Source organism: Stieleria magnilauensis (genome assembly GCA_007753675.1).
Lineage (GTDB): Bacteria > Planctomycetota > Planctomycetia > Pirellulales > Pirellulaceae > Stieleria > Stieleria magnilauensis.
The window spans coordinates 1491166-1548836 of record CP036432.1; the positions used below are offsets into that span (position 1 = coordinate 1491166).

General features: G+C 58.5%; 43 protein-coding genes (2 of these 43 only partly in view). 20 read left to right on the forward strand and 23 right to left on the reverse strand.

Going from position 1 to position 57671, the window contains the following annotated elements; all coding sequences use genetic code 11:
- The 3 genes from TBK1r_RS05515 to TBK1r_RS05525 form a co-directional block, all read left to right on the forward strand.
- Window positions 1-869 carry the 3' portion of an ABC transporter ATP-binding protein gene (locus TBK1r_RS05515; protein ID WP_419581001.1) on the forward strand. 235 nt of this gene lie to the left of the window's left edge, so 869 of the gene's 1104 nt are visible here — the last part of the coding sequence; the start codon falls outside the window, past its left edge; its stop codon occupies window positions 867-869.
- On the forward strand, window positions 866-1831 hold the full coding sequence (locus TBK1r_RS05520; RefSeq protein ID WP_145207950.1) for an ABC transporter permease subunit: 966 nt from the start codon (window positions 866-868) through the stop codon (window positions 1829-1831). Before TBK1r_RS05515 ends, TBK1r_RS05520 begins: the two co-directional genes overlap by 4 nt.
- 319 nt (window positions 1832-2150) lie before the next feature.
- A complete protein-coding gene (locus TBK1r_RS05525; protein WP_145207951.1) occupies window positions 2151-3503 on the forward strand; it encodes a DUF58 domain-containing protein in 1353 nt (450 codons plus the stop codon).
- Window positions 3504-3721: 218 nt separating this feature from the next.
- Here TBK1r_RS05525 and sdhB read toward each other — a convergent pair whose 3' ends face one another.
- From sdhB to TBK1r_RS05540, 3 genes are all read right to left on the reverse strand, one after another.
- Window positions 3722-4573 (reverse strand): succinate dehydrogenase iron-sulfur subunit, encoded by an 852-nt coding sequence (gene sdhB, locus TBK1r_RS05530; protein WP_145207953.1) that lies wholly within the window; start codon window positions 4571-4573, stop codon window positions 3722-3724.
- Window positions 4574-4678: 105 nt separating this feature from the next.
- A complete protein-coding gene (gene sdhA / locus TBK1r_RS05535) occupies window positions 4679-6661 on the reverse strand; it encodes a succinate dehydrogenase flavoprotein subunit (protein ID WP_145207955.1) in 1983 nt (660 codons plus the stop codon).
- A gap of 73 nt (window positions 6662-6734) precedes the next feature.
- Entirely contained in the window at window positions 6735-7628 is an 894-nt protein-coding gene (locus tag TBK1r_RS05540; protein WP_145207957.1) for a succinate dehydrogenase cytochrome b558 subunit, read from the reverse strand.
- 244 nt (window positions 7629-7872) lie between these two features.
- Here TBK1r_RS05540 and TBK1r_RS05545 point away from each other — a divergent pair, with 244 nt between their 5' ends.
- Both TBK1r_RS05545 and carA read left to right on the forward strand, forming a co-directional pair.
- Window positions 7873-9363, forward strand: a complete 1491-nt coding sequence (locus TBK1r_RS05545; protein WP_145207959.1) for a GntP family permease — start codon at window positions 7873-7875, stop codon at window positions 9361-9363.
- Window positions 9364-9662: 299 nt separating this feature from the next.
- On the forward strand, window positions 9663-10793 hold the full coding sequence (carA, locus tag TBK1r_RS05550) for a glutamine-hydrolyzing carbamoyl-phosphate synthase small subunit (RefSeq protein WP_145207961.1): 1131 nt from the start codon (window positions 9663-9665) through the stop codon (window positions 10791-10793).
- Window positions 10794-10868: 75 nt separating this feature from the next.
- Here carA and TBK1r_RS05555 read toward each other — a convergent pair whose 3' ends face one another.
- Entirely contained in the window at window positions 10869-11348 is a 480-nt protein-coding gene (locus TBK1r_RS05555; protein WP_145207963.1) for a hypothetical protein, read from the reverse strand.
- Between the two features lie 358 nt (window positions 11349-11706).
- Here TBK1r_RS05555 and TBK1r_RS05560 point away from each other — a divergent pair, with 358 nt between their 5' ends.
- From TBK1r_RS05560 to TBK1r_RS05585, 6 genes are all read left to right on the forward strand, one after another.
- Window positions 11707-12606, forward strand: coding sequence for an alpha-1,2-fucosyltransferase (locus tag TBK1r_RS05560; protein WP_145207965.1), 900 nt, complete (start codon window positions 11707-11709; stop codon window positions 12604-12606).
- 25 nt (window positions 12607-12631) lie between these two features.
- Window positions 12632-13807: a 3-hydroxyacyl-CoA dehydrogenase family protein gene (locus TBK1r_RS05565; protein WP_145207967.1), complete on the forward strand. Its 1176-nt coding sequence runs from the start codon at window positions 12632-12634 to the stop codon at window positions 13805-13807.
- Between the two features lie 170 nt (window positions 13808-13977).
- Window positions 13978-14406, forward strand: coding sequence for a gamma-glutamylcyclotransferase family protein (locus TBK1r_RS05570; RefSeq protein ID WP_145207969.1), 429 nt, complete (start codon window positions 13978-13980; stop codon window positions 14404-14406).
- 166 nt (window positions 14407-14572) lie between these two features.
- The gene (locus tag TBK1r_RS05575; protein WP_145207971.1) at window positions 14573-16075 is read left to right on the forward strand and encodes a Gfo/Idh/MocA family protein; all 1503 of its coding nucleotides are present in this window, start codon (window positions 14573-14575) and stop codon (window positions 16073-16075) included.
- Window positions 16076-16394: 319 nt separating this feature from the next.
- The gene (gene lysA / locus TBK1r_RS05580) at window positions 16395-17669 is read left to right on the forward strand and encodes a diaminopimelate decarboxylase (protein ID WP_145207973.1); all 1275 of its coding nucleotides are present in this window, start codon (window positions 16395-16397) and stop codon (window positions 17667-17669) included.
- Window positions 17670-17716: 47 nt separating this feature from the next.
- The gene (locus TBK1r_RS05585) at window positions 17717-17971 is read left to right on the forward strand and encodes a hypothetical protein (protein ID WP_145207975.1); all 255 of its coding nucleotides are present in this window, start codon (window positions 17717-17719) and stop codon (window positions 17969-17971) included.
- A 165-nt stretch (window positions 17972-18136) separates the two neighbouring features.
- On the opposite strand, the gene TBK1r_RS05590 is transcribed toward TBK1r_RS05585, so the two are convergent.
- The 6 genes from TBK1r_RS05590 to TBK1r_RS05615 all read right to left on the reverse strand — a co-directional run bounded on the left by TBK1r_RS05590 (window position 18137) and on the right by TBK1r_RS05615 (window position 24590).
- Window positions 18137-19696: an IS1182 family transposase gene (locus TBK1r_RS05590; protein WP_145207977.1), complete on the reverse strand. Its 1560-nt coding sequence runs from the start codon at window positions 19694-19696 to the stop codon at window positions 18137-18139.
- Between the two features lie 105 nt (window positions 19697-19801).
- Window positions 19802-20191, reverse strand: a complete 390-nt coding sequence (locus TBK1r_RS05595) for a hypothetical protein (RefSeq protein ID WP_145207978.1) — start codon at window positions 20189-20191, stop codon at window positions 19802-19804.
- Window positions 20192-20347: 156 nt separating this feature from the next.
- The gene (locus tag TBK1r_RS05600; protein WP_145207980.1) at window positions 20348-21646 is read right to left on the reverse strand and encodes a sensor histidine kinase; all 1299 of its coding nucleotides are present in this window, start codon (window positions 21644-21646) and stop codon (window positions 20348-20350) included.
- A gap of 359 nt (window positions 21647-22005) precedes the next feature.
- Window positions 22006-22791 (reverse strand): SMC-Scp complex subunit ScpB, encoded by a 786-nt coding sequence (locus TBK1r_RS05605; RefSeq protein WP_145207982.1) that lies wholly within the window; start codon window positions 22789-22791, stop codon window positions 22006-22008.
- A 12-nt stretch (window positions 22792-22803) separates the two neighbouring features.
- Window positions 22804-22998, reverse strand: coding sequence for a hypothetical protein (locus TBK1r_RS05610; RefSeq protein WP_145207984.1), 195 nt, complete (start codon window positions 22996-22998; stop codon window positions 22804-22806).
- A 197-nt stretch (window positions 22999-23195) separates the two neighbouring features.
- Window positions 23196-24590 (reverse strand): IS4 family transposase, encoded by a 1395-nt coding sequence (locus TBK1r_RS05615; RefSeq protein WP_145207138.1) that lies wholly within the window; start codon window positions 24588-24590, stop codon window positions 23196-23198.
- A 403-nt stretch (window positions 24591-24993) separates the two neighbouring features.
- Between TBK1r_RS05615 and TBK1r_RS05620 the strand changes: the two genes are divergently transcribed.
- The 3 genes from TBK1r_RS05620 (at window position 24994) to TBK1r_RS05630 (ending at window position 31142) form a co-directional block, all read left to right on the forward strand.
- A complete protein-coding gene (locus tag TBK1r_RS05620) occupies window positions 24994-26286 on the forward strand; it encodes an MFS transporter (protein ID WP_145207986.1) in 1293 nt (430 codons plus the stop codon).
- A 107-nt stretch (window positions 26287-26393) separates the two neighbouring features.
- A complete protein-coding gene (gene carB / locus TBK1r_RS05625) occupies window positions 26394-29639 on the forward strand; it encodes a carbamoyl-phosphate synthase large subunit (RefSeq protein WP_145207988.1) in 3246 nt (1081 codons plus the stop codon).
- 9 nt (window positions 29640-29648) lie between these two features.
- The gene (locus TBK1r_RS05630) at window positions 29649-31142 is read left to right on the forward strand and encodes a sigma-54-dependent transcriptional regulator (RefSeq protein ID WP_145207990.1); all 1494 of its coding nucleotides are present in this window, start codon (window positions 29649-29651) and stop codon (window positions 31140-31142) included.
- Window positions 31143-31198: 56 nt separating this feature from the next.
- Here TBK1r_RS05630 and TBK1r_RS05635 read toward each other — a convergent pair whose 3' ends face one another.
- From TBK1r_RS05635 to TBK1r_RS05660, 6 genes are all read right to left on the reverse strand, one after another.
- A complete protein-coding gene (locus TBK1r_RS05635) occupies window positions 31199-33124 on the reverse strand; it encodes a hypothetical protein (protein ID WP_145207993.1) in 1926 nt (641 codons plus the stop codon).
- 296 nt (window positions 33125-33420) lie between these two features.
- The gene (locus tag TBK1r_RS05640; protein WP_145207995.1) at window positions 33421-35301 is read right to left on the reverse strand and encodes a HEAT repeat domain-containing protein; all 1881 of its coding nucleotides are present in this window, start codon (window positions 35299-35301) and stop codon (window positions 33421-33423) included.
- A gap of 74 nt (window positions 35302-35375) precedes the next feature.
- A complete protein-coding gene (locus TBK1r_RS05645) occupies window positions 35376-36686 on the reverse strand; it encodes a Gfo/Idh/MocA family protein (protein ID WP_145207997.1) in 1311 nt (436 codons plus the stop codon).
- Between the two features lie 317 nt (window positions 36687-37003).
- A complete protein-coding gene (gene lnt / locus TBK1r_RS05650) occupies window positions 37004-38446 on the reverse strand; it encodes an apolipoprotein N-acyltransferase (RefSeq protein ID WP_145207999.1) in 1443 nt (480 codons plus the stop codon).
- A 78-nt stretch (window positions 38447-38524) separates the two neighbouring features.
- A complete protein-coding gene (locus TBK1r_RS05655) occupies window positions 38525-38890 on the reverse strand; it encodes a hypothetical protein (protein ID WP_145208001.1) in 366 nt (121 codons plus the stop codon).
- 92 nt (window positions 38891-38982) lie between these two features.
- Entirely contained in the window at window positions 38983-39822 is an 840-nt protein-coding gene (locus tag TBK1r_RS05660) for a DUF1559 family PulG-like putative transporter (protein ID WP_145208003.1), read from the reverse strand.
- A gap of 305 nt (window positions 39823-40127) precedes the next feature.
- Here TBK1r_RS05660 and TBK1r_RS05665 point away from each other — a divergent pair, with 305 nt between their 5' ends.
- Window positions 40128-40865 carry a helix-turn-helix domain-containing protein gene (locus tag TBK1r_RS05665; protein WP_145208005.1) on the forward strand — a complete coding sequence of 246 codons (738 nt, stop codon included), beginning with the start codon at window positions 40128-40130 and terminating at the stop codon, window positions 40863-40865.
- Here the strand turns inward: TBK1r_RS05665 and TBK1r_RS05670 are convergent.
- Window positions 40815-42254, reverse strand: coding sequence for a sulfatase family protein (locus TBK1r_RS05670; RefSeq protein WP_145208007.1), 1440 nt, complete (start codon window positions 42252-42254; stop codon window positions 40815-40817). The two genes, TBK1r_RS05665 and TBK1r_RS05670, sit on opposite strands and share 51 nt — an antisense overlap.
- 250 nt (window positions 42255-42504) lie before the next feature.
- Between TBK1r_RS05670 and TBK1r_RS05675 the strand changes: the two genes are divergently transcribed.
- Window positions 42505-43260: a hypothetical protein gene (locus tag TBK1r_RS05675; RefSeq protein ID WP_145208009.1), complete on the forward strand. Its 756-nt coding sequence runs from the start codon at window positions 42505-42507 to the stop codon at window positions 43258-43260.
- Between the two features lie 33 nt (window positions 43261-43293).
- On the opposite strand, the gene TBK1r_RS05680 is transcribed toward TBK1r_RS05675, so the two are convergent.
- From TBK1r_RS05680 to TBK1r_RS05690, 3 genes are all read right to left on the reverse strand, one after another.
- Window positions 43294-43650, reverse strand: a complete 357-nt coding sequence (locus TBK1r_RS05680) for a (2Fe-2S) ferredoxin domain-containing protein (protein WP_145208011.1) — start codon at window positions 43648-43650, stop codon at window positions 43294-43296.
- On the reverse strand, window positions 43647-45665 hold the full coding sequence (gene ftsH / locus TBK1r_RS05685) for an ATP-dependent zinc metalloprotease FtsH (protein ID WP_145208013.1): 2019 nt from the start codon (window positions 45663-45665) through the stop codon (window positions 43647-43649). The genes TBK1r_RS05680 and ftsH overlap by 4 nt, the downstream gene beginning before the upstream one ends.
- A gap of 313 nt (window positions 45666-45978) precedes the next feature.
- Entirely contained in the window at window positions 45979-48819 is a 2841-nt protein-coding gene (locus TBK1r_RS05690) for a RecQ family ATP-dependent DNA helicase (RefSeq protein ID WP_145208015.1), read from the reverse strand.
- 314 nt (window positions 48820-49133) lie between these two features.
- Here TBK1r_RS05690 and TBK1r_RS05695 point away from each other — a divergent pair, with 314 nt between their 5' ends.
- Complete coding sequence (locus TBK1r_RS05695; protein WP_145222086.1) at window positions 49134-49757, forward strand: hypothetical protein; 624 nt, start codon at window positions 49134-49136, stop codon at window positions 49755-49757.
- A gap of 78 nt (window positions 49758-49835) precedes the next feature.
- Entirely contained in the window at window positions 49836-50579 is a 744-nt protein-coding gene (locus TBK1r_RS05700) for a hypothetical protein (protein ID WP_095738049.1), read from the forward strand.
- Window positions 50580-50584: 5 nt separating this feature from the next.
- Here TBK1r_RS05700 and TBK1r_RS05705 read toward each other — a convergent pair whose 3' ends face one another.
- Window positions 50585-51967 (reverse strand): MBOAT family O-acyltransferase, encoded by a 1383-nt coding sequence (locus TBK1r_RS05705; RefSeq protein ID WP_145208017.1) that lies wholly within the window; start codon window positions 51965-51967, stop codon window positions 50585-50587.
- A gap of 6 nt (window positions 51968-51973) precedes the next feature.
- Entirely contained in the window at window positions 51974-53152 is a 1179-nt protein-coding gene (locus TBK1r_RS05710; RefSeq protein ID WP_145208019.1) for a hypothetical protein, read from the reverse strand.
- A gap of 263 nt (window positions 53153-53415) precedes the next feature.
- Between TBK1r_RS05710 and TBK1r_RS05715 the strand changes: the two genes are divergently transcribed.
- Window positions 53416-54768, forward strand: coding sequence for a rhomboid family intramembrane serine protease (locus tag TBK1r_RS05715; protein ID WP_145208021.1), 1353 nt, complete (start codon window positions 53416-53418; stop codon window positions 54766-54768).
- A 142-nt stretch (window positions 54769-54910) separates the two neighbouring features.
- Here TBK1r_RS05715 and TBK1r_RS05720 read toward each other — a convergent pair whose 3' ends face one another.
- The gene (locus TBK1r_RS05720; protein WP_145208023.1) at window positions 54911-56881 is read right to left on the reverse strand and encodes a tetratricopeptide repeat protein; all 1971 of its coding nucleotides are present in this window, start codon (window positions 56879-56881) and stop codon (window positions 54911-54913) included.
- 316 nt (window positions 56882-57197) lie between these two features.
- On the opposite strand from TBK1r_RS05720, the gene lepB reads away from it, so the two are divergent.
- A protein-coding gene (lepB, locus tag TBK1r_RS05725) for a signal peptidase I (protein WP_419581006.1) crosses the window boundary here: on the forward strand, window positions 57198-57671 show its beginning. Its footprint extends 1536 nt past the window's final position; the window shows 474 of its 2010 coding nt (coding positions 1-474); the start codon lies at window positions 57198-57200; its stop codon lies off the right edge, out of view.

Genomic DNA, 57671 nt, shown 5'->3' on the forward strand with positions numbered 1-57671 from the left:
CGACGCTGATTCGATCTTTATTGGGCTACTTGAACAGCAGCGGCGGACGGGCGACCGTTTGCGGGGCGGACCCCCAAACCGATCCGGTCGCGGTGCGGCAAAACGTTTCCTATTTGCCCGGCGACGCGCGGTTGCCCCGGCACCTGCGGGGCGATGGCGTGTTGCGGTTTTTCGCGGACATTCATCCCCGCGGCGATCTGTCGCGCAGCCGGGCGATCGCCGAAGCGCTGGAACTGGACACGCGGCGCCATGTTTCGATGATGTCGACCGGCATGCGGCAAAAGTTGGCGCTGGCGGTCGTGCTCGCGCCGGCGACGCCCCTGTTGATTCTCGACGAACCGACAGCCAACTTGGACCCGACGGTTCGCGGAACGGTCATGGAATTGGTTTCCCAGGCCCATCGTGACGGCCGCACGGTGATTTTTTCGTCGCACGTGCTCAGCGAGATCGAAGACACATGCAATCGCGTGGCGTTTTTGCGCGGCGGCCATTTGGTGCTGGAGTTGCAGATGGCGGATCTGTTCCAGCGGCATCGCATCTGGGCGGATTTGCCAACAGGAACCGCCTTGGATCGCTCGGCCACGCAGGCCAGTCTCCCCGAATCCTTTCGCGATCACATCAGCATCACCGAAGTCGAGTCGATCGCCAGTGACGGCGCGGTGTCCGTCCGTATCGACACCGCCGGCGACCTGGCCCCGATGCTGCCCTGGATCAGTTCGCTGGGACTGCATCGGATGCGAATCGAACCGCTGGGGCTGCGTTCGGTCTACGACTCGGTGCATCACGACACCTTGGAAGACCCACGCGACCATGAAGTGCCGCCCGACGGCGACGTCAACGAACACATCGGCGGTGGGGTGGCAGGATGATCAACCGAATTCTTTTGCGCAGTTACATCAAACAGGCAGCGTTGCTGTTTGTCTCGCTGGGCCTGGCCTTGTTCGCGTTCGCCTGGGTTCGCGTCTGGGTCGTCAGCTTGTTGGACATGGGGCAATTTCAAAACATCCTCGAACAGCTGCGCGGTTTTGAAAAGCTTTCGCCGATCAGTTTTGATTCGCTGTTCACCTACCAAGGTCGCGTCGGTCTGACGTACGATGAGCCGATCATCATTCTGTGCACGGTGATCTGGTGCCTTTCGCGCGGCAGCGATGTCGTCAGCGGGGAACTGGGCCGCGGGACGATGGAAATGCTGCTGGCGCAACCGATCAGCCGGGCCCAATTGATGTGGTCCCACGCGACCGTTGCGGTCGGCGGGCTGGCGTTGCTGTGTGGACTGGTGTGGTTCGGAATTTTTGTCGGGGTGTCGGTGACGACGGTGGACGAGACGGTTCCGCCGCCGAGCGTGGATGTGCCGCTGTTCGGATGGACCATCCCGCTGCAGATCAGCGAACCGCAAGTCGAGTCGTTTCCGCTTTCCGAGCGCGTCGACTCGCGAGCCTATGCGGCACCGACGTTCAGCCTGTTCGCGTTCGGCTTTTTCCTGCTGGGACTGTCCAGTTTCTTTAGCAGCATCGACCGTTACCGGTGGCGAACGATCGGAATGGTGATGGCGATCTATGTCGTGCAATTGGTGATGTTCGGCCTGGGCAAGGCGGCCGAGTCGCTGAACTGGTTGCAGGGCATGTCGTTTTTTAATTGCTACCGCCCCCAGAAACTGGCCGCGTTGGTCGCCGAAGACGGCCTGTCGGCGCCGTGGGATTGGTCCACGCCGATGCCCGACGGGATGCTGCCGCCGTTGATCTACCCAATGATCCTGATCGTGCTCGGTGGCATCTGCTATCTGCTCGCTGCAAGACAATTTGTTAAGCGAGATTTGCCGGCTCCGTTGTAGGGAGGTGTTAGCAGTTAGCTTTTAGCGGTTAGCATCGAGCTTGAAAAATTAGGTGGCTGCTGTCGCCGGTCGGCGGGCTGGGCGGGGGTGGCAGAATGATGGTGGCAGAATGATGGTGGCAGAATGATGGTGGCAGAATGATGGTGGCAGAACGATGGGGGCAGAAGAGATTTGGCATCGCGATCGGAGCGGATAGATGATTTTTCTGCCCCGTCTGTCTCTGGCACTTCTGATCATTTTCATTGCGACCTCGATGTTGCGTCGGTCGCTTTGCGTTTCGCTTGAACCCCGGACGGTTCATCCGAGTTAAACTGATGCGATGGGAGATCCACATGCATCGTCGGGCCCGGGGGCCGGTTTGTCACTGATCGCTGCGGTCGCCGCAGTGTTGCTGCTGGGGCTTGCGTTCGGCGGTTCGTTGTGGGTGCTTGCTGCGATCGTCGCAGCGGCGGTGATCTTCATCAATCGTTTTTTGGCGTTGACCTGGACCCAATGCTCGATCGCCACCCGCGAAGGCGGCGACGCAGAACTCAAGATCGGAGATTCGCTGAAGGTCAAGGTTTCGGTCACCAACACCAGCAAGGTCCCGGTGTTTTGGTTGCTGGTCGAAGATTTGATTCCTCGCTGGGCAACGATTCACACGCCACCGACGCTTGACGTTCAGGGCGACCGAATCAAGGTCCTGTTGATGTGGCCCGGACAGACACGGCATCTGGACTACACGATTCAGTGCAATCGTCGCGGCTATTTTCAGATCGGCCCCACGGTGCTGGAAACCGGTGACCTGATGGGTCTGTACCGCCGTTACCGGCTTGGAACCCATCCCCAATATTTGACGGTACTGCCCAAGACGGTGGAATTGGATGATTATGAAATCGCGTCACGTCGGCCGATGGGGGAAATCCGCATGCGTGACAACGTGATGGAAGATCCCACTCGATTGCGCGGCATTCGTCGTTGGGAACCCGGCGACCCGATGCGACGCGTCCATTGGTCGGCGACGGCACGCACCGGTGTCTTGCACAGCAAAGTGTACGAGCCGACGTCGATCGCGGGTGCGACGTTGGTGCTGGACATGCACACCGAGACCAACCCGACCCAGCATGAGCCGATTCGAACCGACCTGGCGATCACCGCCGCATTTTCGATCGCCAGTTCACTGCACGATCAATCGCAACCGTTCGGGTTCATCACCAACGGACGCGACGCCGCCGACCGAATCCGCACCGACGGTTGGATCGGCGACCACCGTGTCCGTGACCAAGCCAAGCAATCCGCAACGATGCTCGACAAAAATGATCGGTTGCGGCCCGTCGTTCTGGACGCGTCGCGGGGCGCGGTGCACCTGCAACAGTTGCGAACCACGCTGGCGCGATTGGAACGCAGCGATGGAATGACGCTTGCCGAACTGCTCAATGAGACGGAATCACGGATCAGCAACGAGACGACGCTGATTGCGATCTTGCAACAGGCGACTCCGGACGCGTTGTCGACCCTGATCGGATTTGCCCGCCGTGGGAAAGCGGTCGCGGCGATCATCAACACGCTGGACATCAACGACTACAGCGCGCTCGCCGGTCCCTTGATCGCCGCCAATATCCCCACGTTTCATTTGGCCGATGAGCAATCGATCCGCAGTCTGTGTCGAGAAGTGAATCTGCGGACGGCGTGAGGTGCTGGCGCATCGAGCGCTCTGTGTTGTGCGTTGCCCCGGTAGGGGATCGTGGGCTCAATGGCGCGATCCGCGGCGGACAAACGGCGTCTGTTTTGTTAGCGGCAGGGCGCGAGCCCTCCGGTCTTGAAGTTAACTTCAACCCGAAACCGGACGGCTCGCGCCGTTCCGCTAACATCGTCGGGATCTTAGGTGACTCAACCTCGTTCACCAGTACTCTACTTCTCGAACCACTTCTTGATGGTGTGGATCGTGGTGGCTCGTCCGGCGCGGGCGATGGAGGTGGTGAGCGGGATTTCTTTGGGGCAAACGGCGACGCAGTTTTGTGCATTGCCGCAGGCTTGGATTCCGCCGGGTGCGGTCAGTGCATCCAACCGCTCGCCCGCGATCGACTTGCCGGTCGGGTGATTGTTGAACAGCATCGCTTGAGAAATCGCGTGGGGACCGACGAACGCTTTGTCCCAGGCTTTCTCTTCGCGCTTCTTGAACTCTTCCTCCGTCTCGTCCTTTTTCCGCTCCAGTTCAATCTTGTTGTACTGTGGGCAGGCATCGACACAGCAACCGCAGCTCATGCATTGGCTGAGCGGGTAGTTCTGTTCTTGGGTGGCACGGAGCTGTCGCTCGCCGGGCCCCATGTTGTAATAGCTGTCGACGGGGACCCAAGCCTTGACCTTTTCGAGTGCCTTGAACAACCGCCGGCGGTCGACCATCAAGTCGCGCAGCACGGGGAACTTGCTCATCGGTTCCAAGACGATTTCGTCGGCGTTGTCTTTGAGCAGTTGATCGACCAGCGCACTACAGCTCTGCCGGACGCGTCCGTTGATTTGCATGGTGCAAGCGCCGCAGACCTCTTCCAGACAGCCACAATCCCAGACGACCGGTGTCACCTTCTTGCCGTCTGACGTCTTGCTGAGCGCTGCGATTCGCTGAAGAACCGAGATCACATTCAACTCCGGCTCGTAGTCGATCTTGAACAATTGCCAATACGGCTCTTGACCAGGACCATCTTGTCGCTTGACGCGGACGTTGATGAACTGGGGGCGATTCGCGGCGGGATCCAGGGCAATCATGCGTTGACCTATGAAATTGTCGAAAGTTGAATGTTCGTTGGATGGTCTGTTTTGATCTCGGTCGTCTGACCGAAAACTCGCTTGGGACAAACGAGCAGCGATGTCTTACGAGGAAGCCATTTGGGGCTGCTGATTTTTCGTCTCGGCCCGCTCTTTCCACACCTCTTCGATGATATCGGCACCGACAAGCCCATACAGTCGCGGGCGTGGCGGTTGCAGCGACGTGTCCACGTCTTCGTAGCTGAACTGTGGTTGCATCGAAGCGTTGTCGTAATCGGCGATCGTGCTTTTTAAGTATTTGTCGTTGTTCTTTTCGAACGCGTCGCACCACTCCTCGGCCTGCTTCCGCCGCGCGGCCGGGTCTTCCGCAGTCAGCGAAGGCTTTTGGAAGTCCGGTTTAAAGTGGGCACCGCGGCATTCGTCACGCCGCAGCGCGCCGCCGAGAATTGATTTGGCGATCGGGAACATGTCTTGGAGTGATTTGGCAAAGATTACATTCTGGTTGGACCAGCTGCCGGTGTCGGACAAGTTGACTTTCATCGCGCGGTCGTGCAATTCGTTCACTTTTTCGATTGCATCGGTCAATTGGTCGTTGCGTCGCACCACGGTCGCGGCCCGCGTCATGATGTCGCCCAGTTCCTGGTGAATCAGGTACGGGTTCTCATCACTGCCGGGGTTGCCGGTCAACAGCGAGTCGTGACGTTCTTGTTGTTTGCTGACGGCACCGGACAGCGTGGCGGCGTCGATGTCGGCATGCCCGCCGGATTGATTGTCGATGTAATTGACGATCGATGGTCCGGTAAACAAACCGGTAAAGATGCAAGATAATAACGAGTTGGCGCCCAATCGGTTTGCACCGTGGTAGTGGTAATCACATTCACCGATGGCGTAGAGCCCTTCGATATTGGTCATGTGATTGGCCGGTGCGCCGGCTTCCAGGCCTCCGTCGGCACTCTTGACGTAATCGGCCCACAATCCGCCCATGCTGTAGTGGACCGCGGGGAAGATTCGCATCGGTTCGATCCGCGGATCGACGCCCTGGAATTTCTCGTAGATTTCGAGGATCCCGCCGAGCTTTCGATCCAATTCCGCTTTGGGAATGTGGGTCAAATCCAAGTAAACGCACATCCGTTCGGTGTCGACGCTGAGTCCGTCGTTGACGCAGATGTCAAAAATCTCGCGAGTCGCGATGTCGCGAGGCACCAGGTTACCGTATTCGGGATACCGTTCTTCGAGGAAGTAGTAGCGGTCGCTGGCGGGGATGTCGCGCGGGGCCCGTGAGTCATGCGGCTTGCGGGGGACCCAGACGCGTCCGCCTTCGCCGCGGGCCGATTCGCTCATCAAACGCAGCTTGTCGCTACCGGGAATCGCCGTCGGGTGGACTTGGATGAACTCGCCGTTGGCGTATTTTGCGCCGGCTTGGAAACAGCGACTGGCGGCGCTGCCGGTGCAGAACACGCTCATCGTGCTGCGACCGTACACCAGGCCACAACCGCCGGTGGCGACGACGGCGGCATCGGCGGGAAAGGCTCGAATTTCCATCGACACCATGTCTTGCGCGACGACGCCGCGGCAACGTCCGGTCTCGTCTTGGATCGGCCCCAAGAAGTCCCAGAATTCAAACTTGCGGATCAGGCCTTCCGATTCGCGGCGACGGACTTGTTCGTCCAGTGCGTAGAGCAGCTGTTGCCCCGTCGTCGCTCCGGCAAAGGCGGTTCGTTTGTAGAGCGTGCCGCCGAAACGACGTCGGTCCAAGAAACCTTCGCCGGTGCGGTTGAACGGAACTCCCAAGCGGTCCATCAGTTCGATGACCTTGGGCGCCCAGTAAGCCATCTCTTTGACGGGTGGTTGGTGATTGAGAAAGTCACCGCCGTAGACCGTGTCGTCAAAGTGTTTCCATTCGTTGTCGCCCAGCTGACGAGTTTGGTCGTTGCAACTGTTGATACCGCCTTGGGCACAAACGCTGTGGGACCGCTTGACGGGGGTCAGACTGAGTAGGTCGACGGCGACGCCCAGTTCCGCCAATTTCATCGCCGAGGCGAGACCAGCAAGACCACCACCGACGACGACCACACGTTGATTTGACATAGTGACTGAGGATGAAAGAGTTGAGTGTGTTGATTCGAATGGAATTGCGTAAACGGGCCAGAGTCGATCAGCGTCAGGACGCCGGCTCCGTCGTTCCTGTGGATGCTTGTTCGCCGTCAGATGCGTCCACGGACTCCTCAGCCGCCGCTCGACCGCGCAAGTCACGCTTGTGTTCGTTCTCCAGAACGGTTCCGGACACGACGCCCGCCTCGTACATGCGGTCTTCGATCGCACGCATCTTTGCGACGTCGTCTTTGCTCGGGAAAACGGCTCCGGCCCAGGCTGCCAGCGAGATAACCGTCAAAACCACGCCCAGCGCCACACAGACCTTGGTCGCTCGCGCCTGAGCTTGGGGTGAAATCCAAAGCCCCCAGGTGATCCCGGCGGTCCACAGTCCGTTGATAAAGTGGTAGACGCAGGCCAGGACACCGACCAAGTAGATCGCCGGCCAGATGATTCCATAACCAAGATTCATCGCATCGACCAACGAGCTGCCCGCGTTGTAGGGACTGAATTGACCGAATCCCACTTTGTAGATCGCGTTCATCCAGCCTTCGGCGTGAATCCCGCCGTGCAGGTGCATGACGTGCAGGAACAGGTACACCAGGGCGATGAATCCGGTCCAACGTTGCCAGGTGTAGCGTTTGTTGCTGGTGAATTGGTACTGGCTGCTGTTGCTGCGGCCTGTCTTGGCGATCCAGATCCCGAGACCGGCGTGGAACAGCAAAGGAAGGAAAATCCCGCCCCATTCGATCAGCGGCAGCAGTGGACCGGGGCTGTGGATCAAGAAGACGGCACGCTGAAAAATCTCGACACTTCCCAGCAGGCTTGCGTTCGTTGTCAGGTGAACGCACATGTAAAGACCCAGCGGCACAATTCCCGTCAACGAGTGAAGTCGGCGGATCGCAAATTCATGCTTGGTGAAAAACGACGGCTCGCTGTTTGAATCGGAGTTGGAGTCGGACACGTGACTTCTTGACCGGTGCGTTGGGAGGAAATCGAAGGCGACGCATGGTGCAGGCGCCACGGTAAGATACCGCAGTCTGCCATCGGCCGCGCGGCCCTGCGAATTTTGTTAAGGTTCTTCACGGCATACTGTAGGCTGCATCGGCCCACACGCCTAGATCGACGGATTGACGCAGACAGACTCTCGAAATTTGCGTCCGACGCGCAATCCGCACACTCAGAATCCGCACACCAAGAAGTTGTTGATGAGCATCTGGTTGATCGTTGCCCTAGCGGTTGTCGTGGTCTTGGTCAGCATTCTCGTGTTTCGGCTGCACGCGTTTTTGACGTTATTATTGGCCGGATTGCTGGTCGCGGGTTTGACCACACCGGAATCGCTTCAGCAGTACGCCGACGCAGAGGTTGCCGCGAAGGAGTGGACGCCGGAAGCGGCCGTGTCATTTACGCACAGCAGTGCGGCCGCACGTGTGACGTCGGCGTTCGGTTCGACGGCCGGAAAAATTGGGATTTTAATTGCGTTGGCCAGCGTGATCGGCGGATGCTTGTCGGAATCCGGCGCGGCCCGAACGATCGTCGCGCGGATGTTGATGTGGGTCGGCCCGAAACGTTCCCCCGAAGCGTTGGCGGTGAGCTCGTTCATCATCGGAATCCCAGTCTTCTTCGACACGGTGTTCTACCTGATGATTCCCTTGGCGCGATCGTTGCGCCGCGTCGTCGGTCGCGATTACGTGCTGTTTATCTTGGCGATCCTGGCCGGCGGTTCGATCGCGCACTCGCTGGTCCCTCCCACTCCAGGGCCGCTGCAGGTCGCCGAAATCTTGAACGTCGACGTCGGCGTGATGCTGGGAGTCGGGCTGGTCGTGGGCAGCATGAGTAGCGTGTTGTCCCTGGCGTCGGCGCGACTGATCAATCGCTTCGTCGATGTTCCACTTCGCGAGATCGCTGGGGAGTCGGTGCCGGAAGAGGAGTCAGATGAGTCACAATCGGGTACAGGAGAAACCGATGCAATGGAGTCAGGAAGCTCGCCCGACCCGCACGACCGCGGCCGTTCACCGGGATTCCTCGAGTCGCTGCTTCCGATCGTGATCCCCGTCATCTTGATCACGATCGGCAGTGTGTTGGCGTACCTGTTGAAGTCGGACGCGGTGGAGCCGAGCGGGTTGACGGACGTGTTGAAGCTGGTCGGTGACAAGAACATTGCGATCGCGATCGGGCTGGCGTTCGGCATGACGTTGATTCGGTACATCGATGCGGACCAACGCAAGTCGCTGGTCAGCCGCTCGTTGGCTTCGGCGGGGAACATCATTTTGATCACCGCAGCCGGCGGCGCATTCGGTGCGATGTTGCGACAGGCGGGGATCGCAACGGCGGTGGGATCGCTGGTCGACGCCAACGCCGGACTGATGTTGTTGCCACTGGCCTTTTGCGTGACCACGGCGATCCGAACGCTGCAAGGTTCTGCCACCGTTGCCATGATTACCTCGGCGGGCGTTCTGCAAGGATTTGCGTTTTCGGCGGACCTGCCCTTCCACCCGGTCTATCTGGCGATGGCGATCGGGGCGGGCAGCAAACCGGTGTCCTGGATGACCGACAGCGCGTTTTGGGTGATCACCCGGATGAGCGGGATGACGGAAGCCGAAGGGCTGAAGGTGATCTCGCCGATGAGCATCGCGACCGGTCTGTCGGCACTGATCGTTTGCCTGTTGATGGCGTGGCTGTTCCCGGGGGTGGGGTGAGCCGGTGGCTAGTGCGCTGGCTACGTAAATCAAAACGTTTTCGGAGCGCTAGTCGTCTATCGCAGCTCAATTTTCGGGTAGCGGACGAGGCGACGAGTTCTCTGTAGTCGGCAGATTGGCAAGGACTCGTCGCCTCGTCCACTACCGCCTACCCAAAAACCAAGGTGCGGCGGAGCACTTGTGGTCGATAGGCCGCACGCACCCACTCGTCGAAAATACCAATCGCCGCTAACCTATGGGAGTTTTTGAACTCTACCCAACCCTTTCCGCACTTTTGGGCAACTCGCCTCCATATCCCCATGACCCGAATCGCAAAACTTGCGCTCGAAGACGGCACGGTTTACACCGGAGAAGGCTTCGGGGCCGACGGCGAAATCAACGGCGAAGTCGTTTTCAATACCTCCATGACGGGCTATCAGGAAATCCTGACAGACCCCAGTTATCACGGCCAAATCGTAACGATGACGTATCCCGAGATCGGGAACTACGGCGTCAACTCGATCGACATCGAGCACGAGAAGCCGTCGCTGTCGGGGTTCATTGTCCGCGAAGAGAGCCGAATCTACAGTAACTATCGTGCCGAAGGCGGCTTGTCGGCGTACCTGCAACAGCACGGCATCGTCGGCTTGGCCGGGATCGACACCCGGGCCCTGGTGCGGCGGATCCGCGAGCAGGGTGCCATGCGAGGCATTTTATCCAGCACAGATCTGGACGACGCGTCGCTGGTCGAAAAAGCGAAAAACAGCCCTGGTTTGGTCGGCCGCGACTTGGTTCGCGAAGTGATGCCCACACAGTCGCGGCAGTGGGATCACCGTCTCGATGACTGGACCGAAACCGAAATCGCTCGACGGGGTAACCCCGCCGGCGCGGGGAACACCAAGGTCGTCTGCATGGACTTTGGGATGAAGTGGAACATTCCGCGTCACTTCATCTCACGCGGAAACCTGGTCACGGTCGTCCCAGGCGACACCAGCGCCGATGAGATTTTGAAGCTCCAGCCGGATGGCGTTTTCTTGTCCAACGGCCCCGGTGACCCCGAGCCGCTGGACTATGCCCAGAAAACCATTGCCGCACTGATCGGAAAAACGCCGATCTTCGGGATCTGCCTGGGGCACCAACTGTTGTCGCTGGCTTGTGGCGCGAAGACCTTCAAGTTGAAGTTCGGTCACCGAGGGGCGAACCAACCGGTGCTGGATCTGCAAACCGGCAAAGTCGAAATCACGACGCAGAATCACGGCTTCGCCGTCGAAGAAGAGTCGCTGCCGGACTGCCTGGAGATCACCCACCGCAACTTGAACGACGACACGATTGCCGGCGTTCGGCATCGCGAATCGAAAGCCTTCGGTGTCCAACATCACCCCGAGGCCTCATCGGGGCCGCATGACAGCCACTACCTGTTCGATCGATTCCAAAGCGTGATCGCCAAGTAGTTTCGACGCGGCGTAAGCTTCCAGCTTGCGTCTCAGGCCCCACGCAAGCTGGAAGCTTACGCCACTTTGGTGCTTCTAGCGGACGGGCTCTTGCTTGAGAAACTCGTTGACCGAGCGATTGACTTCGTCGTCCTCGGATTTGGGAAACGGAGAGAACAGGTTGCTGAAAAAGCCGCCCTGTTGTTTTGCCGCGGGTGCCGGTGCCGTTTGGCTGTCCTGACGGAATCCGGCGGGGATCAATCGCATCGGATTGAGCGTGTCCTTGGTGCGCAGCCAGCTCTTTTTGGCGGTCATGGAGACCTCGTCCACCAAGCTGTCTTTCTTGGTGATCACACGCTCCTTTTCGTCTTTGGACGGCAGAAACGTGGACATGGTCGGCATTTTCAGCTTGGGCATCTGCCAATTCATCGGGTTCAGTCCGCTCATCATCCGGGTCAACGGGTTGCCGGGTAATGGAGGGTCCGTGGCAGAGTCCTGGGCGGACGCGTCGGTGAGCGAAGCGAGCATCATCGCTGCAACGAGTGCGCAGGGCAGGGCAAGTGATCGAGTCTTCATCGCAGTGAATCGTCTCCCGTGGGCGAAGCATGGCGAGTTAAATGTGTGATGCGGCCTTTCGGCTCGTGGCCCGCGTATCGCAAGATTTAGCTGTACAGGGCAAGACCAGTTTTCCAGACGCAGCCCCAATCTTCAAAGTGCACGCCTTGGATCGCAAAAGTCACCCGCGGTTTGCCGATGATTGCCCGACGGGGCGAAAATCCGCGAACCGGACTTGTGAACCCTTTCGGCTCGGCGATAGCATCGCAGCGGTCCGGCTTGCCGTTTCCACACCGGCACCCTGGCGTCTGATCCAGACGATTGTTTTTTCGCCTTTTGCTTGGATGTTTCGTTCCGATTCGAGGATGGCCTGCCGCTCATGATGATTATCGCACGAAGGTACGGCCAACTCGGAAACCGGTTGTTTCTTTACGCGCACTTGATTGCGGCGGCTCGGCACTATGGCGTCGAACTGCGTAATCCCTGCTTTGCCGAGTATGCGGCGTTGTTCCCCAGCACACGCGACGATCTTTGGTGTCGCTACGCAACACACCTGAGTGGACGATCCAACGACACCGGATCCGGCCGGGCGCCATCGCAAACGGTTCGCCTCGGGTTGATGCACGGCATTCAGGCGATGGCCAAAACGATGAACGCGGTCGGGATGCGTGACTATCCGGCCAAGGTGATTCGATTGCGATCGGGCCAGGAGTGTGATTTGGAAGGCGACCAATTTCGCAGCGCCGTTGAATCCGGCCGCACGCTGTTGTTGCAGGGCTGGCTGTTTCGCAGCCCGCGACTTCTGCAGAACCATTGGTCGCACATTCGCGATTTTTTTGCCGTTTCCGCGGACGATCAAAACGCGATCGGTTCGACGATGCAACAGGCGCGTCGTGCGAGTGACGTTGTCGTCGGCGTCCACATTCGCCGCGGCGACTATGCCGAATTCCAAGGCGGGCGATATTATTTCGACGACCGTTTGTATGCGAACTGGATGCGCAGCGTGTGCGACCAGTTGCCCGGCCGCACGGTGCAGTTTTTGGTTTGCAGCCACGAACGACTGAACCCCCAGCACTTTGCCGGACTGAACATCACCCCCGGCCCCGGAACCGCATTGCGGGACATGTACGCGTTGGCAGAAACGGACTGGATGATGGGGCCGCCGAGCACGTTTACCGCGTGGGCGGCGTTTGTCGGGCGCAAACCGCGCGTCGAGCTGCAGTCGTGTGAGCAGACGGTTGTCGTTCCCAATCCATTTGCCGAGCCGGCGGCCGCTTAGTGAACCCTACTTACCAAGGTTTGGGATGACACCCGATTCCCCGCAGTGGCCGCACGACTTGCCCCGCGTTTTGTTGATCGGAGCGGGTGTGGTCGGACGAGCGATCGCCGATGCCCATGCGGTACGCAACGTTACGTTCTGCCTGGCAGACCAAAGTGCTGAGGCGATCCGAGCCGCAGCGATTGCCTTTGACGAAGCGGGACTTGCGACGCGTGAGTGTTCGCTGCCAGCCGGATCGCTGCACGCCATCACGGTCGGCGACCCGAATTCGAGTGATGAGACGAATGCGCCGATCGTGATCGAATCGATCGTCGAACGCAGTGATGCGAAACAAGACGTGTTTGAAATGCTGCAAAACGACCTGGGGGAATCGGCGGTGCTCTGCAGCAACACGTCCACCCTGTTGATCGACGAGATCGCCGGCCAGCGGTTACGTTCGGCCGGCCGGGTCTGTGGCATGCACTTTTTCATGCCCGTCCATGCCCGGGCGGCGGTCGAAGTCGTGACGGGAAAACGCAGCGACGACGATGCGATCCAAGCGGTCGTGGATCACGCGGCGCGGCTGGGCAAGCGCGCGATACGGTGCCAGGACGGTCCCGGATTCATCGTCAACCGGATGCTTTCGCCCTATCTGAACCAAGCATTGTTGCTGCTGTGCCGTGGTGCGACCGAGCGCCAGATCGAGCGAGCGGCGTTGGCCTACGGCATGCCGATGTCCCCACTGGAGTTGATCGACTGGATCGGGGCGCCCACGATGTACCATGCGGGCAAAGCGTTCACCAGCGCGTTCCCGCAGCGGATCGATCCGTCGCCCATGGTCCCGGCTTTGCTCAAACGCAAACGACTCGGACGCGGATCCGGTGGCGGATTGTTTGACTACGACCGCGGCAGGCGCAGTGAGCAGTTGTCCGCCCCGGCACAAGAGCTGATTGAAACCTATCGCACCGACCGCCGCGAGTTCAGCGACGGAGAGGTGTTGCTGTTGTTGACGATTCCGATGTGGATTGAAGCGAACTGCTTGCTGAAAGAAGGCATCGCTGATTCGATGGACACCGTGGATTTGGCGATGGCAGGCGGGCTGGGATTCACCAGCGATGCAAACTGGTCCGAATTTTTCGCCGAACTCGGCACCGACCAAATCGACAGCGCCATCAGCCGATGGCAAGCCGAGTTCAAATCCATGCGAAACCAAGTGGCGTAAGCTTCCAGCTTGCGATCCCAACTGATGCTCAATACCGCTGAATTAACATCAACGAGGGGCCCGGACGCTGGCGCGAGCCGGCTGATGTCAATCGACGATCAGCCGTTTGGCGCGAGCCGACGGGCGTCAACCCAAGGAAACCACGTTCCATTCCGGCGATCGCCCCCAAGATGCTTCCCCCGCAGAACCAACCAACGATCGATTCGGTCTTCGTTTACGGCACACTCAAACGCGGTCAATGTCGCGAGAGCTGCTGGCCCGTCGCGCCGCAAAACGTGGTCGCGGGCTGGATTCGCGGAACATTGTACGGACGCGCGGACTATCCGGCGTTGATGCCGGGCGACCATCAGGTGGTCGGCGAACGGTGGAGGTTTGCCCCCCTGTCGATGCCGCGGGTGCTGTCGGTGCTGGACGAGGTCGAGGGGACCGATGGCAATTCGCCGAGCGATCTGTACCACCGCCATGTGGTTGACGTGTTCGGAGAAAACGACGAGTTGGTCGGGGCGGCGTATACGTATTTTTATCACCGCGACCCGCAGGCGGACGGGTTTTCCCGGGTGCCAATCGCGGGCGGAATGCAACGCTGGCCGACGGATTGACGGTGGAATGCGTCGGGAACGCCCCCCGCATCCACGCGACCGCGGTTGACGGCACGCTTCGATCAGCGGCTGTGGATACCAATTCGCGACCGATCAGTTACAATTGGTGGCTCAAAGTTTCCCGCCATTTTTTCCCACCTGCCGAATCGGCCCGAGGCACGCGCGAATGCACCATCCTGCTGAAAAACCAAGTACCGACCGACGATCCTTTCTGAAAAACGGGGCCACGGTCGGTGCCGCGGCGAGCGTCGGCATGACGCTACCCGGACGCGCCAAGGCTGCCGCCGGTGCTAACGAACGCCTACGCATCGGGTTCATCGGCCCCGGCGGACGCGGTTTCGGCGCCCACGTGAAAACACTCTGCGATCTGCACAAGGAAGGCCGCAAGATCGACCTGGTCGGCGTCGCCGAGGTGTACGAGACGCAGCGTGACATGGTCGCCGATTACATCAAGGACAAAACCGGTACCGATCCGGGACGGTACGTCGATTACAACGACATGATCGCCAAGGAAAACCTGGACGCCGTTTGCATCGGGACGCCCGACCACTGGCACCACAAACAGATCATCGATTCGCTCGCCGCAGGACTGAACGTCTACTGCGAAAAACCGATGACCAAGACGGTCGAAGAAGCGTTCAACGTCGAGAACAAGTGGCGCGCCTCGGGCAAGGTCATGCAGGTCGGCGTGCAGTCGACCAGTCTGCCGGTTTGGAATGAAATCCGGGCGTTGCTTCAAGACGGAAAACTCGGCAAGGTGCTCGGATTCCAGACCGAATACTTCCGCAACAGCAACGTCGGTCAATGGCGTTATTACAAGCTGGTTGCCGACATGAACCCGAAGAAGATTGATTGGCAGCGCTGGCTGGGCACCAACGAAGACCTCGCCCCGGAGATGCCGTTTGACCGTGCGGTTTACAAGCAGTGGCGACGGTTCTGGCCCTTCGGAAGCGGCATGTTCACCGACTTGTTCGTTCACCGCACCACGTCGATGTTGAAGGCGACGGGACTTCGGATCCCCGGACGCGTGGTCGGCGCCGGCGGAATCTTCATGGAGTACGACGGCCGCGATGTGCCCGACGTTGCTACCGTCGCGGCGGACTTCAACGAAGGCGTGCAAGGATTGATCACCGCGACGATGTGCAATCAAGAGTCGCGCGTGAATCAATTGATTCGTGGTCACTACGGCACCTTCGAACTCGGCAACGGCGAAGGGTTTGACGGGTTCGATTTCGTCCCCGAGCGACGCCAAGTCACTTCGCAGGGCGATTCCGCGAAGCGGACATTCGAGAACGAGCGAATCTCGACTGAGCCGGTCAAGAACACGACCAAGGCACACTTCGCGAACTTCCTGGATGCCTGTGAAGCCGGCGAGCCGGAACTGTGCAACAACCCGCCAGACCTGGGTGCCGCGGCGATGGCCGTGGTGAACTTGGGGGCACAAAGTTATCGTAAAGGCGAGGTCTACTTCGTCGATTCCGAGAACCGCGACATCAGCACCAAAGACCCGGGCTGGGCGGCGAAATGGGAAGCCAAATCGAAGGCTCGCGAGTTGCCCAATCACATCGCGGGTTGGAAGGCCGGCGATTTCGGCAGCAAGCTTGACGAGCCGGAATACATGAATCTGGCCGGACCCTGGACCGACGGCAAAGACCCCGCCGGTTCCTGATCGGGGGCCGGAAAACGCGAACCACGCAGGTGGTTCGCGGGTCTTCTCGGTCAGCCTTAGACGTTTTCCCAGGTTCAGCCTGGGAAAACGGTCCCACGCGTTGCCTCGTCCGCGGTGGCTGGACAAAACAGACCCCTTGGGGACAGAATGCGTCTTCGGTCTGTTGATTCAATCGATGTTTTGCAATCAACACGTGGATCTTAGCCCGACGCGCGAGCGAGGGGCGCCACGCCGCCCCGTGCTGACGCATGCGGGCTTGGATCAACAGGCCGCCTTGCCGGTTTTCTGTCCCGTTACCCCTCTCCGCCCTGCGATCGCGATGGCCTCTCTGACAACGCCCACCTTTTCTACCAGTCGCCATCAGATCGGGGGACTATCCGTCGCGGAACTGGCAAAACAGTATGGAACGCCGCTCTACGTTTATGACCTGAACGTAATCGAGCAGCGGATTGCGGACTTGAGTCAATTCGACGTGATCCGTTATGCCCAAAAGGCGTGTGGGAACATCGCTATTCTGGATCGCATGCGGCGGCGTGATGTGGTCGTCGACGCGGTCAGTTGCGGTGAAATTCAGCGTGCGTTGGCTGCGGGGTATTTGCCCCAGGACCATCAAATCGTTTACACGGCCGATATTTTTGACGCCGCCGCTTTGGATTTGGTCGTCGAGCACAAGTTGCACGTCAATTGCGGATCGCCCGACATGATTTCGCAACTGGGCGAACGTCTTCCGGGTGCTGATGTGACACTGCGGATCAATCCCGGATTCGGCCACGGCCACAGCCAGAAAACGAACACCGGTGGCGAGCAGAGCAAGCACGGAATCTGGCATACCCAGATCGACGATTGCCTGCGCCGGGCCGACCAACACGGCGTCACCGTGACCGGGCTCCACATGCACATCGGGTCGGGGACCGACCTGGAGCACCTCAGCGAGGTCTGTGAAGCGATGGAGCGGGTGGCGATGGAGGTCGGCAGGACGATCACGACGATCAGCGCCGGTGGCGGTTTGCCCGTGCCGTACAGCGAATCGGAATCGTATGTCGATTTAGACAAGTACTTTCAACTTTGGGACGCCACCCGTAACCGACTGAGCGAATCGTTCGGTCATCCGGTGACGTTGGAGATCGAACCGGGGCGTTATCTTTCAGCCGAATCGGGATTCTTGATCGCCGAAGTCCGCAGCGTGAAAAAGGTCGGCGAAAATCTGTTTGTGTTGCTCGATGCCGGGTTCAACGATCTGGCACGGCCGGTCATGTATGGCGCCCACCATCCAATTTCGGTTTGCTCCAGCGACGGCGCCGCGGTCGACGATCGCGACAAGGTCCAAGCCGTCATCGGCGGACCGCTATGCGAGTCGGGCGATATTTTCACCCAGCGCGAAGGCGGATATGTCGACAGTCGGGAACTGCCGATGTGTCGTGTCGGCGACTTTGTCATCCTGGAAAATGCGGGCGCCTACGGGTTTGTCATGGCCAGTAATTACAACAGCAAGACCCGCGCCGCCGAGGTGTTGATCGAACAGGGGCAAGCCAAATTGATTCGCAAACGAGAGACGTTTGAGGATCTGATCCGCTGCGAGATGATTCCGGAGTGAGAGCAGCAGTGCGATTCGGATTGCGGGCACTACTGCTTGTCACCACCATGACCGCACTCTGGATCGCGTTGATTCAACTGGTGCGTCCGCTGGCGTTTCTGTTGTTCGCCCTCGCCGCATTTCAGGCCCTGACGCTGCCCGTGGTGTTCGTGTTGATCGGATTGACATCGCGGCAAAAGGGCACCGTGTTGGACGTCCAATCCAATGCGACGTTCATGGCGCTGTTGACCGCATGGAAGTTCAGCGTGCTGTTTTGCGGCGCGTTTTATTTCGCCGCGTTGTTGCAAGAGTTGGCGGGGTGAGCAACACGCGCCACTGGCTAACCGGCCTGTTGATTTTCTGCTCACGATTGCGATTTTGAGCGTGTCCCCCCCTGCCCCCCGTTCCCTCAAGACACAGCGTCCCCCCGGTTATTATTCGAGGGTCGGCTGGCTGGAGGAAACGGGCGGGATGAAAAAAACGATCGTTTAACGTCGCTGTGGCGGATCTGGGCCGCTGGCCTGGAGCGATAGCAATCGTTCGAGGTTGAACGCGCTGACCAACCACAGCCACTCGTTTCGCACACGCTGCAGACCACGGCTGAAGAATTGCCTCGCCCCGTACTTGGCCTTGATCACTGCGAAGGGGCGTTCGCCGGGAGAACGACGACGAGCGTACTTGGCTTGTGATTCGGATGTCTTCATCTTCTCAGCATGATTGCGACGCTTCGATTCATGCTCGCCGTGACTGACCCCACGAGTCTTGGACTTCGCGCCAAGACATCGAGACGCAAGCGGGCAACCTTGACACGACTCCGTAGAGCTCTGGTAACGGTAAAAGATTCGACGACGACCGTTCTCCATTTGGCTCGTTTGGTGCTGATAGGCAAGTTTCTCGCCGGCAGGACACCAATAGCAGTTCTCGTCAGTGTCGTAGATAAATGCGTTCTTGTTGAATCGCTTTATCTTCTTGCCGTCGCGCTTCGTCGTCGAGGTGGGCAGGCGATCCCAGTCCGCTTCGGGCACAGGCTGACGCGGGTCTTGGCGGTCTGCCGGGTTGTCTTTGCAGCCCAGCTTGATCGGAGAATAAAAGTCGATCCCCAGCTCTTCGCAACGGGCGAGATTCTCGCCAGTGCTCATCATGCCGTCGGCCAACAATTCACCAGGAACCTTGTCCAGGCCGAACGATTCTTTCACGTCCTGGACCGCCGAAATCATGTGCTTGTCTTCATCGGTATGAGGAATCACATCGGCGGAGACAGCCAGGCCGCTGTCGATATCAACGGCCAGGTGCGGGGTGTAATTCGGGGCAAAGCCTCCATCTTTGTTCGGGGTGAGACGAGATTCTGGGTCGACGATCGGCAGTCGCTTAGGTTCCTTGTCTAGCTTTTCCAGTTCTGCGATCGCCGCGTCGACCTTTCCCTGACGCTGCTGCACCTCGGCCAATTCTTCGCTCAACTGAAGTCCATTGTGGTTTCCCAGGCGTTCGCTTTCGCTAGCGTCAGCCTGAGCCGCTTGTTCCTCTAGCTCGACAAATCGTTGTTGAAGCTCGTCCTTCGCTTGGCGAAGTTCTTCCGGCGAACGTGAGCCGGAACGGCGATTGTTCGCTCTGATTCGTGTGCCATCAAAACCGAGGGACTCCAGCGGCAAATGCCCGAGTTCGCGAGCGACCAAGCCGACTTGGACGAACAGGCTCTTAAGTGCTGCAGAGTTCTTCTGCCGGAATTTGCAAATGGTGGTGTGGTCGATATGAAGACCTTCGACAAGCCAACGAAAATCATTTCGAACCCACAAAGCCTCTTCGACAGCCCGCGAAGATAAAATGCGATTCATGATTCCGTACAGCACGGCACCTGCAATCACGCGGGGATGAAGCGGCGGTTGTCCCTTGGTGAGATCGTAAGCGGCCTCCCAATCGGTCCAGTCGAGGCGTCGCAGAATGTCATCGAGCAATCGGACTCGATGGTCTTGCGGGATCACCTCATCGAGTTTTTCAGGAAATAGAACCAGCTGGTCTCGACCCAGCGGTGGTGTAGCAAAACCTGCCATGAAAAAAAGCCTCCGTGCCCCCCATCATAGCGCCAAATCCCACAACTGAAACCGCAGAAAATCAACAGGCCGTAACGCCACGTGCTGAGATGTCAGCGGGACGCGTCAGCGAGCGTCGCGTGACATCCGAAAGACGCCTAGGTCCTTCTTGCCTCGAAATGTCGCGTTGAACTGATGCGGCGTGACGGTGGCCGTCATGCGGTATTCGCCCAACAGCGGCAATCGCGTCGACGAATGAAAGCGATTGGACGTGCCTGGGACGCGTTGCAATTTTGCCGGATAGACAAATGGAATGACTTTGGCAAACCGTCCGGCAAACAGGGCTCGGTAGGTGTTGGCATCGACGGCGCGGATTCTGGCGCGAAGCGGACCTTGATGCCCCGTCGACGAAGACGACCAGCTGCCGACCCAGCGCCCCGTCGGACTAGCCGCCGGGAGCGTCGTCGCGGTCAGGGAAAACACAACCAACAACAGGGTGAATATTCGCGCGGGCATGCGTGGACCTTCAAGGCAGTAGTGGCAAGACGATGGGGGGCACGACGAAGGGAAGCTAGGCCATGCGTCGCGGACTAGAAATCCCGATCGGGCAACGTGGCCACCATCCTAATTCGACGGCATGACGAGGTGTAGCCACGCCGCGGCCACGATCGCTCAAATACTGACGGCGTGACAGAGATCCGGTTCGCTCTGGACCTTGTCGTAGCGGAACTCGTGTTCGATTCCTGCCATGGAAGTCCCGATTGTGAACCAGAAACAGGTGCCATCCTGATAACTCGGGTCGATCCAGATTCTGCCGCCGTGGGTTTCGACAATTTTTCGTGCGATCGTCAGACCGGCTCCGGAACCTCCGCCATAGGCATCGGCGGCGTGCAACCGGCGGAAAATCGTAAACACCTCCGGACGCATCCGCTCGGGGATGCCGATTCCATTGTCGGCGATGAAGAAAGCAGTCACCGCTTCGTCATCCGGTCCGATCGGCTTGGTCTGAAATCCGACCTCCACTGTTTTCGATTCGTTGTCGTTGTACTTGATGCCGTTGGAGATCAGGTTTTGGAACAACTCATTGAGCAGCACTGGCGCTCCGTTGGCCGATGGCAGCTGCATGCTTTGGATCGACACTTTGCCCGACGCGAACAAGGCAAACAGGTTTTCCTTGACGTGACCGACCACCTCGTTCAGGTCGACCGACTGCAGGCGATCGACCACGCTGCCGACTCGGGCGTAGTGCAACATTTGATCGATCATGGTTTGAGCGCGATCGGTCAGCCGCCGAATCAGTTCCAGTTTCTCTTTCGCCGCATCGTCCAACTGGTCGCCGTAATCTTCGACAAAGAACTCCGTCAAGGAACCGATCCCGCGAATCGGTTGCTTCAGATCGTGTGATGCGGCGTAGGCGAATTCTTGCAGCGCTTCGTTGGATTGTTCCAATTCCGAGCGATACGTTTCCAATTGGTTGGTTCGGCCACGCAACTCGATCAGCGACGTCGTCTGGCGACCGAGTGCTTTGAGTGACAGGAGCTGTTCGGGGGACAGTTCGCGGGGGATCGAATCGATCACGCAAAGGGTTCCCAGGGCGACTCCATCGGGCGTTACCAACGGCGATCCGGCGTAGAAGCGAATGTGCGGTGCTCCGGTGACCAGCGGATTGTCCAGGAATCTCGGATCTTGCGTCGCGTCACGGACGGCCAGCACCTCGTCTTGATTCAAGATCGCGTGGGCGCAAAAAGCCGCGGAGCGATCGGTCTGGCCGACATCTACTCCGACCCGCGCCTTGAACCATTGGCGATCGGCATCGACCAAACTGACCAATGCAATCGGCGTTCGGCAAATCCGGGAGGCAATGCCGACGATGTCGTCATACTCTTGCTCGGGCAACGAGTCGAGAATCTGGTAGTCGGCCAGAGTTTGCAACCGAACCGATTCATTTGCTGGAAGTGGCGCCGCAGGCATGGGAATTCCGGGTGTGTCACCGAACGACGAACGGCGGTCGATGAGGCCGGTGTCGGTGACGAATTACAAATGGGATAGAACTGCCCAAGCCTAGCTTTCTCTGTTGCATTGAAATCATGTTGGCGGGTTTTCGCCCCATCTCGGCCACTGACGCCCTTGCTACCCGGACGGATCAACCGGGTTGGAAGGGGGATGAGGCGGAGGTGAGTCGGCCGGTCGGCGGCGTGTCCGAAAACCCGCCAGCCATTTGGTTTTTCGGGTAGGCGGTAGTGGACAAGGCGACGAGTCTTTGCCAATCTGCCGACGACGGAGGACTCGTCGCCTCGTCCACTACCACAAAATTGAGCTTCGGTAGACCACTAGTGCCCGAGGAAGCTCTCGTCGACCAGGGGCAGGTCTTCGAGGGTCTCGAGCCCGAACAGGGTGAGGAAACGCTCGGTGGGGTAGTAGTGCGGGACTTTCCGTCCGCCCTCGGCAGGTGCTTGGCGTTTCATTTCCAGCAGTCGGCGGCGGACGAGTTGATTGAGCAGCGCGCCGCTGTCTTTTCCACGTTGATCTTGGACGGTCTGGGCGGTCACCCCCGGCTGGTAGGCGACCAGCGACAACACTTCGACGGCGGCTTGGCTGAGACGCGCTTCGCGAACCTTGCCGAGAAACGAATGGCGGACTTTTTCGACCGCGGGGGCAATCGTCATCCGATAGCCACCGTCTTCGTCTCCGATGATGCGCAACGCTTGTTCGGCTGACTTGTAGGACTGGTTGAGCGTGTCAATCATCTCGGTCACCTCCTCTTCGGTGACCCCGCGCATCAGCGACGCCAGGCGGGCGGCGGTGAAGGATTGATTGTCCGGATGCCCGACGAACAGGGCGGCTTCGATGATGCCTTCGGGATGGACGGTTTCGTCTTCAGCGGCCGAGTTCTCCGTCGACGCACCCGGCGCTGGTTCGTCGTCACTGTCGCTGCTCGGCGCAGCTTCCGGCACCGCAAACGTCTCCGGATCATGCGCCGCGGCGGCGCGCGCGTAGGCCGCTCCGATATCATCGAGCGAAAACTCGCCAAAATCAGCATCGTCCTCCAAGTACGATTCGGAATTCGACTCGTCGGGGGAGTTTGATTCTGCCGAGGGGTGTTCGTCGTCGTTCATTGCGGGACGCTCCTAATTGCGGTCTCGAACCCAGGCGACGAATCGACCGATCTGTTCGTGTGCGAGCAGAGATTCGACGGTGTTGTGATGGCAGCGACGGGGAATCAGGTGGTGCTCGGTCGTCCCACGCCGGGTGACGCGACCACACAAGGCACAGGGTTTTGGAGTGGCGCGGGACTTCGCCGCGTTGGCATTTGACCGATTCATCTTCGCATCGCACTTGCGGTTTGTCATTTTTATCGACTTTCCCAGATCAACGCGACATGTTAGCCCGGCGGATCAGCGAAGCACGCCGCGCGGCCCCTCGCCGACACGTTCGGGCTAGAAACCAATGCCGCTCAACCGACAAGGTTTTGACCAGCGCAGGGCCCGCAGGCTCGCGCCCAATGCCACCTACTTTGTGGTCATTCGGGTGGTATATCATCGGGCTGCTGTTTTTTTCTTCGAAGTGACTTCTGGAATTTCGTTGTCTTTTGGCGCCGCGGGTGGGCTATGCGTGGGTAGCTGCGAGGCAATTTTCGATTGGGAAGTTTGCGGCCCGCTGCGCTCACCAAAGCGCCGTGATAAGCCAGCCTCCATTCCTCCAGGGTCGTAAGCTTTTCACGTAGCAGATGATGCTTGAACGTCGTCCAAACTCCCGTGAAGCTGAGCTCGCGAGGGTCAACTCGAATCAATTTCGCTGCTTGTTTGCGTAGCTGAGCGACAAGATTATAAGCGATGATCGATCCCATTAGCTCCTTCATCACCGTGTCGACACTCTTGGCGCGAATGTTTTCTGTGTCCATCGTCACTTTGACATCGCGGATATCGAACTCCACATCGTAGCGACGAACGTACAGGGCAGCGGCCGAGTGAGCGTCCGTCTCAAGGCTCGTCACGATCTCCAGCGTGTCTCCATTTTCAAGTTCAATTTGGTGGAGAAAGACTTCGATAGACGTGTCTTTACTAAGATCGAGATTGGTTCGGCGGTCCTTCGGTGTCGGCCGCCAAATCAAGTGAAACGTCTTGTACCCGTCCCCTTGGTCGACCAACGTAGCCGACTTGCGGTACGACCTGAATCGCTGTTTGGTCAGCCGCAGCACGAAGTCTTGATGATGTAATTGGCAGTGGTGGGCGACATTAAAAATCCCAAAACCGCTATCAGCCAGAACGATCGAGCGTTTCGGGAGTCGTTCAATAATCGGCTTGGCTTGCTCAAGTTCACTTTTGTTGTCCGCTCCGTACATCGGATCGACTTGCGGCAACAACGCGCACCCGGTCTGCATTTCATTTGCGACCAGCAATCTCGCAATAGGCCAAACCGTCTCTCCGTGTTGGTTGGACGCCGGCGGGAACGCTTTCTGAAGTGCTTCGGTCGGAGGAAGCGTGATCGTCGTCCCATCGATAATGAATACACGTCGATCGAGAAAGGCTTTGGGAGCGCGGGAAGCAAGGTGATCGCAGATTCGATGGGAAAACTCTTCCACGACAGCGAGCGGAATCCTTTTTCTGGCGGCGTTGTAGGCCGAATTGTTTTCGGAAAGGCGATTCTCTTGAACCCTTCGATTGTCAGGCAAAATATCCGTATGATTTTTGAGCAAATCTGCGACGGCATCGGTTAGTGAGATGCCTCCTTCGAGCCGTTGTAAAACGAGTAGCCAGAGGGTCGGGGCCTGCGTATAGACCATCCGCGCGTTGGCACAATCGTGATCTTCAAAGACCCGTTGTAGTTTGGGTAATTCAAGAAGCTCAGCCAGCAACGCTTTGGCTTTGCCAAAGCGAGACTCTTCATCGGCACCGAGTGTCGTCGGGTCGACCATGGCGATTCCCAGTCAGAAAGGCAGTAAGTGTAAACTTACCTGCCAGGCGCAAAAATCGTGCCAAAACCGGGTTTTTGGGACCGCGCCACCCGATAGGGTCCAGAATAGGTGGCATTGGGCTCGCGCCAAACGGCTAATCATCGATGGATATCAGCCGGTTCGCGCCAGCGCGAGCGGCGGCCCTCGATGTCGATTGAGCGGTATTGGGCTAGAAACGACAAACCGCTTGCGGGAGTGATCAGCGGCGAAACTCATTTTTGGCGGTCTGGTCCGATTGGGCAATCCTCGACGGCAAAGTCACGCGGCCCCCAGGCGACTTTACCGCAATACCTTCGTGTCCGAGAGTCGCTATGATAGCGGGCAAGTTGATTTCTGATTCGCACTTTTTTTGAAGTCGTCGCCGATGTCCAAAGCAGTTCGCCTTGATGTGATGATGTTTCTGCAGTTTTTTGTCTGGGGGGCGTTCTTCGTCCCGATGACGAGTTACTTGCAGCAGATTTTTGCCGGTGAGGAGAACCTCAATACGATCATCGGTGACGTCTATTCGACTCAAACATGGGCGGCGATCTTTGCTCCGATCATCGTCGGGTTTGTCGCCGACCGGTTGTTCAACAAAGAGATCATCAACGGAGTGCTGCAGATTGCCGGCGCCGCGATGCTTTGGTGGTGCAGCACGATCGTCGACTCACCGACCCAATTTTACTGGGTCATGATGGCGTTTTTCTTGTGCTACATGCCGACCTTGGCGCTGGTCAATGCGATCACGTTCCAGAACGTGGATTCGATTGAAAACGATTTTCCTAAAATCAGGTTGTGGGGCACGATCGGCTGGATCGTTTCGGGGTTGGTGGTTTCACAATCCATGTTCGGGCTATTCCCGATCCCGGTGCTTCCCGGAGTGGAAGACGCCGGCAGCACGAATTTGCCGTTGCGTCTCTCGGCGGTCGTCGGCCTGATTTACGGGATCTATTGTTTCACGCTCCCCAAGTCACCGCCGCAGGGACGTGACAATCCGGTCAGCATCGGCAAAGTCTTGGGATTGGATGCGGTTCGACTGTTCCGCAATCCCAGCTATCTGGTCTTTGCGGTCTGCTCGTTTCTGATTTGCATTCCGTTGGCGTTCTACTACGCCCGGACGTATGACTTCGTCGAAAAGATGGCGTTCGGCAGCGACAGTGCGGGGGTGATGGCACTCGGTCAAGTGAGTGAAATTTTCTTCATGGCACTGGTCCCGTTCTTCCTGGCCCGCTTGGGCGTCAAGTGGATGTTGCTGGTGGGGATGTTGGCATGGGCCTTACGTTACGCACTGTTCGGATTGATGCCCAGCAACTCAGCGATGTTGGTCCTGGGGATCGTCTTGCACGGGATCTGCTACGACTTTTTCTTTGTGACCGGGCAACTCTACACCGATCGCATCGCACCGAAGGAAATTCGGACCAGCGCGCAGGCGTTGCTGGGATTGTTGACGTACGGCGCCGGGATGCTGGTCGGGAACCTGATACACGGTCCCTGGGGCGATTACATCCATCTGGACCCGACCACCTCGGAAGGCTGGGCGGCGGGGGCGGCCGAGTTTTGGCTGATGCCCGCGGGATTGGCGCTCGGCGTGTCGGTGCTGTTCTTTGCCACGTTCTGGGACAAGTCCAGTGCGGCCAAGGGAAATAACGCGGTCGCCGCGGACAGTACGACGGCTTAGCGGACAAATCCCGGTTTTCTGGTGTTGCCTATCCTACGCAAGACGGTGGTTGATCTGATATCTTTCCCGAAATTTGGAAACGATCTCGCTCTCTACCGGAAAACGACGTGCCACGACGCGACGACATCAAAAAAATTCTGCTGATCGGCAGCGGGCCGATCATCATCGGCCAGGCCTGTGAATTCGACTATTCCGGCACCCAGGCGTGTAAAGCCCTCCGCGAAGAGGGATACGAAGTGGTGCTGGTCAACAGTAACCCGGCGACGATCATGACCGACCCGGCCACGGCGGATTCGACCTACATCGAACCGCTGACCTGGCAAATGGTCGAAAAAGTGATCGAAAAAGAACGCCCGGACGCCTTGCTGCCCACCCTGGGAGGTCAAACCGGCCTGAACGTTGCCATGGACCTGGACGCCAACGGCGTGCTGGAAAAATACGGCGTCGAAATGATCGCCGCCGACGCCAAGGTGATCGCCAAGGCCGAGGAACGCGACCAGTTCAAAGAGGCGATGGAAAAGATCGGCCTGGACGTCTGCCGCGGCCATGTGGTGCACAACATCGAACAAGCCCGCGCGGCGATGGAAGACGTCGGCTTGCCGGCCGTCGTCCGCCCCAGTTTCACCATGGGCGGCAGCGGCAGCGCGATCGCCTACAACAAAGACGATTTCGATGCCCTGGTCAAAAGCGGCCTCGACCAATCGCCGGTCACGGAAGTCCTGATCGAAGAATCGATCATCGGCTGGAAAGAGTACGAGATGGAGGTGATGCGCGACAAAGACGACAACGTCGTGATCATCTGCAGCATCGAGAACTTTGACGCGATGGGCGTTCATACCGGCGACTCGATCACCGTCGCCCCGGCCCAAACACTCAGCGACAAAGAATACCAACGGATGCGCGACGCCTCGTTGGCCGTGATCCGCGAAATCGGAGTCGAAACCGGCGGCAGCAACATTCAATTCGCGATCGAACCGTCGACCGGACGAATGATCGTGATCGAAATGAACCCCCGCGTCAGCCGCTCCAGTGCCCTGGCCAGTAAGGCCACTGGATTTCCGATCGCAAAGATCGCCGCCAAACTTGCCGTCGGATACCGACTCTGGGAATTGCCCAACGACATCACCAAAAAAACCAAGGCCTGCTTCGAACCGACGATCGATTATGTCGTCACCAAGATTCCGCGGTTCGCCTTCGAAAAGTTCCCCGAAGCCGACGCGACGCTGATGACGCAAATGAAAAGCGTCGGCGAAACGATGGCGATCGGACGCACGTTCCGCGAATCGTTGCAGAAAGCGATGCGTGGATTGGAAGTCGGCGCCTTCGGACTCGGTAGCGACAACCGCGATCTCTGGGGTACCGAAGACCGACCCGACCTGGACACCATCCGCGCCAAGCTTGGCACCCCCAATGCCGATCGAATCTTCTACTTGCGCTACGCCATCAAGGCGGGCATCTCGATCGAGGAAGTGCATTCGCTGACGCACATCGATCCCTGGTTCCTGGACCACCTTTCGGAAATCATTGAACACGAAGAGGAGATTCGCAAACTCGGATCGCTCGAGGCGATGGACCGAGAGCGGATGTGGAACGCCAAACGCGACGGTTTTTCCGACCGACAAATCGCCCACATGCTGTCCTCGACCGAATTGAAGGTCCGTCAACATCGTTTGGTTTTGGGCATTCGACCGGTCTTCAAAAGCGTCGATACCTGCGCCGCCGAATTCGAAGCCTACACGCCGTACTACTACAGCACCTACGAGATCGAAGACGAATTGCCGCCCAAGGCGGATCAAAAACGCGTCGTGATCTTGGGCGGCGGGCCGAACCGGATCGGGCAAGGGATCGAATTCGACTATTGCTGTTGCCACGCCAGTTTCGCGCTGCGTGAAATCGGTTACGAATCGATCATGGTCAACAGCAATCCCGAGACGGTCAGTACGGACTATGACACCTCGGACATCCTGTTCTTTGAACCGCTGACGATCGAAGATGTGTTGAACATCTGCGACGCGACCCAACCCGACGGCGTGATCGTTCAGTTCGGCGGACAAACGCCACTGAATCTGGCTCGAGGACTGCAAGAGGCCGGTGTCCCGATCATCGGCACCAGCGTCGACACGATCGAAGCCGCCGAGGACCGCGAGCGTTTCCAACAGCTGATCAACGACTTGCAATTGCGGCAGCCGCCCAGCGGCATCGCCCGCAACATGGAAGAGGCCCGAAGGGAAGTCAAACGCATCGGCTATCCGGCGTTGGTCCGTCCCAGTTTCGTACTGGGCGGTCGCGCGATGGAGATCTGCTACGACAAGGCACAATTCGAACGCTACGTCGCCGAAGCATTCATCGTCGCCGACGGACAACCGGTGTTGATCGACCGTTTCTTGGAAGACGCCACGGAAGTCGATGTCGACGCGATCTGCGACGGCGACGACGCCGTCATCATGGGAATCATGGAGCACATCGAAGAAGCCGGGGTGCACAGCGGTGACTCGGCCTGTGCCATCCCGCCGTTTTCGATTCCTCAAGAAGTGCTGGCCGAACTGCGTGAAGCGACGATCAAGTTGGCCAAATCATTGCATGTCGTCGGGCTGATGAACATTCAATTCGCCATCAAGAACGAAGAGGATGGGCCCAAGGTGTATATCTTGGAAGTCAATCCGCGGGCGAGTCGGACGGTGCCGTTTGTCGCCAAAGCCACCGGGGTCCCGGTCGCCAACTTGGCCACCAAGGTGATGACGGGAATGAAGCTGGCCGAACTGGGGATCACCCAAGAACCGATCCCCAAGCATGTGTCGATCAAAGAAAGCGTTTTCCCGTTCCGCAAATTTGCCGGCGTCGACATCGTGTTGGGCCCGGAAATGCGGAGCACCGGGGAAGTGATGGGGATCAGTGAAAAGTTCCCGCTGGCATTCGCCAAAAGCCAGCTCGCTGCCGGGGTGACATTGCCCACCGAAGGCAAGATCTTTGTCAGTCTGAGTTCACGACACAAAGGTTCTGCGGTCAGCTTGGGCAAGGACTTGCGTGCCTTAGGATTTGAAATCCTGGCGACCAGTGGAACCGCGGCGCGTCTGGAAGCCGAAGGAGTTCCGGTAACGCGAATCAAAAAGCTGGCCGAGGGGCAACCGAACTTGATCGACTATCTGAAGAACGAAGATGTCGCGTTGATCATGAACACGCCCAACGGCAAAGGGGCGCGGACGGATGAAGGACGCATTCGTGCCGCGGCCGTGCAACAAGGAGTGCCGTGTATCACGACGATCGCCGCCGCCGAAGCGGCCGTGCGTGCAATGCAAGCCCTGGGAGAGGACGTGATGACCGTTCAATCACTCCAAGAACGCTACGCGGAGTAATCGATCCCGATGTCTGATTCTCAATCGCTCAAAAAGTCAACTGGCAAACCGGATTACGACCCGTCGACGTTTCGTTTGCTGGTCGTTGATAACGAAGCGGCACATGCGCGAGCGATGACGGAGAGTCTGGAGAAGGTCGGCTACAAGTGCACCGTCGCAACCAGCGGCCCCGAAGCGGCGACGTTGATCGAGCGTGACACGTTTGACATCATCATCACCGACATGGTGATGAACGACGTCGACGGGATGAAGCTGTTGAAACTGGCCGGGCAACGGCTGCCCGACGCGGAAGTGGTGATGGTGACCGGTCACGCGACGGTCCCCATCGCCGTCGAAGCGATGCAGCAGGGCGCGTTCAACTTCCTCGAGAAACCGATCACGCCGAGCCGGCTGCGTGCGATCGTCGAAAAAGCCGTCGGCGCGGTTAGCTTACGCCGCCAGAACACCGAACTGATGTCGCGATTGGACGAGCGATTCGGGTTCGAAGGCATCATCTACACCAGCAAGAAGATGCAGCAGGTGATCGATCGGCTGCGTCGAATCGCGGCGACCGACGCGACGGTTTTGATCACCGGCGAAAATGGGACCGGCAAAGAAATTGTCGCCCAGGCCGTTCATCAAAACAGCCCGCGGCGAAACAAGCCGATCGTGGCGATCAACACCGGGGCGATCGCAGAGAACCTGGTCGAGAGCGAATTGTTCGGACACGTCAAAGGCGCCTTCACCGGTGCCGATGCCGACCGCATCGGTGCGTTCGAATATGCCAACGGCGGCACGTTGTTCCTGGACGAAGTCGGTGACATGCCGATGAGCACGCAGATTAAATTGCTGCGAGTCTTGGAAGAAAGCAAAATCACTCGCGTCGGCGACAATAAAGCGATCAAGGTCAACGTCCGATTGATCTCGGCCACCAATCGCCCGTTGGAAGCGATGATCGACGCCGGCACCTTCCGAAGCGATCTTTACTTTCGTTTAAAAGTCGTCACCGTCGAATTGCCGGCGCTGCGGGAACGCCGCGAAGACGTGATCCCGTTGATGGATCATTTCCGCAAGATGTTCTTGCGCCGTCACGACAAACCCGCGGCGCACTTCACACCCGCGGTCACCAAACGTTTTTTCGCTTACGATTGGCCCGGCAACGTGCGCGAGTTGCGCAACTTTGTGGAAATGATGGTCGTGCTGGACACCGATGGCAAACTGGATGTCGAAGACCTGCCGCCTGAATTGGTCGACGACGAAGCTGGTGAAAACGCGGTCGAAGAAATCGCGTTGCCAACGATCAGCACCGACGCCGATTCGAATCTGATCGGCCAACCGCTCAGCGTGATCGAACGCTGGGCGATCGAGAAGACGCTTCAATTGACCAACGACAACCGCGAAGAAGCCGCCAAGATTCTCGGTATCGGCGCCCGAACGCTCTATCGACGGTTGGACCAGTACAAAAAAGAAAGCGACGAAGAAGGCGGTGAGTCCGGCGACCACGCCTCGGACGACGACGTTTAGCAACGGGCGATGAAGGAGTGTCGTGGATCGCTCCGTGATCCACGACAATGCGACTCTTATTTCCCGTTCGTTGCTGTCGTCGACAACGCGTCCAGAATCGCCTGCTTGCTGGGGTGGCCATCGGCCAGTTCCCGCAACTGCTTTCGTGTCAAGGTTTGGCGGCCCGGCAGACTGAATTCGGCGAATTCGTCCACCGCGATCACGTAGCTCACGTCGCCCAAGCGATCGGCCTCCACAACCTGCCACGGCGACTGCGGATTCTCTCGCATTTGCGGCGGGCGCACGTACTTGGCGTCTAGCTTGACCATCCGGACACCGAGGGTGGCCCACAATCGAGTGGTATTGACGACGGGGTCATACAAGACCGGTACGGACACGCGAGTATCGACGGCAAGGTCGCGATGGGCGAGATCGGCCAACCATGCTTCGGCGGCACTGTAGGCGGCATCGACATCGACGGCTTCCTCGTCACTGAGTTCGGGCGCCAACCCGATGTCTTCACAAGCCAACAGATAGAAACCGTAAAACACCTGCTTCATCGACGGCAGTTCGGTTTGCAGATCGCTTTCCCGTTGGCCGTCTTCACGCCAGCCGTGAAGCTGCCCCAGATCGGCGTCGCCGTTGACCTGCAGGAAAGATTCAAGAAAGGCGTAACTGCGTGCGGTGCGCAGGTAAAACGTCGCACAGGGTTCGACCCGCAACCGCGGCCGGATCTTGCGTGGTGGTACCGCCGCGGTAGCCTCAATCCGTCCAAGTTGTCTCGCGTGCGTTTCGCGTCGTTTGGTGATCATCGCCTGAAAGGCTTGAATCAATCGACGCTTGTACTTCGCCGTCAGCAGCAGCTTTTGGCTTTCCTTGCCACGCGTCGGTAACAGCATCGTTTCCAACGCATGGATCTGGTGATCGTACCAACCGCTGTCTTGACGCGGTGTCAGGTCCACGTCTCCCGAGCGAATTTGCCGAATCAGCTCCACCATCAAATTCGTCTGTGCCGCCGTGCCGGTGGAGAAGAGCCGGTTGAACAATTCCGATTCACGGCTGGTCGACGCCGGCAGCACGCTGACCACCGGAAGCAGCACGTTGTGCTGTCGCGCCAGGTCCGCCAACTCCGCATCGGCTCCGATCAACTGGTCCAGGTTCAATCCATCTGCTGGGTTGGTCAACTTGGAATAAAAGTCGATCAATTCCAGGTAGTCCCGACGCAGCGTTTCATCGGACGCGAGAACATCAGCGATCTCCCGCGGTATCGCGACATTGGCATGTTCAAAGCCGTGTTGCAAGAAACGAAAGAACTTCCAAACCCGTCGCAAGTCGTCGTTCCAAGTGTAGAACGAGATGGGTTTCGAACGTGACGGATCCGCTTGAAACTCTTCGAGCCAATTCTCCGTAGCGGCTTGCTGGTGTGCGTCCAACTGGACCGGTCGGTCGGCCAACTGCAGCGCCGCGGCGAGAAACCCACGGGCCTGACTGTCCGGCGGCAATGCAGAGAACAACGCTTCGACAAAATCCACCGCCGATGGAGAAAAGCCAGCATCACCGCGAAAGCAGGCCAGGTCCAATGCCGCGTACAGTCCGTCATCGAATTGTTTTGCGAATCCATCGAGCATGTTGGCACTCGGCAGCACCATCAGCCCGCTGCTTTCGGATTCCCGGATCGCATCGGCGTAGGTCGCGTACAGCCGCAACATCGCGGTGTCTCGGTCCGGCCGGATGTCGGGACAGTCCAATTGAATGACGGCCGCGCTGTGGTTGATCTGCCAACCCTCGTAGTCTCGGCGATCGACCCGTTGCGGGTCAAAGTCGGGACGCAGGTCTTCCAACCGATCATCCACGAGCGTCAAATCGTCCAGCGGATCAGGGCTGGGGTGGACGTCCGTGTGCTCGATCGTGACATAGAATGCGTTTCGCCACGCCCCGTAAGCGATGACTGCTCCGACTGTGATCAACGCCAAAACGACCAGCGAAATGGACGGCTTGCTCATCGCTCTTCTCCAAGGATTGCGAACATTCAAAATGGAATGGTGTGGGCCCATTCATCGGTATGACGAACAGCTCACCCATTCGGATTTCGAAATCCCGGAGGTTTTTTGACCCTTTGCAGGAGTTGCAGAGTTTGATGGAACCCGATGCGCACTTCCGCTGAAGCCCAGAGGACTCGCGCAGCGCACGCCAGTGGCGTCACGCCCGATCAAACCGAGGTTGATACCGATAGCGGAACGGCGGGCCGGACCGGAGGGCTTGCGCCCTGCCGCTACTACGTTGATGGGCCGCGTCCGTTTCAGGACCCCGACATCAGCCGGCTGACGTCGACACCTTTCTTACGCAACTGTTGTGCGATTTCCTCTGCCGCGGTCGTCGCGTCGGCCTTGATGGCCGGGATCGCTTTGGCATCGAGGGCCAATTTCAGCCCCGCGACGCTCGGATGCAATTTCAAGACGTCCAACACAAGCTTTTGTTCATCGATCCGGCTCGCAACCTCCAACGCCTGTTTGCACATCTCGGCACGGTCGCGCTCCGGCATCGAAAACTTCCTTGCCAGTCCGATGTAGCCACGCAGCGCACGAACCTGATACTTCTCCGCCGGCGCGGTCGTGGACAGGTCTAACAAGACCGGTGCGGCGTCCAAGTTGTTCCACTTGCCCAACAGACGGCTGGCGGTGTCTTGCAATTCTGGATCAGAACTCTTGGCCGACGTGGCGAGCGTCTGCAATGCGGTCGTGCCACCGACATCGCTGAGTATTTCAAGCAAGACCGTTTTCGTGGTTGCCGGTGCGCGACTGATTGCCGAAGCGAGTTCCGCCGCACAGGCTTCACGATCGGGCATGCGGACGCTTGCCGATTTCAGAGCTTGGCGGGCAATCGCTGCATCTTCCGCACGTTTCGGAGCAACCACTTGCTCGATCAACAAAGAAACTTTCTCCAGGCGGACGGTTTCCCCCAGTGCGATCAGGGCCGCGCCGCGGACAGCGGAATCTGAATGATCGAGCGCGCGGACCAGATCGGGAACCGCATCGATGCGTCGGCTGCCGACCAGATCGATCAGCAGCGGATAGCTGTCTCCCGTTGCGTCGGGCAGCATCGCAACAATTTTCGCGTCGACGCCTTCACCAGGTAGTTCGGCCAGCGTGTCCTTGGCCGCTTGGGCAAGCTCTGCGTCTTGGTCCAATGCAATCGTCAACAACGGCGAAAGAACAGAAACGTCCCCCACGCGTTTGAGCGCATCGATCGCCGACTCTCGGACTTGTTTGTCACCGGTTTGTGCGGCCTGCAATACAGCATCCAGCACGACCGTTTCGGATCGATCTGCCATCGCCTGGACGATCAACGCGGCCCGCTGCGGTGTCGCTCGTGTCAACTCCTCCGCCAGGGCTTGGTCCACTTCGCCGCCGGGAAACTCCCGCGCCGTGCCCAGCGCAAGCTGAAATAGTTTTTTGTCGTCGGACCGAAACGTCTCCATCAACAACGCGATCCCGTCTTCGTTACGGGACAAGATGGCACCACGGGTGGCTTCGACGATCCGTTGCATCGGCAGTTCGGCCTTGCGGATCTCGTCATAGATCTCCGTCGCCGCACCCGACTTGTCGTCACCGTGCAGCCGTTCGGCACACAGCAAGTAGCCTTCAGCGACAGCATTACGGACATCGCCGGATGCGGTTTGCAGGGCTTGCTGAAGCAATTGGGTTGCGGCGTCATTGCCGATCCGCCCTAATGCCACGGCCGCGGCCGAAGCGACTTCGGGATCGGTGTCCTGTAGACGTGCGCCCAATATCTCGACCGCACCGGCGTCCTGACGGACACCGATCGAGTTGATCGTGCCGACAAGGAGTCTGCCGTCGAGCGTCTGAGTGGCCAACCGCAAGGCTTCGTCAGCATCATCGCCCGGAATCACCTCCAACGCGATACGGGACCACGAGGACAATTGTGGATCGGAAAGCAGCTTGGCCAATTCAGGAACCGCGGCGTTTGATCCATGGATTGCCAGCTTTTTGCAGACAATCGCCTTTTCGCCGCCCGGTGCATCGGAGCGGAGGACGGCGAGCAATTCGGCTTCCGTTTCGGCGGCTGAGATCGGAACGGCCGCGACGGACAGGATGGCAAGCGTCGCGATGGACGCAACGAACAACGTCAAGCTGCGAAGGTAAGGTCGAGTCGTATGCATGGGAGGGTGCTTGGAGCGATGGGGATGAGTGTGAACGAAACAATCACAGGCCGTCAGCCTGGTTCACGAGGGCACTACAGCCGCCACGGTTCGCGAAGCGCCTCGGAGCGCATTCGATTGGCTTGCTCGTCGTTGATGAATTCGTGCGTGGCGTTGTCGTAATTGACTTGGCGATCCAAATACAGCGCGATGTTTGCTGCGTGACACGCGATGTGCGCGTTGCAGGCCGCATCGGCGTTCCCCTTGGGCTGCCGCCGCGTCTTGACACAATCCAGGAAATCGCGGACGTGGAACGTCGCCGGGTAGCCGCCGATTTCGGCGACCTCTCGACCGGCAAGCAATTCTGGAGAACTCAACACCATCTTTCCACTGTCACCGGCTTCGACCCAGCCCGTTTCGCCTTCGAAGCGTACCGGGCAAGACCCCAGCGGGATCCAGCCTTTTTCGCGAAAGATCAACTCGGTGCCGTTCTCGTAGCGGGCTACCAACTCACCGTCTTTCGGCGGGTCGTATTGAACAGGTGGTGGGCAATCATCGACGGCCCACTGACAGAGGTCGACACAGTGTGATCCCCATTCCAACACGCCCCCGCCGGAGAAGGCACCGACGAAGCCGCCGCCTTTTTCAAAATTAAAACCGTCCAACAACTTTTTGTTGAAGGGGCGCCAGGCGGCCGGCCCCAGGTACATGTCCCAGTCGACGACTTCCGGATCGGGTTCCGGCTCCGGTCCCAACCAGCCACTCATCAAAGCATTCATTCCCATCGGGTGGGCGTAGACTTTGGTCAGTTTGCCGAGCTTGCCGGTACGCGCCAACTCACAGGCGAATGCGAAGTGTGGCAGATTGCGGCGTTGCGTTCCGGCTTGGAACACGCGTCCGGTGCGGCGCATCGTTTCGGCCAGGATCAAACTCTGCGCGATGTTCTTCGTCACGGGCTTTTCGCAATACATGTCCTTGCCCGCTTTGGCAGCCGTCATCGCCGCGGTCGAATGCCAGTTCGGTCCGGTGGCGATCAACACCGCATCGATGTCGCTGCGGTCGAGCAGATCACGAAAGTCACGATAGGTCTCGCACTTCTGATTCCCGTAGTGGTCATCGACGATCTTTTTGACTTCGCCACGACGTTTCTGTTTGACGTCACAGACCGCGACAAACTGCACGTCTTTCTGCGGCAGAAAACAACTCAGATCGTAGCCTCCCCGACGGCCGATCCCGATTCCGCCCACGACAACGCGTTCGCTGGGCGGGACCGCCCCGTCCAACCCCAGCGCTGAACTGGGGATGATCGTCGGTGCCGCGATTGCAGCGCCGGCCGTCGCCGCGGCAGTCTTCAAGAAACCTCGGCGAGGCGTTTGGGTGGGAGACTTCACTTGCTTATTCGACATGACCTACCTTCCTGATCGTGTGGATCGTTCAACCGCAGGGACCGCTGATCGCTGGGAGATTGCATTTCCCATGCCGTCAGCATAGCCGTGTCGCGACGGCCATTCCACAGATGGACCAGAATTGTGGTTGCAAACGGATCGCTTTTCCGAACCGCTTCATCAGCAGTGCGAAAGTCGCACGCATGGCGCGCTCAATCACGCACGTCGTCGCATTTGTGATCACGGGCGTCACGCTAATTGGCGACACGATAAAGGAGCGGGGAAAGTCGATCGTTGCACTACTCGACTGCCGCAACGTCTGTCGTCCTGAACCACCGTTAGCGATACGGAACATCAGCCACCAGCACCGCCTCGACGCCGCAGGGCAGTTGTTTCACGATTCGTCCGTTCGGATCGATGACGCAGGTGATGCCAGTGGACGAACAGCGGAGAAACCACGTTCGATTTTCGACGGCGCGTAGGCGTGCTAGTCGCAGATGCTGCTGCAGGGTGGTTGGGCTGGTGAAGGCCGACGCGTTGATCAAGCCGATCAACACGTCCGCACCCGATCGAACATTCGCCGACGCGATCGCCGGGTCGGTGTCTTCATAGCAGACGGTCACGCCGATCTTGACTCCCGTAGACAGCTGCAACGGAGCATAATCTACGCCCGGAATCAAATCGGTGTCGACGGCCAGCCACTCGCGAAACCAAGGAACCAAACGTTCCAACGGGACATACTCGCCGATCGGCATCAAGGTCCGTTTGGACGTGCGACCGACGATCTGTTTCTCGGAATTGATCAGGAAGGCACAGTTTCGATAAGGCCCGCGATCACGCCCCCCTTCATCGTACGTTTTTCCTCCGGCCAATAAATGCGAGCGATTGTTGGAGTAGGGATCGAGCGCGGGGTTGGGGGCTTCGGAAAGCTCCGTCGTTCGTTGTTCATCGCGAAAGTCTTGCAGCGAAGAGTGATAGATCCCGAGCGCCGACTCGGGCCAAACGAACAGATCAACCGGACCTTCAACGGAATCGGACAATTCACGCAGACGCTCGATGGCTCCCACCACGGTCGGATCCACCTGCACGATCGCGACTCGCAGTCGAGCGCCGGTGGTTTGCATCGCCGCGATCCGATGCTCGCGAACCACGCCCCAAATCAAACACGCGGCCACCATACCGCTTGCCGCGGCCAACGACCTCCAGCGAGGCGCTGCCGATGCGGCCATTCGGTCGGGCCAAATCAAAACCGATCCGTAAACAACCGTGACGTTGAACAGCATCACCAAGGCGGCGACGGCCGAGGTCCCAGCCACCTCGGCCAGCTGGATGACCGGAGGATAGTCCAAATAGGTGTGCGCGATCGACCAGGCAAACACCTTCGGCCAAAACCGCTCCGCCAGAATCCAGATCGGAACGAGCAGAAAGATCCAGTTTGGTCCGCGCCGCCAGAGTGTCGACGCGGCGACTCCGAATCCATAGAACGGCAGCGCCTCCCAAACGAGAAACAGCAGGAAACCGACGATCGAACCGAACACGCCCAGATGGGTCGTTTCGTAGATCGTTCGTCCGGCCCAGTGAAAGGCGATCAACAAATGGATCAAGCCGCTGAGCCCGGTGACACGGCCGGCTGCCTTGCGATGTCGCACGATCGCCATCCGAATCAAGATCACCCAGCCGAGCGAATTGAGTGGACCGGCCAGCGGGACCAGCCAGGCGACTGCCATCAGCAACGCCGACAGCAGGATCAGAAAGGGGGAGGAAACGAGCGAGCTGGACATGGAATGCAGCGAAAAACGGGGCTTGCGGGACGGTTTTTTATTCCATCCCGCCAGCCCCACGACGCTTGGGTTGTGCAACTAGAGGTTGATCTGCGTCCGTTTGCCTTTGGCGACAGACACCGTCGTGACGGTGAATGCGGAAACGTTCACAGACGTCGTTCCCGGAGCAACCAGTGTCGTCGCGACCGTGTGCGAACCCGTTCTCAGGTTCTTGAACTCCGTCGATTCGCCGGGGTTGAGAATCTTGCCACCCCGGGCCGTAAACTCGCGCGCGGTGGTCGCCGCCTGGAGCGAGGCGCTGGGGTCGACCGCGACCAGACCGATTCGAGTCGATGAGGTATTCGTAAACCGAATGGAACCGTTCGACTTGCTACTGCCGCCTGCTTCCGCGACCGAACCGAGTGCAGCGACCAGTGCCATCGTCAAAACAACATGCTTAAACATTGGGGGAATTTCTCTCTGAATGAAAAAGTTGAACTGTCTCGGACACACGAAAAACGCAATGGGATGTCTTTCAAGATCTCCTTGCAAGTGAGTTAATCAATCGCCGGTATCACTTCACGACCGTTACGAGAACACAATGCACCGATCAGTGACGTGTCCATCGACTCCGTCAAAAAGTGCACCGAACCGTCGGCAAAGACGACTTGCGCCCCGGCAGGATGACGGCTGAAGATTTCGCCACTGGCGTCGACATTGATGCCACCGTTGTCATGAGATATCGCGTTGCGGCCGTCAGCCCAAAGACCGTGTTCAGCAGGCATGCGATCGACAACTTCTGCGATCAGCATCGTTTGGCTGGTCCCATCGACGATCTCAGTTAGCCGTATCGGCGACCGTCGCTGGGGCGAGGACCCGATCAACACGCCGTTGTTGATATCCAGTCCAGTCAGGGAACGCCCGCTGGCAAGTGCGCTTCCCATCACGCCCGCATAATCCGTGTCCCCAGGGAAATCCCAGACGGACGAGGGACAGCGCAAAACCGGCAACACGGTCTCGGACAATTGCTGATTTCGAGCCGGATCATTCCATGCTTTTTTCCGGTCCCACTGTACAGCCAGTTCGGACCGTTCCAGTTGACCAAGCACCGCGGAGGCCCACGATTGGTTTCTGCCTTCGCCGCGATCGTTTCCAAACGGCAGGCTGCCGGAAAGGTCATGGAACAGTTGCAACGCCAACGCTTGCTGGCGCAGATGATTCGAACACGTGACACGCCGTGACTGTTCACGCGCCGCTTGCACTCCAGATGACAGCAATGCCACCAGGATGCCCATGACGGCGATGACCACGACCAGTTCGATCAACGTAAATGCACGGCGTGAGCGAATCGTTGACGGTTGTCCTTGCAGCGTGCCGATCCGGTGCATGCGTCGCATCGCAGATTAAAGGGAGGGAGGGAGGAAGGGAGATCAACCGCCCAAATCCGACCGACGATTCTATAACACCGTTCGCCTGACCGGATCGGGATCTTGTTTCGTGCGATGATCATATCGATCGCGTTGAGATCTCCAAGACGCAGAATAGGAACGGTAGAGGAACGGTTTACCGCCGGTCGGATTTCCAATAACGTGGCACGGCGCCCCTTGTGGCGGAACACGGCCCCCGCGATAATTCGACGTTGGGCTGCCTACCATGCGTCACTCACGACCGTTTCTGGCCCACCTTCAAGAAGGCGTCCGCGATGACATTGTTGGATCATACTTCTTACCGCATCCGTGCCAACCGACTACGAACACTGCGTGCCGAAGTCGGTTTGAGCCAAACGGCACTCGCCGCAGTGGCCGGCTACTCCTCACGCTTGATTCGCAAAGCGGAATCCGTCGGACGATTGTCCGGTGCAGCGATCGAGGACATCGTCCAAGCACTTCGGGAACGGGGAGCCGACGTCCAAACCGGCGACCTGTTGTTTGATGAACTGCTCACCTGCAAACGGTTCATGGAATCCTTCGAAAAACATGCCGCTGCAGTGCTTCATCATTGCACTGAGTTGCTCGCCGATAACTTTACGTTTCGATCGGCGGGGAACTTCTGCCATCCGCTGTTCGTCGCAGAAACGGGCAAGGAAGGATTTCAAGTCTGGCTGGATCGCTTCTTCGGCCTCTTTACCCGAGACCCAGGACATCCATTGTCACCACGGTATTTGGTGGCCGATCACGGGGTCACCGCCAGATTCGACGAGATCCTCATCCGGTGCGGTCAAACCAGCCCTCGCATTTGGGTGAATTTCCACTTCGAAATCCGCGGCGGATTGATCCATCGACTTGAGAACCAATACGACACGCAGGCGATGATCGATTTCTTGAATGACGATTTCCTGAAAGACAGTGCAACGCAATTGCGTCAACCCTTGCGGCACATCGTGCATGAATCAATCATTCGGGTCGACCAAATTCTTCCAGTCCGGATAGATGGGGCGTGATTCGGTGTCCCGGCTGCCGCGGCCGACCGGCGCCGGTGGGCATTGCTCGATCACACCGACGAGCTGCTGCCGAACCTGTCCTACCCGCGGCGCCAAGTTGCTCTGGCCAAGGTCCTTCGATTCGGTTAAGTCGACGGGGACGTTGTAGAAACGCCCGTCACGGTACAGTTTAAAATCCTGGGTGCGAACGAACTGCCCCGGCGTCTTATTCCAATACGGTTGGTAGTGACACAGCACCCACTGCCGCGGATTGCCTTTGTCGCCTTGAAGCTGCGGCAAGAAACTGCGTCCATCGATCGGATCTTCGCGGCCGAGATCGATTCCGGCTGCGGCGGCCAGGGTCGGATAGAGGTCGGTGAACTCGATCAGATCATCGAGCACCAACCCCGGCGGTGTCGTTCCCTTCCACGAGGCGACCATCGGAACATGGGTCCCCATGTCGGTCATCCCGCCCTTGCCACCCTTGATGATTTGACCGTTCCATCGTGAACTGATCGAGGTGTTGGTTCCGTTGTCGGCGGTGAAGAGGATGATCGTGTTTTCAAGCTGGTTGAGTGCGCGGACCTGATCGACGATTCGACCGACAATCTTGTCCATGTACTCGACCATGGCGACAAAGTTTTCCTTTCGTGCCGCTTTGTCTTTGGGCGGTTTGTTGGCAGCTTGGGTTCGCGGGTCATCACCGATCGTATCGGGTGTTTTGACGAACGGGTCATGCACCAGCATCATCGGGTAGTAGACAAAAAATGGATCCCGCTGGTTCTCACGCATGAAGTCGCAGATGAAATCACACAGCAAATCCGGTCCATACTTTCCCAAGTTCTCGTCAACGCTTTGCATCCGGCCGTTGCGTTCCAGCGGAGGACTCCAGAAGCGTTCGCCTCCGCCCTGATTGATTTGCTTTCCCGTGGTGACCTGCCACAGATACGACTCGTCAAAGCCTGCTTTTTGGGGGCGGGTCGGATCGTCATGACCCGGAAGTTTGTTGTACAAACCGTTGAGTTGCCATTTCCCCGCGATCGCTGTCTTGTAGCCGGCGGACTTCATCAAGTGCCCCAACGTCTTTTCGTTCGGGTCCAGATAGCCGAAGTGCGTGTAGTTGCGAAAGTTGTATTTGCCCGTCATCAGCTTGACGCGACTGGGCGTACAAATCGGTGTGGAGTAACAATGAGTAAAACGGACTCCATCGGCGGCCAGGGCATCGATGTGCGGTGTAGAATAATCTTCGGCTCCATAGCAGCTGAACGCTTCCCAACTGACGTCATCGGCCATGATCAAGATCACGTTCGGCTTTTCGCCGACTCGACGGGCCGATGCTTCATCCGCCACACTGGCGTTGGAGAGGCCCATCAAGGCCAGAATGCCCAGGGCGGAAACAATTGATTTCATGGCAGGTCTTTGATCGATTCGGGGATTCACGAGACGCAGACGGTACGCCTACCAACTTAACTGCCGCGGAGGGCCGAGTCACGTCAACGACGAGGCAGTGGGAAATCTTGACACAAACGGTGCAAAGATCGACGTGGAAAGCACGCGGTGCCATCGGTTCACCGCAGCGTCGCTGTGGCCGGGGCGCGCCCGGTTTCTTGAGCCTTGATGCCTACAGAGCGTGCAGATCGTCGACGTTGAAGGACTTGCCATGAAACCCATTCCAATCCCACATGCCGAAACCGCGTCAAATCGGGACTGGATCGGTCGACTGATCGAGGTCATCTGGCAGTCGGGCCGGGCGATCTTCCTCATCTCGCTGGGATCCGTCTTGGGTGTGATCGTGTTCTCGCAACTCGGCGTCATCGCTTGGTTGATCGGATCTTTTACCTCCCTGCCGACCAAGCAAATTGCGGACGTCCTGCCCGCCGCGGGTTGGTTCGTTGGATTCCTGGTCGGTTTGGTTCAGAGCGTCTCGTCGTTCAAGAAGTCGATCAGGGCAGCGGACGAAGATAAGACTTCCGAACAGGATGACGATCGCGACGACGATGACGCGGCCGACCCCGAATCGTCACTCGGCTCAGCAGGCCCCGAGCCACTCGCCGACCCAATCGGATTGAAGGCGAAATCAATTCGAACGTTGCGTGCAGGCGGGATCGGGCTCTTGCTGGGGCTGATGCTGGGAATGTTCTTGTCCCTGTATTTGATCATCGTCAGCACCGCCGGCATCTTGTCTCCGTTGGCCCCTGCAAGTTGGCGAGACGGATTTCGCATGCAGGCGGCGGACCACCAAGGAGACGATTCGCGGTCCCGGCGACTGCGACAACCCGACCGCGACAACGGAATCAGCTCGGGAGCCGAATTCTGGCATCCGGTTTACGGATCGATTCTCAAGTGGACGGTCCCCAGTTTCGCGATTGCGGGATGCGTGTTTTGCATCGTTGCGAAAGAGGAAAAGCCCGAGTGAGGATTGAATGTCCTGCCCGCCCCGATTGCCCGCTTATGAAGGGGCGGCAATCACGTGGGACTGAACGACGGATCCTTGACCGAGGTGTTCGTCAAAGATCCTGTCGATGATCTCCGGCGTGCAGTCACCGTACCAGATTCCATCGGGCAGCACGCCGACAATCGGACCTCCCTTGCAGACGCCGATGCAGCCCGCCTTGATCCGCAAGACAACGGATTGGCCGGCCTTGCGCCGCAGCTTGCAGCAGTGCTTGATGTGCCGCCACGTTTCCTCCATCGCCTTGCCCCCGCAGCACTTGGCGGTCTTGCGATCCATGCACACGACCAGCGTGTACTCGACCTGGTGCAGGCGAAGTTTCGTTGCTTTCTTACGGGCGGAGCTTAAATTCATTCGTCACGATTCACGACGGGATTCGAAACCCCCGGATCGTTGACTTCCGGTGAGGACACGGTCCCGGGGATCGGCTCTTCCTCCGACTTCATCTTCTGCTGGATCGATTCGCCGATCAGGTCCGTGATCTGTTGCTCATCGAGTTCCTCTTCTTCCATCAGAGCGCGGGTGATCTTTTCCAGATCTTCGCGGTGCTCGCGCAACAGTTGCTCGGCGCGTTGGTCGGCTTCCATCAGGATCCGCGAGACTTCTTCGTCGATCAATTCTTGCGTGTGTTCGCTGAATTGTCGCGACTGATGCATCTCACGTCCCAAGAACGGATCTTCGTCGCTGGTCTTGTAGCAGACCGGACCGAGCTTCGGGCTCATGCCCCAATGCGTGACCATTCGGCGAGCGATGCTGGTGGCGCGTTCCAGGTCGTTTTCCGCCCCGACGGTCGGTTCGTCATAGACGATCTTTTCCGCAGCCCGTCCGCCCAACAGAACGATCAGCTGGTGTTCCAGCTCTTTCTTGCTGACGTTCAAGCGATCTTCGTTGGGGACATACTGCGTGACGCCTAGAGCGCGACCGCGTGGAACGATGGTGACCTTGTGCACGGTGTGTGCACCGTCCAGATGCCAGGCGGTCAGCGTGTGTCCGGCTTCGTGATAAGCGGTTTTCTCTTTCTCGATCCCACGGAGCACTTCTTCGCGTTTGGCCCCCATCAGGATCTTGTCGCGGGCGTAATCGAAATCGTTCATGTCGACTTCTTTCTTGTCATGGCGGGCGGCCCACAGCGCCGCTTCATTGACCATGTTTTGAATATCAGCGCCCGTCAATCCGATGGTTCCCGCGGCCAAGCGATCCAGTTTGACATCATCGGCCAGCGGGACATCGCGAACATGGACCTTAAAGATCTCTTCGCGGCCTTTCATCGTGGGCCGATTGACTGCGACGTGACGGTCGAAGCGACCGGGACGCAACAGGGCGGGGTCCAAGACATCGGGCCGGTTGGTGGCTGCCACGACGATCACGGCTTGGCTGGGCGTGAACCCGTCCATCTCACCGAGGATCTGGTTCAGCGTTTGTTCACGTTCATCGTGTCCGCCGCCCAAGCCGGCACCGCGCTGGCGTCCGACCGCATCGATTTCGTCGATGAAGATGATCGCGGGGCTGTTCTGTTTCGCGGTTTGGAACAAGTCGCGAACCCGACTGGCCCCGACGCCGACGAACATCTGGATGAACTCGCTACCGTTGACGGAGTAAAACGGCACCTCCGCTTCACCGGCAACCGCGCGAGCCAACAAGGTCTTTCCGGTTCCGGGCGGTCCATTGAGCAGGACGCCCTTGGGAACGCGTCCCCCGAGCTTTTGGAACTTGTCGGGTGTTTTCAGATAATCGACGATCTCTTGCAGGTCCGCCTTGACGCCTTGCAAGCCAGCGACGTCGTCAAACGTGACGGTTTTCTCGTTGGCTTCGAAACGTTTCGCCGGGCTCTTTCCAAACCCGGACAAAAACCCGCCGCCCATGATGTCGTTGCGTGTGCGACGAATCATCATGAAGACGAACAGGAACACCGCCAGCGGCAGCCCGATAAAGATCAACAGATTGACCAGTTCACGCGTGTTGTCCGGCGGCTGGAAATCATACGGAATGTCCGCCTCGATCAGCGCACTTTCGATCCGCGACGACGATTGCGGATCGAGCGAGATGTTGAAATAGAACTTTTTCTTCAGCTTGACCGGCTTTCCGTTGTCATCCTTTTCAACCGTCTCGATGCCATCTTTGATGACCGGAGGTGCCTCGGGTTCGTTTTTGAACGTCCCGACGACGGTCTGCTCGCCGATGCTGACCTGCTCAATGTTTTTCTTGGCCAGTTGGTCGCGGAAAAAGCTGGCCGTGATCTTGGATCCGGGGTCTTCGGTTCGCCAGAAAAGGATGGCGAATCCGATCGCCAGCACCACCGCGATCAGCAATCCGTTATTGCGACGCGGGGGAGGTGCGTTGACGTCTGTCTCTTCGCGACGATTTTCCATAGTGGTATTTCGATCGAAAGTTGCTCGCCTTGGCGAGGCAGTGATATTTGAGAGGAAGGGGCGATGGTGATTGTGATTGCCAAGTCCGATTGGCAAACGCCCCGTGACAGCTTGCCCGACAGCAGCAGTGGTGAGCAAAACCGGTGCCACACGCCGAAACCAACACTGAAACTATGCGTCGGTATGATAAATCGGTGTCAAAGCATTCCCCAAAACTCGGCTCGGGGAGTCGACCCGGCGGGCTACAATCCGCAAGGGCCTAGCCGGATGGGGTCTGATTGTACCAATTTGCGCGAAAATGGAATGCGGGTGCTCAGGACTGCCAACTTGGCGACACGCTCCGGCCCCGCGCCGCGGCAGCTTGGAGATGACAGGCAATCTGGCGACGATTCAGCTTACGAATCTGGCAAACCTCCTCCATCGTGAATCCGTCGCTGAACAGACGCCAAGTCCAGTACGCGTCGCGTTCACCGATCGACTCGTCCACGGCAGCCGGTGGATCGGCGGCCAGCGGATCAGGAGCAAAATCCGCAACACCCGAATCGGCTCCCAGCACCGGCGGCTCCTGCACAGGCTCCTCCACCGGCAGCTCGGCGAGGCCCACGCTCGACTCGCCCCCCGGCGGTCCGGGAACGTCACCCTCCGCGGTCGCGGTTTCCGGGATATCCGCCTCCGTCAGGCAACCGCGGATGATCTCCAGAATGTCGTAACCATGCTGCTCCATCGTTGCCGGCCCGATTCCCGAGACGGCTTCCAGTTCGCTGCTGCTTTGCGGACGAATTTCGGCCAGCCGGTCGATCGTCGAGTTCGTCAGGACCCGATAGGCGGGGATTCCCAGTGCCGCGGACGCCCGGCGTCGCCAGCGTTTGAGCGCCTCGCCGATCTCATCGGCCAGTTTCTTTTCGGGGCTGGTCAGGTCATCGAGGGTGATGTGGATGCCGGCCTGCGATTCCATTTGGGCTTCGTCCAGGGAATGGTCGTCCGGTGCAGAGGGCGATTGCGCATCCGATTTGGCGACGTCGGTCGATTCGATGTGCCGTGCCGCCGCGGCCAGCCCCCGGGCGAGCGCCTTGGACAACGTGAACGAGGCCGGCAACGGCGTCTTCAGGTGCATCACGGACTTGCCGAAGTCGCTGATTTCGATCGTCGGACGACGTTGGTCGACTTCACGTTGCTCGATCATCCCGTGCTCGATCATCGCATCGATGATCTTGCTCAATTGAGCCTGTTTCATCGACGACAACATCCCGTAGGTGCTCAATCGTTGAAGCTTCCATTGGGTGATGCGTTTGTTTTGTGATCCGCACAGCATCTGAGCGACCAAGTTCTTTCCGAAACGACCGTGCATGCGGGTCACGCCGCTGAGGATGACGCGCAACCCACACAGCAACGCATTGGCGTCGGATTCGGTCAGACCGTCCGTGACCGCGCTGCTCGCATTTTTGCCATCGTCGACGTCACAGCGATCACACTTTCCACAATTCTTGCTTTCCGGATCGCCGAAATAATCCAAGATCACGCGTTGGCGGCAGCCGCCGGTACGAGCGAACCCGATGACGGCTTCTAGTTTTTCATATTCGTTGGCTTTTCGCCGGGCGAGTTCTTCGAAATCGATCTCCAGGTTTTCGAAGGGGACGTCGCGCTGGACGAAATGGACGGCGCGTCCGCGGAACGGTGGCACGTAGTCAAACGCGTTCAATCGACTCAGTTCACGCAACGTCCGCATCAATTGGTCGCGATCGACGTCGGCCAGTTCCATCAATCGGTTGGGCCGCACGTAGACGTCGTCGTTCCGGCGTCGACCGACAACTTTCTCAATCGCGGTCATCACCCGGCGACGCAGTTTTGCTTCTTTCGGCAGGAAATCCAGCAACGTCGGGGCATCGCTGTCGATCCGAACGAGCAGCTGGTTTTGGCTGCTGTCGAGTCGCCGTAGCACGCCGGCTTTGGCGAGCAGTGTTTCGGCGGTCCCGATCGCTTCGGAACTGTCCCCGTCGATCGCATCACGGACTTGATCGAGCGTCAACTCGATCGGATCCTCCGGCCGCGAGAGCAAGTACTGGTAGACCTTGTTGACGATCGCTTTGGAGGGGTAACGATTCTCGATGAAAAACTCTTGGATGTAGCGATCGTGATAGGAGAAAAACAGGCGGCAATCGCTCTCCAATCCGTCGCGTCCGGCGCGGCCGGCTTCCTGGTAATAGGCCTCCAACGTTCCCGGCATGTTGTAATGGGCGACAAACCGGATGTCGGACTTGTCGATCCCCATGCCAAAGGCGTTGGTGGCAACGATCGCCGCCAACTCGCCAGACATGAACTTTTCCTGCACGATGCGGCGTTTCTCCGACTCCATGCCGCCGTGATAGATGCCGATCGGGCGGCGTGTCTTTTCCGGCAACCATTCGCCGATCGCTTCGCACGTTTTTCGCGTCGCGGCATAGACGATTCCGGCGCCGTCTTGCCGTTTGACGAATTCGACCAACTGGTCTTCTTTTTCCACGTCCGTTTTGCTCTGAGACACCCCGAAATGGAGATTGGTGCGGGCAAACCCTGTCACAAAAACTTTGGGGGATTGCAGATCCAACAGAGAACAAACGTCCTCACGCACCATCGGTGTCGCGGTAGCGGTCAGCGCGATCGTTTGCAGACCACCCAGGTACTGCGAGCGGACTTTGCCCAGTCGGGAGTAGTCGGGGCGAAAATCGTGTCCCCATTCGCTCACGCAGTGGGCTTCATCGACGGCCAGCAAGGTGACTTGGCAGCGTTGCAAGGTTTCCAGAAATCGACCGTTGCGAAGCCGTTCCGGCGCGACATAAACCATTTCCAGTTCGCCGCGGGCCATCGATTCCATCACGTCCTCTTGTTCGCGGAGGCTGAGCGTGGAATTGATCAGCCGGGCGGCGATTCCCAGTTGCCGCAGCGTGTCGACCTGGTCCTTCATCAACGCGATCAGCGGCGAAACAACGATCGTTGTGCCGGGACGAGCCAGGCTGGGCAGCTGGTAGCAGAGGCTTTTCCCACCGCCGGTCGGCATCACGCACATCACGTCTTCGCCGCTGGCGACGGCTTCGATCACCTCGCGCTGACCGGGCCGAAATTCGCTCAGGCCGAACCGAGAGAGCAGCGAATCGTAATCGGTGGCAGTGGCATTCATGAATCAGTCCGTTTGAGAAGGCATGTGCGGTCAAAAGTATACGGATTTCCCATGCATTGGCGATCCGCGACCCGCCCATCGCGACCGGCGAGCCCTGACCGGCTGGCCTGACTAGCTGGCCCCACCCTGACAACAGCCGATAGCAGTCTGGACCAACCTCGTCTATACTCGATCGTTTCTGCCGCCGTGACCTGATTCAACCGAGCCTGCACTTCGCCATGCCGCACGCCATGCTCTGTGCCCGACCGCATTCGAGGCGTTTCCGATCTGTCACCCCCCTATTTTTTCGTCTCGTCGTGCTGATCCTCGCCGGCATGGTCTGGGGCCAGGGACTTTGCGGCCTAGGACGCAGTCACGCCGATGAGCCGGTTTTTACCGATGATTTCGAGTCGGGGACGACGCGTTGGGAAATGCTCGACCCGAAGACCTGGAAACACAGCACGCACGACGGCTCCAAGACGATCGAAATCACCGACCGCAGCAGCGAGTACAAGCCGCCGGTTCGCAGCCCGCTGCATGTCGCACTGATCAAGGACCTGGAACTGGGCAGCTTCGAAATCCACTTTCGGGTCAAAAGTACCAAAGACACCGGAAACCATCGCGATTGCTGCGTGTTTTTCAATTATCGCGACGACCAGCACTTTTATTACGTGCACCTGGGGGCCCGACCCGACCCGCACAGCGGCCAGATCATGATCGTCAACGAAGCACCGCGTCGGGCACTGACCAACAACACCCGCGAAACGCCTTGGGACGACCAATGGCACCAGGTCAAATTGGTGCGTGATGTCGAATCCGGCCGAATCGCGATCTTTTTCGATGACATGGCTCAACCGCAGATGGAGGTATTTGACAAGACGTTCACCAACGGACGAATCGGCCTCGGATCGTTTGACGACTTAAACGCCTTCGATGATGTTGTCGTCTTCACGAAGTAGCCGCGGCAGACGCCGCCCCAATCTCTTCTTTCCAACGGCTCGGTTGGACTTCACACCAATACAAGGACTCTGCAGCGGATGAGCGATTACGGAATGTTCAGCGATGATTTTTATCTCAACATGAACTTGGCGACCGAAATGGATCTGCCGCAAAATCGCGAGTCCGTGCTGCACTATTTCGAACAGGTCAGACGTCGTTACCCCCAGATGCTGAACTTCTATTCCCGCGAGAAGTCAGAATTTGTGCTCGAAGAGGAAAAGGAAAAGGGTTCCTACCGCTGGGTTTCCATCGAACCCCGTCGGCTCAACAGCGGTTCGGTGAACCCCGAATCGTTGGAGGCCGCGATTGACCAACACCGCAGCATCTTGGAACTGGTTCCCTATGAGCTTTCCATCACGCCACTGGATTGCGAGGCGTTGAGTGTGATGCTGGGATTCGATTTCAACTATCGCGGGAACCACAACGAGATTTTGAACCAGGCGATCGGAATCGCGCCGGCGTTGGAACGCTTTACCACGCTGCCCTACGGCAAAGTACTCTCCAACGAACCGTCGCTGCAATTCGCGCTCGATGAAGAATGCCGGACGCAGTGCCGAATCAGTTTCGAATCCCGGACCACGGCCTATCAAGTGCGGACGGGCGAGTACAGCGAAGATCAACTGAGCGTCTACCTGACCGTGCGCCGATACGACAGCCTGGGACCGGATGAATCGTTTGACAAAGAATTCATGCGGCTGTCCTCCCTGTGCCGCGATCTGGTCGACGAGTATCTCGTCAGCGCCGTCTTAAGACCCTTGCAAGAAGCGATCTCGCTGCACTGATCGCATCAGAACTGAAAGTACACGAACGGCGTAAATCCTCGTGGCGCGTACAAGACCAGGCACCAGATCATCACCGTCGTCGCAATCGGGGTGTACCAGCGGTCGGCACGCAACCGCATCGCGATTCTCAGACGCGTCGTCCAGGCGGCATGTTCCAGCACCATGATCCCGATCGCTGCGATCGCCAACGGCGGATACCAATTGATTCCCGGTGACTGAAACAGCAACTGCCGCGTGATCGACGCAACGTGGTCCAATGACGTGCTGCGAAACAGCACCCAGCCGAAAACGACCACCAAGAACGTCGACAGCCTTCCCAGCCACACGGCCTTGCGCACGTCATACCGGCGGTGGAGTTCGCGTTCGCAGACCAGCGCCGCGCCGTGCCAGAAGCCCCACAGCACGAACGTCCATGCCGCCCCGTGCCACAGGCCGCCCAGCACCATCGTGATGATCAGATTGACGTTGGTTCGAATTGGCCCCCTGCGACTGCCGCCCAGCGGAATGTAAAGATAGTCGCGCAGCCAACGTGAAAGCGTCATGTGCCAGCGATGCCAAAAATCCGCCACGCTGGTCGCCAAGTAAGGGTGTCGAAAGTTTTTGGGAAAACGATAACCAAGCATCTTCGCGACACCGATCGCGATGTCGGTGTAGCCGGAAAAGTCATAGTAGATCTGCCCGGCGTACCCGATCACGGCCAGCCACACGGTCAGGCCGCCATACAATTGCGGGGCGGCGAACACGACGTCGACCACTTCGCCCAATCGATCCGCCAACAACACTTTTTTGATCAGTCCGCAAAGCGCCAGTTGAAACCCGCCGAAAAAACGTAGCGCTGACCAGTTCGGCCGCCGCGCTAGCTGTGGCAATAACTCGCTGGCGCGAACGATCGGCCCGGCGACCAACTGGGGAAAGAACGCGACATACAACGCGAAATCGAGTAGCGAATCGGTCGGCCGGATTTTTCCGCGATAGACGTCAATCGTGTAGCTGAGCGTCTGGAAGGTGTAAAACGAGATGCCGACCGGCAAGATGATGTTCAACGTGCTCGCGTTGAGACCGGCCGATTCGATCAACGGTGTCGCGGACTCGATAAAGAAATTGAAGTACTTGAAAAATCCGAGGACACCCAAGTTCACGCCAAGGCTGACGCCCAACCAAGCCTGCTTGGCCCGAGACGATGCTGCATGCGAAATCCGTCGGGCCACGAAATAGTCCACCGCTGTGGATAACAACAACAGACCACAAAAACGGTAGTCCCAATACGAATAGAAGTAGTAGCTGGCCGCCAGCAGGATCAGATTGCGCGTCACTCGTGTGCGACAACGCCAAACGGCCAATAGGATCAATCCCAGAAAGATCAGAAACTCGATCTGCGTGAACTGCATCGTGGATCAGTCCTTCGCCGGATCGTCGTTTTGGGCTTGCCCGGACGCCCCGAACCGATCGGAAAACGCCAACAGTTGTTCCGCAATGATCCGGTTTCCCGTCGCGTTGTAGTGCCCCACCCCGAATTGGCCGTTGTGAAATCCTCGCGGCCAATCGCCCCCGCGGGCAGCAGCAACCATCGCGTCTCGCGCATCGAGCACGTAAAACCCATGCCCGGAACACAATTGGCGGAAACGGTCGAACACATGCTGATCCGGGTCATTGAAGATAGTTTCACCGTCGGTGATGGCGGGGATCAAGGGTGCGTAAACGAAGATGCACGGCGCGTCGCATTGCCCGCGCAGCCGTTCCAACTGGCCAGACAAACGCTTTGCCAACGACGTCAGTGTCTGATTCGATGTCCCCGATCGGCTTGAAACTGTTGGCGACTCGACCGGTCCGGGACGAAACCTGAGTCGACGCCGTGTCGTTCCGTCACCGGTCGTCAGGATGTTGCGAACGGTTTGGATCAGGAAGGCGGGAAACGTCGCACTGATTTTGGACTGTGATGGATCCAGCTCCTCCTTGGCATCAGCGATTTCAGCTGTCCAGTCGGACCACTCGACGATCAGAAAGACGTGGGCGTCAACCGTGAACGCATCGTTGTCACGTAGCGTTGCGATCTGTGCGATCCAGTCGTTGCAGTCGTCGCCGCTGCGCGCGAACGGATAAACGTGGATCTGATTCGACGACAGCCTCGCCACCTGGGCCGCGATCTTTTCGCGATCCTCCACACAAACCCCTTCGGCCTGAGAATCTCCCCAGAGTGCCAAACGCAGTCCGCCGAGTTCCTCGTGTTCCAGGGTCACCCTCCCCGGCATTCCCATCGGTCCGATCTGCGTCGTCGCGTATCCTTCGCTGCGCCAACGGTAATCCGATCCCGGTTGCAGCACCGCGACTCCCCGCGTCGGGTCTTCGATGCGCGGCACGTAACTGCGAACGAACCACGGCGAAGTGACGGCCACCAGAGCGGTCCCGAGCAGCATTCCGACAATCCATCGACGCAGCATCAATCGGCCGCGACAGGAGGAGGCGGCAAAGTCGTTCCAGTGCCAGAAGATCGGTCGGGCGGCGCGTTTGGACGCATGGCGGAGGAAGATCGAGTAAGAAGTCGGACGGCAAGTGATGCTATAGGATACCCACATCGGAACAACAACGCAGGTCCCAAGCCACGCGCCACTGGCTGACGCCACGTGCCGGAATCCCGGCGGGACGCGTGGTTGGGCGGCGCATGGGGTAATCCCCGAGCCACGAGCCACCGGCTAACGCCACGTGCCGGCATCTCGTCCGGAAGCGTGAGTGGGCGCCGCGATTGGTGTATGATCTGGGCAAACGACGATTTGCATGGGTCAACGAAACGGTTCGTGGCAAGATCGTCGGGGCCGACCGCTCTTCGTGAGTCCTTTGGATGATCATCCCCTACAGCACCGACGCGCCTCTCTATCACCTGCCTTGGGTCACGGGAGGTTTGATCGTCACGAACATCGTCGTGTTTTTTGCGACCACGTTCCAGGTCTTCATCGGCAATTGGGAACCGGAACAAATTGATTGGTTGTTGATCCAGTTCAACCAAATCAATCCGCTGCAATGGCTGACTGGCAATTTCATGCACTTTGACCCATTTCACCTGATGGGCAACATGTTCTTCCTGTTCTGCTTTGGCTTGGTGGTGGAAGGCAAAGTCGGAAATCGTCGCTTCTTGGGGATCTACCTGGCGACCTGTCTGTTGATCGGCGCGGTGGTGCAGATCCCAATGTTTTTTCTGGGCGGCGAAGAAGCCGCCGGCGGTGCGTCGGGTGTGATTTCGACCCTGATGGTGATCGCGCTGATTTGGGCCCCGGAAAACGAAATCAGTGTCTTCTACTTCTTCTTCCCGTTCGTGGGGACCGCCGAACCACGCATCGTCACGATCTGTGTGTTCTTCATCGGCATGGATGTCCTCTCCGTCGTGTTTAGCGGTTTTGCGATGTCGGGCGCGATGGGACACGTGATCGGTGCCCTGATGGGATTCCCGATCGGAATCTACTTTCTGAAAACCGACGAGGTTGATTGTGAAGGCTGGGATGCGATCTCCCGCAACGAGTGGTTGCAACAATACCCATTGCTGTACGGCGAAAAGCAGCGACAACGTGATCGCGACAAGCACGACGAAATAGAAAACCCGGTCGAAAAGGCGTTGCAGGTGACCGGCGGCGATGTCTCGAAAAGTCAATACATCGGTCTCGCGTCGACCAAGTGGAAACCCAAAACCAAATCACCCTCCCCTGCCGTGCCGGCGACTGCGACCCCACGAAAGTCTCGCAAAAAGAAACGCCGGACATCCGAAGTGTCGCCGGAGCGTGTGGCCGAGAAATGTCAGGCCCATCCCGAATTCAATCGCTTGGCCTACGTGCTCCGTCAGAGTCTGCAATCAAACAATTTGCCGGCGGCACAACAAGCGTTCTTGCGATTGGACACGCTTAAAATCGGCGCGGGTTTGGCCGAGACGACGTTGATGCGATACGCATCGGATCTGTGCGCGCAACGCCAATGGGTCAATGCGATTCGTCCGCTCGCCCTCGCGGTGGAAAAACAAGGCGCGCTGGCCGACGATGCGTGTCTGCGTCTGGCACAGATCCAACTGCGAGTGCTACAACGCCGCGACCACGCCATAGCAACGTTGGAGAAGATTGTGGTACCCGAAGGCGAATCGATCGACGCAGAAAAGAAAGAGCGATTGCGTAAACGCGACGAATTGCTCAGCCTGGCACGCGGCGGGTGAACCGGTTGAGTTCAAACGATGGTCTGCCGTTTGGCGCGAGCCTCACTTTCCCAAGAGTTCGGTCATGCGGTGCGTGACATTCGGCATGCACAGCATGCCCTTCCCGTCTTGGCATGCACAGCATGCCCTACACCCGGCTGCGTTACAGCGCGGCTTTGAACTGTTTCAACTGACGGAGCATCGGGGGTGAGAACGGGTCAAGCTTGATCGCTTGTTCCTGCGTGATCACCGCTTCTTCGATCCGGCCGAGCGCAAAGTAGCAACGGGCACAGGTATCCAGCCGCGCGGCGCGGTACATCAGATCTTCCGAATCGAGGAACTCCAACGAATCCAGACTGCACTTCAACGCACGTTCGTAATCGCCTTCGGTGTTGGCGACCAACCACGCGTATTGATTGTACGCTTCGCCCAGTTCCGCCTTGTAGTCTTCCGGCTTGATGATCTTTTTGCGGGACTCGATCCGAGAGATGCGCTGCTGCAGTGCATCGCGATTCTGGACAATTTGTTTGATCACCGATGGCTTCCAATCGGGGTCGCCGGGATCATCCAAACGATACATCCGAATCAGGATATCGATGTTGTCGTTGTCAAATCGATAGGCCAGTTGCAGCTTGCTTTTGACCTCGTTCAACGTCGCCCGATCGTCACCGTTTTTTTCCAGCAACGCGAGACCGCTTTCGTATTCGTAAAGGCTGCGGATCCGACTCAGGCTGATTTGCCATCGCGACATTCGCGATTGATAAAGGCGATCTTTCTTGGCCCGATCGGCGATCGGAAACAACACCGTCGCGGCGTCTTCGTGCCGCAGCTGTTCGCTGAACATCCGCGCCAATTCCTGACGCGCGCTGACGCCGACGATTGATTCGATATCGCAATGCTTGATGATTTCTCGATTTTCGCGTTCGGCCCATTCGAATCGCCCTCGCGAACGCAGCAACAACGCGGCTTGATAATGGGCATACGCGATCTCTTGCAGCTGGTGGTCGGTGATCGCGTTTTCGTCCGCTTTCGGTTTTTCCGCCTCACCGGGTTCGGCAGCATCACTCGCGGCGACTTCGGGCAGGGGGTTGATCTGCAGCGCGTCCGCGGCGAGTTCCTCTGCCAACTCGCTCTGGCCGATCTCGTCATAGGCTTGCGCGGCCGAATACAGCAACTCGGCGTTTTCGCCAAAAGCGTGTTGATGCCGTTCGTAGAGTGCGACCACGATCGGGAACAGTCCTTGGCGAATCGACCACCCGGCATGCTCGGACAGATCGCGAGTCGCCGGGGCGATCAGATCGATGTGCTCCATCACTAGCGACAACGCCGCCTCGCGTGCGTCTTCGGCCAGGGCCCGCGTTGCCAGCACGCGAATCATCTGCATCACCGACGCCGATGTGACGTCGGGGCTGACCCCCGCATCGACCTGCCTGCGCTGCTGGCGGACGAGTTCTTCCCAGCGTTCGGGCGAATAACTTCCCGCCTGCAGATCCTTTGCGTAGGCCAGCAACCACTGTGACGAATCGCGTGGGTTGTCTCCGATCACCGCTTCGATCCGCTCGGCCAAGCGACGTCGGCTGACCTTTTCGCGGCCGAGCGGCTGCTTCAGGACCAACATCGCCGCGCGACGACTGAGCGGGACGCTGGGATCGAATCGTGCCAGCCTCGCCAACGCCTCGACCCCCATTTGGTCACGCAAACGCCCCAGCAGCTCAATGCGTCCCAGTCGATCGGCTTCGCTTTGGGCGCCATATTCGCTGAGGATCTCTTGGACTTCTTTCGGATCGGAGTCTTTCGACCAGCTGACTTGTAGGCTGCTGATCAGATAGCGGGCGGCCGACAAGATCTCGCTGTCGTCGTGGTTTTGAGCCTCGCGAAGGGCATCAAACGCCTCTAGCCCGTACATCTTCAGCTGATTCCGGGCCCGCATTCGGGTGGCATAGCTGTCGCTGCCGAGTTTTTCGATCAGCTCTTGGATCAACTGGTCGGTCGTTTTGGCTTTGTCATCGGCCGGACTGTCACCGTCAGCTGCCCGAGCGACGCCGATTGAGCCTTGGCAAAGCCCCCCGACGAGCAAAAGGGCGGCGCACCAGGTCCAGACGAGGCGTGGAGCGTGTTGCAGAGGTTGGAGCATCTTTCCGACGGCCGACGAGGAATTTCAGTTTGATTGACCGCTCGTATTCTATCGATTCGACCAAAATTGTGCAGCTGGAATGCCCGCCCGCCTGCCCCGGCGATCTAAAATCCGCCTCGCAATGCGGGTCGATCACGCCTTTTTGTCGCTCGACTTGCTGTCTCGCGCACAAATCTGCGAGACGGCACGAGTTCCCAGCCAAGAATCGCCCGATGCAATCGAAGTTCCCAGCGAGCGATAAACCAGCTAATATCCCTGCATGGAACGGCCTTTTGCCAGAGTTTTCTCCCCCTTTCAAGTTGATCCGCAGCGACGAATGACGCGAAAATCGAAGAATTCGAACGACACTGGCAAAGCCGCCAAAAAAACACCCTCGCGTGCCGAGTCGGCTGCGTCGTCGGATGACCGGACACCGGAACAACGATTCGGCGACTCGATCCGCACCTCCGCCCAGCGGGAAACTGTTGAGGCGTTTGTGGTCGCGTTCGTATTGGCGCTGCTGTTTCGCGCGTTTGTCGCCGAAGCTTTTGTGATCCCGACCGGCTCGATGGCGCCGACGCTGATGGGGGCTCACAAGGATATCGATTGCCAACAGTGCGATCATCGTTTCCAAATCGGTGCCAGCAAAGAACGCCGGGGGCCGTACCAAGACGACACGGTTGTGGGTGGTATTTGTCCCAATTGCCGCTACATCAATAACCTGGATCTGGCCGAGAACAGCAACGCGACCACCTTCAACGGCGACCGGATCCTGGTCAGTAAATTCGCCTACACGCTTAGCGAGCCCGAA

Coding starts and splice junctions, on each gene's coding strand:
- TBK1r_RS05715 (WP_145208021.1), top strand. CDS start 53,416: ATGATCATCCCCTACAGCACCGACGCGCCTCTCTATCACCTGCCTTGG.
- TBK1r_RS05610 (WP_145207984.1), bottom strand. CDS start 22,998: ATGAATCGGTCAAATGCCAACGCGGCGAAGTCCCGCGCCACTCCAAAA.
- TBK1r_RS05695 (WP_145222086.1), top strand. CDS start 49,134: ATGGTCTGGGGCCAGGGACTTTGCGGCCTAGGACGCAGTCACGCCGAT.
- TBK1r_RS05665 (WP_145208005.1), top strand. CDS start 40,128: ATGACATTGTTGGATCATACTTCTTACCGCATCCGTGCCAACCGACTA.
- TBK1r_RS05645 (WP_145207997.1), bottom strand. CDS start 36,686: ATGTCGAATAAGCAAGTGAAGTCTCCCACCCAAACGCCTCGCCGAGGT.
- TBK1r_RS05560 (WP_145207965.1), top strand. CDS start 11,707: ATGATGATTATCGCACGAAGGTACGGCCAACTCGGAAACCGGTTGTTT.
- lysA (WP_145207973.1), top strand. CDS start 16,395: ATGGCCTCTCTGACAACGCCCACCTTTTCTACCAGTCGCCATCAGATC.
- TBK1r_RS05635 (WP_145207993.1), bottom strand. CDS start 33,124: ATGAGCAAGCCGTCCATTTCGCTGGTCGTTTTGGCGTTGATCACAGTC.
- TBK1r_RS05690 (WP_145208015.1), bottom strand. CDS start 48,819: ATGAATGCCACTGCCACCGATTACGATTCGCTGCTCTCTCGGTTCGGC.
- TBK1r_RS05545 (WP_145207959.1), top strand. CDS start 7,873: ATGAGCATCTGGTTGATCGTTGCCCTAGCGGTTGTCGTGGTCTTGGTC.
- TBK1r_RS05700 (WP_095738049.1), top strand. CDS start 49,836: ATGAGCGATTACGGAATGTTCAGCGATGATTTTTATCTCAACATGAAC.
- ftsH (WP_145208013.1), bottom strand. CDS start 45,665: ATGGAAAATCGTCGCGAAGAGACAGACGTCAACGCACCTCCCCCGCGT.
- TBK1r_RS05520 (WP_145207950.1), top strand. CDS start 866: ATGATCAACCGAATTCTTTTGCGCAGTTACATCAAACAGGCAGCGTTG.
- TBK1r_RS05675 (WP_145208009.1), top strand. CDS start 42,505: ATGAAACCCATTCCAATCCCACATGCCGAAACCGCGTCAAATCGGGAC.
- TBK1r_RS05525 (WP_145207951.1), top strand. CDS start 2,151: ATGGGAGATCCACATGCATCGTCGGGCCCGGGGGCCGGTTTGTCACTG.
- TBK1r_RS05565 (WP_145207967.1), top strand. CDS start 12,632: ATGACACCCGATTCCCCGCAGTGGCCGCACGACTTGCCCCGCGTTTTG.
- TBK1r_RS05640 (WP_145207995.1), bottom strand. CDS start 35,301: ATGCATACGACTCGACCTTACCTTCGCAGCTTGACGTTGTTCGTTGCG.
- TBK1r_RS05670 (WP_145208007.1), bottom strand. CDS start 42,254: ATGAAATCAATTGTTTCCGCCCTGGGCATTCTGGCCTTGATGGGCCTC.
- TBK1r_RS05600 (WP_145207980.1), bottom strand. CDS start 21,646: ATGCCTGCGGCGCCACTTCCAGCAAATGAATCGGTTCGGTTGCAAACT.
- TBK1r_RS05575 (WP_145207971.1), top strand. CDS start 14,573: ATGCACCATCCTGCTGAAAAACCAAGTACCGACCGACGATCCTTTCTG.
- TBK1r_RS05710 (WP_145208019.1), bottom strand. CDS start 53,152: ATGTGGGTATCCTATAGCATCACTTGCCGTCCGACTTCTTACTCGATC.
- TBK1r_RS05660 (WP_145208003.1), bottom strand. CDS start 39,822: ATGCGACGCATGCACCGGATCGGCACGCTGCAAGGACAACCGTCAACG.
- TBK1r_RS05585 (WP_145207975.1), top strand. CDS start 17,717: ATGACCGCACTCTGGATCGCGTTGATTCAACTGGTGCGTCCGCTGGCG.
- TBK1r_RS05555 (WP_145207963.1), bottom strand. CDS start 11,348: ATGAAGACTCGATCACTTGCCCTGCCCTGCGCACTCGTTGCAGCGATG.
- sdhB (WP_145207953.1), bottom strand. CDS start 4,573: ATGATTGCCCTGGATCCCGCCGCGAATCGCCCCCAGTTCATCAACGTC.
- TBK1r_RS05570 (WP_145207969.1), top strand. CDS start 13,978: ATGCTTCCCCCGCAGAACCAACCAACGATCGATTCGGTCTTCGTTTAC.
- TBK1r_RS05615 (WP_145207138.1), bottom strand. CDS start 24,590: ATGGTCGACCCGACGACACTCGGTGCCGATGAAGAGTCTCGCTTTGGC.
- TBK1r_RS05590 (WP_145207977.1), bottom strand. CDS start 19,696: ATGGCAGGTTTTGCTACACCACCGCTGGGTCGAGACCAGCTGGTTCTA.
- TBK1r_RS05620 (WP_145207986.1), top strand. CDS start 24,994: ATGTCCAAAGCAGTTCGCCTTGATGTGATGATGTTTCTGCAGTTTTTT.
- TBK1r_RS05705 (WP_145208017.1), bottom strand. CDS start 51,967: ATGCAGTTCACGCAGATCGAGTTTCTGATCTTTCTGGGATTGATCCTA.
- TBK1r_RS05605 (WP_145207982.1), bottom strand. CDS start 22,791: ATGAACGACGACGAACACCCCTCGGCAGAATCAAACTCCCCCGACGAG.
- TBK1r_RS05680 (WP_145208011.1), bottom strand. CDS start 43,650: ATGAATTTAAGCTCCGCCCGTAAGAAAGCAACGAAACTTCGCCTGCAC.
- TBK1r_RS05720 (WP_145208023.1), bottom strand. CDS start 56,881: ATGCTCCAACCTCTGCAACACGCTCCACGCCTCGTCTGGACCTGGTGC.
- TBK1r_RS05595 (WP_145207978.1), bottom strand. CDS start 20,191: ATGCCCGCGCGAATATTCACCCTGTTGTTGGTTGTGTTTTCCCTGACC.
- TBK1r_RS05630 (WP_145207990.1), top strand. CDS start 29,649: ATGTCTGATTCTCAATCGCTCAAAAAGTCAACTGGCAAACCGGATTAC.
- carA (WP_145207961.1), top strand. CDS start 9,663: ATGACCCGAATCGCAAAACTTGCGCTCGAAGACGGCACGGTTTACACC.
- TBK1r_RS05655 (WP_145208001.1), bottom strand. CDS start 38,890: ATGTTTAAGCATGTTGTTTTGACGATGGCACTGGTCGCTGCACTCGGT.
- sdhA (WP_145207955.1), bottom strand. CDS start 6,661: ATGTCAAATCAACGTGTGGTCGTCGTCGGTGGTGGTCTTGCTGGTCTC.
- lnt (WP_145207999.1), bottom strand. CDS start 38,446: ATGTCCAGCTCGCTCGTTTCCTCCCCCTTTCTGATCCTGCTGTCGGCG.